A 57,347-nucleotide genomic window follows, 5' to 3' on the forward strand; every position below is an offset into this window, starting at 1 on the left:
GGCGATGACATCGAGGCGGTTCACGGCCTCATTGTGCTCGCGCACATAGTCATAGCTCTTGGTCGAGCCGGCGTGATTGTTGAACTGCACGCAGGGGCTGACGCAGTCGATGAAGGCCGCGCCCTTGTGGGCCAGGGCGGCGCGGATCAGCGGCGCCAGCTGGGCCTTGTCGCCCGAGAAGGACCGGGCCACGAAGGTGGCGCCCAGCTGCAGGGCAAGGCTGACAAGGTCGATGGCCGAGTCGTGGTTTTCCACGCCCTTCTTGGACTTGGAGCCCTTGTCGGAGGTGGCTGAAAACTGACCCTTGGTCAGGCCATAGACCCCGTTGTTCTCGACGATATAGGTCATGTTGACCCCGCGACGGATGGCGTGGGCGAACTGGCCAAGGCCGATGGAGGCGCTGTCGCCGTCGCCGGAGACCCCCAGATAGATCAGCTCGCGATTGGCCAGATTGGCGCCGGTCAGCACGGACGGCATGCGGCCATGGACAGTGTTGAAGCCGTGGGAGGCGCCCAGGAAGTAGTCCGGCGTCTTTGACGAGCAGCCAATGCCCGACAGCTTGGCCAGCCGGTGGGGCGGCAGGTTCAGGTCATAACAGGCCTGGATGATGGCCGCAGAGATCGAGTCGTGTCCGCAGCCGGCGCAGAGGGTCGAAACCGAGCCCTCATAGTCCCGGCGGGTAAAGCCCAGCTCGTTGGCCGCAAGGCTGGGGTGATGCAGGCGGGGTTTGAGCAGATAGGTCATTCTGCGGCCTCCGGAACAGGGGAACGCGGCGCGGCGGCGCCAAGGCGGGCGCCGATTTCGGCGGCGATGAAGCGGGCGGTGATCGGGGTGCCGTCATAGTGCAGGACGGGCGGCAGCTTGCCCGGGTCCACATCGCCCTCATTGACGATCAGGGTGCGCAGCTGGGCGTCACGGTTCTGCTCGACCACGAAGACGCGGTCATGGGCGGCGATGAAATCATAGACCTCGTCGCTGAAGGGGAAGCCCCGCACGCGCAGGGCGTCCAGGTGCATGCCCTTGGCCTCAAGGATTTCCAGGGCCTCATGCATGGCCGGGGTGGTAGATCCGAAATAGATCACGCCGGTCCTTGTCGCCTTGCCCGACTTCCGCAGGACGGGCGCCGGGATCAGGGACTTGGCGGTCTCGAACTTCCGCAGCAGGCGCTGCATGTTGTCCACATAGACATGACCTTCCTCGCTGTAGCGTGCATAGGGATTGCGCGAGGTGCCCCGGGTGAAATAGGCGCCCTTGGAGGGGTGGACGCCGGGATAGGTGCGGTAGGGAATTCCGTCGCCATCCACATCCTTGTAGCGACCGAAATCAACCCCGGCCTCCAGCTCCTCATAGGTCATGACCTTGCCGCGATCGAGATTGCGGCTGTCGTCCCACTTGAAGGGCTCGGTGAGCCATTCGTTCATGCCGATGTCCAGATCCTGCATCAGGAAGATGGTGGTCTGCAGGCGGTCCGAAAGATCGAAGGCCAGGGCCGCCATCTCGAAGCATTCGCCCGGATCCTGCGGCAACAGCATGGGATGCTTGGTGTCGCCGTGACCGGCATAGGCTGCACCGATCAGGTCGGCCTGCTGGGTCCGGGTCGGCATGCCGGTGGAGGGTCCGCCCCGCTGGACGTCGATGATCACCGCCGGGATTTCCGCGAAATAGGAAAGGCCGATGAACTCGGTCATCAGGGAAACGCCGGGTCCGGAGGTGGCGGTAAAGGCCCTGGCGCCGTTCCAGCCGGCGCCGATCACCATGCCGATGGAGGCGATTTCGTCCTCGGCCTGGACAATGGCGTACTTGGCCTGACCGGTTTCCTTGTCGGTCCTGAACTCGGCGCAATAGTCCATGAAGGCCTCAACCACCGAGGTGGAGGGCGTGATGGGATACCAGGCGCATACCGTGGCGCCGCCATAGACCGCGCCAAGGGCTGCGGCGGAATTGCCTTCCACATAGATCCGGTCGCCCACGGCGTCGGCCCGGCGGACCTGCAGACCCAGGGGCTTGAGGTTTGCCTTCACATAGTCGCGACCCATGTGCAGGGCCTCGAAATTGGCCTTGATCAGACGGTCCTTGCCGGCGAACTGCTCAGACAGCAGGGTCTCGATAACCTCGATCTCGATGCCCAGCAGGGCCGCCAGGGCGCCCACATAGATGATGTTCTTGAAGAGCTGGCGCTCCCGGGGAACCGAATAGACCTCGTTGCAGATGCGCGTCAGGGGCACACCGACCACGGTGATGTCTTCCCGGAACTTGCTCTCCGGCATGGCCTTGGTGGAGTCGTAGAACAGATATCCGCCGGGCTCGATCTCGGCGATGTCGCGATCCCAGGTCTGGGGGTTCATGGCGACCATCAGGTCCACCCCGCCCCGCCGGCCCAGATGGCCATCGCCGGTCACCCGCACCTCGTACCAGGTGGGCAGGCCCTGAATGTTGGACGGGAAGATGTTCCGCGCCGCCACCGGCACGCCCATCCGCAGGACGGACTTGGCGAACATGGAGTTGGCGCTGGCAGACCCCGAGCCGTTCACATTGGCGAACTTGACGACGAAGTCGTTGGTGAGGTTCAGCGAGCCTGACATGCACCGCCTCCCGTCATGGTCGTGGCATGGGTCATTTCCAGGGTGAACCTCTGCATGTCCCAGGCGCCGGTCGGGCAGCGTTCTGCACACAGTCCGCAGTGCAGACAGACGTCTTCGTCCTTCACCATCACCCGTCCGGTTTTCAGTTTGCTTGAGACCAGCAGGTCCTGGTCAAGGTGCAGGGACGGCGCCTTGAGCCTTCCCCTCAGATCTTCTTCCTCACCGTCTTCGGTGAAGGTGATGCAGTCCACCGGACAGATGTCGACGCAGGCGTCGCACTCGATGCACAGGGGCTCGGCGAACACGGTCTGGACATCGCAGTTCAGGCAACGCTGGGCCTCGGCGAAGCCCAGCTTGGGATCAAAGCCCAGTTCGACCTCCAGCCTCACGTCCTTCAGGGACTCGACCTTGTCCCTTTGCGGCACCCGGAACCGGGCGTCGTTGGAGACGTCGTTGTCATAGCTCCACTCGTGAATGCCCATCTTCTGGGAGGTGAGGGAGAAGCCTGGGGGCGGCCGATCGTGAACGTCCTCGCCCTGGCAGTAGCGATGGATGGAAACCGCGGCGTCATGGCCCTGGGCCACAGCCCAGATGATGTTCTTGGGGCCGAAGGCGGCGTCGCCACCAAAGAAGACGCCCGGGCGGGTGGACTGGAAGGTGACTTCGTCGACCCTGGGCATGCCCCATTCGTCGAAGTCGAGGCCGATGTCCCGCTCAATCCACGGGAAGGCGTTTTCCTGTCCCACGGCGACCAGGACGTCATCGCAAGCATGGTGCTCGTCAGGTTCGCCCGACGCCACCAGACGGCGGCGACCCTTGTCGTCGTACTGGGCCTCGACCACTTCGAAGACCACGCCGGTCAGCTTGCCGTTTTCATGGGTGAAGGCCTTGGGCACCCGGAAGTTCAGGATCGGGATGTCCTCGTGAAGGGCGTCCTCCTTTTCCCAGGGACTGGCCTTCATCTCCTCAAATCCCGACCGGACCACCACCTTGACGTCCTCGCCGCCCAGACGGCGGGAGGTGCGGCAGCAGTCCATGGCGGTATTGCCGCCGCCCAGGACGATGACCCGACGGCCGATCTTTTCGATGTGTCCGAAGGAGACGCTGGAAAGCCAGTCAATGCCGATGTGGATGTTGGCCGCCGCTTCAGCGCGGCCGGGAAGGTCAAGATCCCGTCCCCTCGGCGCACCGGTGCCGATGAAGACCGCATCATAGTTTTCGGCCAGCAGGTCTTTCAGGCTGTCAACGCTGTGACCCAGGCGAACATCCATGCCCAGGCCGGTAATGTAGCCGACCTCCTCATCGATCACTTCTTCCGGCAGACGGAAGCGCGGGATCTGGCTGCGGATCATGCCGCCGGCCTTGGCGTCGCGGTCATAGACCACCAGGTCGTAGCCAAGGGGAGCCAGGTCCCTTGCCACGGTAAGGGCGGCGGGACCGGCGCCGACCAGGGCTATGCGCTTGCCATTGCGGTTGGCGGCAGGCGGCGGCAGGCGGCTGGAAATGTCGTCCTTGTTGTCTGCAGCCACGCGCTTGAGGCGGCAGATGGCGACGGGCTCGTCCTCGACCCGCCCGCGGCGGCAGGCCGGCTCACAGGGGCGGTCGCAGGTCCGTCCCAGGACACCGGGAAAGACATTGGACTTCCAGTTGATCATGTAGGCGTCGGAATAACGGCCCTCGGCGATCAGCCGGATGTATTCCGGAACCGGCGTGTGGGCGGGACAGGCCCACTGGCAATCCACGACCTTGTGATAGTAGTCCGGGCCTTCGGTACGCGTAGGCTGCAAAGTCCGTCTCCCCCTCGGGTCACCGCAGACATTCGGGACAGATGACGATTTCCGTTGGCCGGAAATTCGGCGGTTCAGTCCGCAGCGGTGTTCCCTGCTATCTAAATGCCGATATGCGACCCGCGCCAAGACGCTTTTTCAGCAAGGCCCCTTCCGCGCGCCGGAATCTCTCACTGGTCAAGAGTCTGTGAACACCAGTCGGACGGCCCTTCCCCACGGGATTAACAAACCGTAAAGTTTGTCGGCCCGGTGGATATTGCGGGCGCAGAAGTTCGGGAGTCAGATCAATGCCTTCGCCCTTCGAAATGCCTGCAGAAGCCTCTGCGGAACTGCACGACGCCATTCCCTCGCCATTCGAAGCGCAAGATGATGATCTGGAGATCAATCTGCGGCGGGCAGCGGCTGAGAATGCTGAAACCCTGAGGCTGGCCCGCGCCCTCTGATCCTGCTGGACCGCCAGCGGTCAGGCCCTATGGTGCTGTCAAAATCAGCTCAGGGGATCGCGGGATGGAACTTCGTCGTCTTGGAACAAGTGGCCTGAAGGTCAGTGCGGTCGGCCTCGGCTGCAACAATTTCGGCATGCGCATCGATCAGGCCCAGACCCAGGCGGTCGTGGATGCCGCCCTTGAAGCCGGGATCACCCTCTTTGATACGGCTGACATCTATGGGGGATCAAAGTCCGAGGTGTTTCTGGGCGAGGCCCTGAAGGGCAAGCGCAACAAGGCCGTCATCGCCACCAAGTTCGCCAACCCCATGGGAGAAGGCGCCTATCTCAAGGGCGGATCGCGCCGCTATATCGTCTCCGCCGTCGAGGCCAGCCTGAAGCGCCTGCAGACGGACCACATCGATCTCTACCAGATGCATGTGCCGGACGCGGACACCCCGATTGAAGAGACGCTGCGCGCCCTCGACGACCTGGTGCGGGACGGGAAGGTTCTCTACCTGGGTAATTCCAACTTTACCGGCTGGCAGATTGCCGACGCAGAATGGATTTCCCGGACTTCGAAGCTGGACCGCTTCGTCAGCGCCCAGAACCTGTTCAGCCTGCTCGAGCGTGGCGCGGCCAAGGAAGTACTTCCTGCCTGCGACCACTTCGGTCTGGGCTTCCTGCCCTTCTTCCCCCTGGCGTCGGGCCTGCTCACAGGCAAATACAAACGGGGTGAAGCTGCGCCCGAAGGCACCCGGCTGGCGGCCTGGGGCGCGCGGGGTCAGGCGGCGCTGAGTGAGCGCAATCTGGATCGGGTGGAGAAGCTTGAAGCCTGGGCGAGCAACCAGGGACATACCCTTCTGGAACTGGCCTTTGCCTGGCTGCTGGCCCACCCGGCGGTCTCTTCGGTCATCGCCGGCGCCACCAGCCCTGAACAGGTGCACGCCAACGCCGCCGCGGCCAGCTGGACTCTTTCAGCCCAGGACCGCGACGAGGTGACGAAGCTGATCAGTTAGGGCTTCTTGGCGGCCTGGACTTCGATCTCGGCGAGCATTCCAGGCGCAACCAGGGCCGCAACCTGGGAGGTGACGCGGGCCGGCTTGTTCGGTTGGTCAGCCGTGCCGAAGAACTGGCTGTAGCCTTCCATCATTCCGGCGAAGTCCATCTTTCCGCCCTTGGCGGGGTCTCCCACCAGATAGACGCGCATCATGAAGACGTCGCCCATGGTCAGACCCTGGCCCTTCAGCACGTCCTGGATCTTCTTCATGACACCAATGGTCTGGGTCTTGGTGTCGCCAAACTCCACGGGAGTCCCTGCCGGTGCGCCGGCATTGAGCGGCGGCGGGGTCTGACCGCTGACATAGACAACGGTGTAGCCGCCGGGGACGACGGTGGCTGATGCGATGGCGGCGGTCGGAGATCCGACATGAACCACCTGCGCAATCGCCGGAGCAGCGCAGACCAGTGGGATTAAGCTGAGGATGGCGGGCAAGACTCGCATTCGGAACTCCTGGGTTTGATCAGTTTCATAACGGTTGCGTCACGGGCTGCGACTTTGGTCCACGAAGGTCTCCCCTGGCCCACACCCGGAACCTGAATCGCACAAAATTGCAGCGCTTCGCCCGGATTTTAGACTCTGAACGATCAGAGTTTAGGCAATCCTTCCAAGTATCCATCTACGCTTCCATAGAGTTTGCGCAGTCAGTTCAGATCGCGCCTGAAGCGAATTTCAGATTTCAACGCTGATATTTTTGGCATCAGACGGCTGATTTTTTGGCCATGCCCCCTTTTTGCGTCGCAACAGACTTTCCGTGTTGACCGTGAACCGGCCCGGGAGAACCGTTGGCTATCGATCGGATATGTCCACGTTTCTGCGGGGAAATAGACGCACGTATGACTGGATCTGGGCGTTTCTGAGTTTGCTGCATTGCGCAATCCTGCGCGAAGCGGACGGCTTCAACGGATGAATTCCGTTAGGTCGCTCATATGCTCCCCGAGACAGCTCGAAGACTTCACAATCAGCTCTCAATGTTGGGCTGAACAACACGAAAGCGACCAAAAAGGTCGGCGGTAGAGGGGCTTACTTTATGACTCAAAGAAATAAACTCAAACTTCTTGGCGGGGCCTCCCTCGCGGGGTTCATGCTGCTGGCTGGCCAGGCCTTGGCCGATGACGCCGCCGCGCCTGCAGGCACCGTAGATGAAGTCATCGTCACCGGCACCCGTCAGACCGGCCTGAAGGTCGAAGACAGTCCGGCGCCGGTTCAGGTGGTGGGCATCACCGCCCTGCAGCAATCAGGTCAAACCGATCTGCGTATCGGCCTTGCCAATGTCGTGCCGTCCTTCACGGCCCAGGCTTTCGGCGGTGATACGGCCAACCTGACCCTTTCCGCCCGCCTTCGCGGCCTGTCTCCGAACCATGCGCTTGTTCTGGTGAACGGCAAGCGTCGCCACACCACGGCGAACCTCGCCGTTCTCGGCGGCGCCTTCCAAGGCGGCGCATCCGCCGACCTGAACTTCATTCCCATGGCCTCGATCGACCACATCGAAGTCCTTCTTGAAGGCGCGGCCGCCCAGTACGGCACGGACGCCATCGCCGGCGTCATCAACATCATCCAGAAAAAGGGCACATCCGGCGGCGAAATCGCCGTGGGCGGTGGTCAGTACTTCGATGAGGGCGGCCTCACCGGTGACTTCTCGGCGAATATCGGCATCGAGCCGATCGAGAACGCCTATCTGAACGTCACCTTCCAGTCGAAGTATCATGACTTCAGCTTCCGCGGCGACGTGGATCCCCGGGTTCTGAACACCCCCTACAACACCACCTCCAGCAACCGACTGGGCAATTATCCCGCCCTGGCCAATGCGCCGGGCTACCCCTACATGAACCGCATCTCGGGCGACGCCGAGTATCGCTTGAACACCGTGGCCATCAATGCCGGCTACAAGGTCTCGGATAACCTCGAAATCTACTCCTTCGGCACCTATGGCCATAAGATGGGCCAGGCCTATGAAAACTACCGGGTCCCTTCCCGCGTCGTCGGCAAGAACGGCGTCCGCCCGAGGCCCCTGGGCTTCAGCCCGAAGGAATCCATCATCGAGGATGATTACGCCTTCACGGTGGGCACAAGCGGCGTCGCCGGTGGGTGGAATTTCGATGTAGCGACCACCTACGGCAAGGACGTGGAATCAGTAAACGTCCTCGACTCGCTCAATGCCTCGCTCTACGTCGACACGTCCACGGCCACCAGCAACGGCTTCTCGCCGACGGACTTCCACGCCGGCGACTTCATCGCCAGCCAGTGGTCCACAACGGTCGACCTTTCCAAGGAATATGATGTCGGCATGGCCGGTCCTCTGACCGTCGCCTATGGCGCTGAATACCGTAAGGACACCTACGAGATCAAACCCGGGGATGCGGGCTCAACCTACAAGGAAGGCTCACAGTCCTATCCGGGCTTCCTCGCTACCGACGCCGGCAAGCACGAGCGCACCAACTATGCGGTCTATGCCAACCTGGCGGGCAATCCTGTCGAAGGACTGCTGCTCGACGCCGCCCTTCGGTTTGAAGACTTCAGCGACTTCGGCAACACCACCGTCGCAAAGCTGACCGGTCGCTATGACTTCAACGACATGCTGGCGGTGCGGGCGACGGCGTCGACAGGCTTCCGGGCGCCGACCCTGGCGGAATCGTTCTACTCCGCCACCAACGTGTCCCCGACTTCGGCCTTTGTTCAGCTTCCGCCGAACTCTGCGGCCGCCAAGCTGGTCGGCGTCAACGGCCTGAAGCCCGAGAAATCGACCAATCTCAGCCTCGGCTTCGTCGCACACCCGGTTGGTGGTCTGACCGCCACCCTGGACATCTACCAGATCAAGATCGAAGACCGCATTGTGGGCTCAGGCTCGCTGTTCGGCTCGGGCGGCGCGATCAATTCGCCCTCCGTAACGGCGGCGATCAAGGCCAACGGCAATATTCTGGACTCCACCGTCACCCAGACCGGCATCAACATCTTCACCAACGGCCTCGACACCCGGACCCGCGGCGCAGACTTCGTGCTGACCTACAGCACGGCCCTGGAGACCTATGGCCGCATCGACTGGACGGCGACTGCGAACTTCACCGACACCAAGGTGACCAAGATTGCGGCATCGCCCACCCAGCTGGCTGCCGGCGTCTCCCTGTTCGACCAGTCCGCCCTGGCCTTCCTGGAAACTGCGGCGCCCAAGTACAAGTTCACCGGCGGCGCCGTGTGGAACTGGTCTGGTCTGACAGTCAGCCTGAAGGAGTCCCTGTTCGGGAAGTCCTCCAGCCTGGGCAGCCTTGATGGCAAGGACTACTACAAGACCGAAATCAAGCCGACGCTGATCACCGACCTGGATGTCAGCTACAAGGTTATCCCTTCGGTCAAGGTCACCATCGGCGCCAACAACCTGTTCAACAAATACCCGAACAAGGTGAACGCAACGCTGCGGGCCAAGTACTTCGAGACAAACCAGAACGCCTATGTGACCCAGTATCCGACCATTTCGCCCTTCGGCATCAATGGCGGCTACTATTATGGCCGCATCATCTACACCTTCTAGATCCTCGGATCTGGAATCCCCGAGGAAGGGCGGCCCGCGAGGGTCGCCCTTTTTCGTTCTGGAGCGCGTTCCCTTTAGACGGAATCGTCTAAAGGGTAAAACTGCGCTCTGATTCAAAGGTTTAGAGCACGCTGGTCGCGATAACCGGTTCCCACTTATCGCGGCGGGCTCTAGAGCGCGTTCCCTTTAGACGGACCCGTCTAAAGGGTAAAACTGCGCTCTGATTCAAAGGTTTAGAGCACGCTTGTCGCGATAACCGGTTCCCACTTATCGCGGCGGGCTCTAGGCCAGGATCTTGCCCATGCGCTTCAGGGGAACGACCACCCCCCGGGAGGTCTGTCCGTCGAATGGCTCCAGCACCTCATATCCCATGGCCAGATAGAGCGGCTCACCCGACAGGGTGGCGGCCATTTCAGCCCGCCTGAACCCTTCGGCCGCCGCTGCGGCTTCACAGGTCCTGATCACCAGGCTTCCGACGCCCTGCCGGGCGAAGGCCGGGTGAGTGTACATGGCGCGGATACGTGCGGCGTCGGTCAACGGATCCAGAACGGCGGCATTCCGGCCGGGTGTCTGGTCGCCGCCAAACAAGGTGGCGCGACGGCTCCATCCGCCACACCCGGCTATCTGGTCGCCGGACTCTACCAGGAAATAGGTGCCATCGAGGATGAGCTGGGTGTCGAGCCCCATGATTTCATGTGACGCTTCCACTTGCTCCGGTGTGAGGAATTCAGACTGGAGGTGATTGATGGAAAGCTTCATCAGGGCCGAAAGTGCGGCGAGGTCGTCCGTCGTCGCCTGGCGGATAGAAAGCGGGCTTGGGTCAGTATTGGTCATCGCCAGAATCTAGCGAGCTTCGCCACATCGCGCCAATGGGCGTTGGGAAACCGGTCGTCCGAGACCAGGGCCAAGGCGAAGCAGGAGTGCGCAAGCCAGGTGAAAAACTCCGATGTAAACATGGATGACCAGAAAAGCTCTCCTCCGTTCAGCATTATTGTCGCCGTTGCTATCCAGGTAAGAGTTACGCTGGCAGCAAAAATTAGCAAAAATAAACTCTTCGCGCTCCTGATGATTATCAGGATTGTAATTAGATCAATAAGGAAACTAATTGATCGCATTGATATTGAATTATCTGGAAAATGGAGAACATACTTCAGAAAATTTGCGACATAATACTGAGACATGACCCCCCAGATCGCAAACTTGGTCTCGGGGGAGCCTCTTACCAATGACCAGATGCAAATGACCGGCAGGGACAGATAGAGCGCCGCGTGCTCGACCAGGGTCAGAAATTCCAGCATCTCGGTCCGGGACAATCAGTCTCTTGCTTGAACATCATTGTCGCGCACGTCGGGCGTGTGGAACAAGCCGTTTTGTCGAGCTGCGCCGCGACCCCGTGACAATTTGGTTGGGCCGGGTCAGTCTCAAGCCATGAGCACCCTGCCGCCCCTACCCAAGCAACCCCACGGATTATCCTGGCCAACTGCCGCATGGCCAACGGGCGATCTACCCGCAAGTCTCGACCGGACGGGGTTTGAATCCGCCATGACCCGGGGCTTCGCCGATTTCGGGGAGACCCATGCTGTCGTCGTCATTCAAGGCGGGCGGTTGATCTATGAACGCTATGGACCCGGCCACGGCCCGGACGCGACCTGCATGTCCTGGTCAAAAGCCAAGAGCATCACCCATGCCCTTGCCGGCCTTGTGGTCGGCGATGGCCTTCTGGACATCGAGGCGCCAGCCGATGTCCCGGAGTGGCGGACACCGGGAGATCCCCGGGGTGGCATAACCACAGATCAATTGCTCCGCATGTCCAGCGGCCTGACCTTTGCCGAGGTCTATGAAGCCGACCAGGCTTCCGACACGATCGCCATGATGTGGGGCGAGGGCAAGCAGGACGTGGCGCACTATGCTGCTTCAAAGCCCCTGGCATTCGCGCCGGGCAGCTTCTGGTCCTATTCTTCTGGAACCACAAACATCGTTTCCCGCCTGCTGGCCCGACGCCTCGACTCCTATGGCGATGACTTCCTGGACTTCATGAGAACGCGTCTCTTCGAGCCGCTGGGCATGACCAGCCCAGTTCCCAAATTTGACCCGGCGGGCACCTTCATCGGGTCGTCCTTCTGTTTCGCCACAGCCAGCGACTTCGCACGTTTTGGTCTGCTCTACCTTCGGGACGGCCAGTGGGAAGGCCGACAGATCCTGCCAGCCAACTGGGCGGACTATGCGCGCATTCCCACCTGGCAACAGGACGGGATCACGGACGGCCCCTACGGCGCGCACTGGTGGCTGGGACTGGGCGGGCCCGGATCGTTTTCCGCCAACGGGCATGAGGGCCAGTATACGGTCGTGGTTCCAGACCTCGACATGGTCTTTGTCCGCCACGGCAAGACGCCGACACCCCTGCGGGACGACCTGAAGGCCTGGGTGGGAAGTACGATCAACCTGTTCCGGAGCCCTGCCCCATGACCTCGCCTGTTTCGGACCCTGGCTCAGGCGCTGGCAGAGTAGAACTCACCGTCCGGGGCCTGCTCCTTGGCGTCGCGATCACCTTCGTGTTCACGGCGGCCAATGTCTATCTGGGTCTCAAGGTGGGTCTGACCTTCGCCTCCTCCATTCCAGCTGCGGTCATTTCCATGGCCCTGCTGAAGGGCTTCAGATCCTCGACCATCTATGAGAACAACATTGTCCAGACCGTCGCGTCAGCGGCGGGGGCCATGTCGTCGATCATCTTCGTGTTGCCAGGCCTTGTGATGATCGGCTGGTGGACCGGTTTTCCATTCTGGACCTCCTTCACCATCTGTGCGGCGGGCGGCGTTCTCGGGGTCATGTACACCATCCCCCTGCGCCGTGCCCTGGTGACCCAATCGACCCTCCCCTACCCCGAAGGCGTCGCGGCCGCGGAGGTCCTGCGTGTTGGAACCGCAAGCCGGGGAGACGGCGACTCCGCGGCGGACGAGGGCCGCGCAGGTCTGGGCGCCATTCTGATCGGAACCCTGGCTTCGGCGGGCTTCGCCCTGGCGACGGCTGCCGGGATTTTCGTGGCGGAAGTTTCGAAATACTTCCGCCTGGCGACGGGCGGGGCCACGGGACTGGGCGCTGCCATGTCCCTTGCCCTGATTGGCGCAGGCCACCTGATGGGGATCGCCGTGGGCATGGCCATGCTAACAGGCCTGATCATCGCCTGGGGAATAGCTGTGCCTGTCCTCACTCATCTGGCGCCAGGGACCGGCCCCGCGGCCGATCTGGCCCAGGGAATCTGGTCCCAGAAGGTTCGCTTCATCGGCGCTGGCGCCATCGGCGTCGCGGCCATCTGGACCCTGGGCAAGCTGGCGGCGCCGGTCTGGCTGGGCCTGAAGTCAGCCATTGCCGCACAGGGCCTGCGCAACACCCCCGCCGGCGGCGCCCTGCCGCGGGTTGAACAGGATATTCCCATAGCCTGGGTCGGGGTCATTTCCCTGGCATGCCTGATTCCAATCGCCTGGGTCGTCGCCCATTTTGTTTCCAGCGGATCCCTCTCCGCCCTGCCCCTGACCCTGGGCGCCCTGGGCTATGTAGTGGTGGCGGGTTTCGCGGTCGCAGCAGTCTGCGGCTATATGGCCGGGCTGATCGGCTCATCCAACAGTCCGGTTTCCGGGATGGCCATTCTGGCGGTTCTGGGGGCGGCCCTTCTGACCCTGGCCATAGCAAAGCCCTTCATCATTGATGGCGACGCCAGGCCCCTTGTGGCCTTCGCCCTTCTGATCACAGCCATTCTGCTGGCCGTCGCGGTCAGCGCCAATGACAATCTGCAGGACCTGAAGACCGGCCAGCTGGTGGACGCCACCCCATGGCGTCAGCAGGTCGCCCTCTTGCTGGGGGTTGTGGCGGGGTCGGCGGTCATTCCGCCGATTCTGGACCTGCTCAACAAGGCGAACGGCTTCGCCGGTGTTGATGGTCACGCCATTTCCGCCAATCCCCTGCCGGCGCCTCAGGCGACGCTGATCTCCACCATCGCCACAGGCGTGATCGATGGGCGGCTGGACTGGGGGCTCATCGCCATTGGCGGGGCTCTGGGCGCCATACTGGTCATGGTCGATGAGGGCCTGCGCGCCGCCAGTCGCAACAGGCCCGATGGCCGAACCCTGTCCCTGCCCCCCCTCGGCGTGGGAATCGCCATCTACCTGCCCTCGACGGTCACCTTCCCCGTGGTTCTCGGCGCCCTGGCTGGATGGGCCTATGATCGCCACGCCCAGGGAAAGCCGCGCGGCGAGGCGGCCCGCCGCCTCGGCGTCCTGATGGTCTCAGGCCTGATCGTCGGCGAGGGCCTGTTCAATGTCGCCCTCGCCCTGCTGATCGTGGTGTCCGGCAAGGGCGCGCCCCTGGCTGTAGTGGGCGAAGGATTCTCCGGCGCGGCGACAGCTCTGGCCGCGATCGCCTTCATCCTGGCGCCGCTGGGGCTCTATATCTGGACATGGCGGCGGTCCCGAACCCTTGAGGGTCAGGACCAGTAGGGCGCATTTCCTGAATCCCAATTTCAGTCAGGAGGGTCTATTATCGCCCCATGTTGAACATCATCAATTTCCTGATCCCCATTTCCCTGGCGGCCGTAACCCTGGTCCTGTTCATGGGCCTTTACGCCCTGTTCAGGGGCGGCGACTTCGGTCGATCCAACTCCAACAAGCTCATGCGCCTCCGGGTGCTGATGCAGGCCATAGCCGTCGCCCTGCTGATGGGCGCCCTCTGGTTCCAGAACCGGGCCTAGGCCGTGGTCACCCTGAACCGCATCTACACGCGCACGGGCGATGGCGGGACTACAGGCCTGGCCAACGGTCAGACGGTCAGCAAGACCGACCTGCGGGTTGCGGCCTATGGTGATGTGGATGAGACCAATTCCTGCATTGGCCTGGCCAGGCTCCACACCTCGGGAACCGTTCTGGACGAGGTCCTGGGCCGGCTCCAGAATGAACTCTTCGATCTTGGCGCAGACCTGGCGACGCCCGCCCGGGCTGATGAAGCTGAAGGCGTGGTCCTGCGCATTCTCGACAGTCAGGTGGCGCGACTTGAGGCCGAAATCGACCAGCTCAACTCTGACCTTCCGCCATTGACATCTTTTGTCCTGCCTGGCGGGACACCTGCCGCAGCAGGGCTGCATCTCGCCCGCACCATCGCCAGACGGGCTGAACGCGCCGTTGTAGCCCTGGCTGAGTCTGGGCAATCGGTCAGTCCCGCGGCCCAGCGATACATCAACCGGCTGTCGGACCTGTTGTTTGTGGCTGCCCGCACCGCCAATGCATCGGGCCAGGGCGACGTTTTCTGGAAGTCCGGCGCGACGCGCTGAGCCTATTTTTCAGCCTTTTCGGCCTTCAGTCTGGCGACCTCGGCCTTGGCGGCATCCCGCGCGGCATCGTCCTTGATGATGCGGCCGGTTATCGAGGAAATCGCGATCGGGGTCGCGCACTCCCGGGTGCGCCAGTCCCACCACTTGCCTGCCTCTTCGCAACGCTCTCCGGGCCAGATCCAGACAATCTGCACGAAGAAAATGGCGAAGGTGGTCGCCAGGAAAACGCCGAAGATGATCTTGGTCTGGCGTTCGATGGTCAGCTTCATGTCGTCCGTCTTGCCGTAGATTCACGGCGCCCCGCGGGCGCCTGCCTTGAAATTCACGTAACACATATATGGCGGCGCGCTTGCAAACGCCGCTCAAATGGTTATGCCCCAACCCGTCGAATTTGTTGCAATGCAATTTGAGGCGCTAGGCAAGTCATGAAGGTGCTCGTCCCGGTAAAGCGGGTGATCGATTATAACGTGAAGGCGCGAGTGAAGGCCGACCAGACCGGCATCGATCTCGCCAACGTCAAAATGTCGATGAACCCGTTCTGCGAAATCGCAGTCGAAGAAGCAGTCCGCCAGAAGGAAAAAGGCGTCGTGACGGAAGTCGTCGCCGTCTCCATCGGTCCGGCCCAGGCCCAGGAAACCCTGCGCACGGCCCTGGCCATGGGCGCTGACCGCGCCATCCTGATCCAGACCGATGTCGATCCTGAGCCCCTGGCGATCGCCAAGCTGCTCAAGGCCGTGATCGCCCAGGAAAATCCCGATGTGGTGATCATGGGCAAGCAGGCCATTGATGGCGACAACAACGCCACGGGCCAGATGCTGTCGGCCATGCTGGACTGGCCCCAGGCCACCTTCGCCAACTCGATCGAACTCTCGGCTGGCAAGGCGACCGTCTGCCGCGATGTGGACGGCGGCATCCAGACCGTGGACGTGGCCCTTCCGGCCATCATCACGGCGGACCTGCGGCTCAATGAACCGCGCTACGCCTCCCTGCCCAACATCATGAAGGCCAAGAAGAAGCCGCTGGATGTCACCGATGCGGCGTCCCTTGGCGTCGACATGGCGCCGCGCCTCTCCGTGGTGAAGGTCACCGAGCCGCCGAAGCGTGGCGGTGGGATCAAGGTCGAAACGGCCGCTGATCTGGTCAACAAGCTCAAGACTGAAGCGGGGGTTCTCTAATGGCCGTTCTCGTCGTCGCTGATCACGACAATGCGTCCCTGAAGGACAACACACACAAGACCGTAACCGCCGCCCTGGCCATGTCGGGAGACGTCGACATCCTGGTGGCCGGCTCCGGCGCCAAGGGCGTCGCCGACGCCGCTGCCAAGATCGCCGGTGTCCGCAAGGTCCTGCTGGCCGAAAGCGATTCCCTGGGTCAGGGCCTGGCTGAAGCCGTCGAAGCCGTCATTACGCCGCTCATGGCCAATTATGACGCCGTCCTCACCCCGGCGACCTCGCAGGGCAAGAACTTCAGCCCCCGCGTCGCCGCCAAGCTGGACGTCGCCCAGATCTCGGAAATCGTCGAAGTCGTCGACGGCTCGACCTTTGTCCGGCCGATCTACGCCGGCAACGCCCTCGAGACCGTCAAGTCTTCGGATGGCAAGAAGGTCATCACCGTCCGCGCCACCGCCTTCAAGGCGGCCGGTGAAGGCGGCTCGGCCTCGGTAGAGTCCATCGGCGCTGGTCCGGGCGCAGGCAAGACGACCTTTGTCAGCCAGCAGCTGGTCAAGTCGGCCCGTCCGGAACTGACCGCCGCGAAGATCGTGGTTTCCGGCGGTCGCGCCATGGGCTCGGCCGAGGAATTCCAGCGGGTCATCGAACCCCTGGCCGACAAGCTGGGCGCCGCCGTCGGCGCGTCCCGCGCGGCAGTCGACGCGGGCTATGCCCCCAACGACTATCAGGTTGGCCAGACCGGCAAGGTTGTGGCTCCGGAACTCTATGTCGCCATCGGCATTTCCGGCGCCATCCAGCACCTGGCCGGCATGAAGGACTCCAAGGTCATCGTCGCCATCAACAAGGACGGCGATGCGCCGATCTTCCAGGTGGCCGATTACGGCCTGGTCGCCGACTACAAGGCCGCTGTTCCTGAACTGATGGAAGCCCTGGCCGCCGCAGGCGTCTGAGGCCTTTCCAGACCAGATTGAGAGAGCCGGGTCTTTGGGCCCGGCTCTTTTTTTGCCCGTAATCCCGGTGGCGGCGCGGCGCCCAGGACACAGTCCGGCGCCTCCTTTCCGCTGCGTTGCAGCAAATCCTTGGCGACGGCCCCTCCGCCTATGTTAGAGAACTGTCACAGGCGGCGAGATGGGCCGCCCTCTTGAGGCATTGGTCGCATGGTTGATATCCGCTCGGTCGGCATTGTCGGCGCAGGTCAGATGGGTTCGGGCATTGCCCACGTGGTGGCCCTTGGGGGCTATGACGTCCACCTGCACGACGTCAGCGCAGACCGGATCGAAGCCGGCCTCAAGCAGATCGAGCGCAATATGAGCCGTCAGGTGGTGCGCGGCATCATCACACAGGAGGCCATGGACGCCGGGATCGCCCGGATCAAGGCCGCCCCTGAACTGCAGACCCTGGGCTCCACGGACCTGGCCATCGAGGCGGCCACCGAGAACGAAGAGGTCAAGAAGTCGATCTTCAAGGCCCTGACCCCCTATCTGAAGCCGGAAACCATTCTGGCCTCGAACACCTCGTCCATCTCGATTACCCGCCTGGCCTCGGCCTCGGACCGCCCGGACCGGTTCATCGGCCTGCACTTCATGAATCCCGTGCCCCTGATGAAGCTGGTGGAGATCATCCGCGGCATCGCCACCGGCGCCGCGACCTACGAGGTCGCAGTCAATTTCGCCAAGTCACTGGGCAAGACCACGGCCAATGCCGAAGACTTCCCGGCCTTCATCGTCAACCGCGTCCTGGTGCCGATGATCAATGAAGCCATCTACACCCTCTATGAAGGGGTCGGCACGGTCGACGCCATCGACACCGCCATGAAGCTGGGCGCCAACCATCCCATGGGTCCGCTGGAACTGGGCGACTTCATCGGTCTGGACACCGTCCTGTCGATCATGAACGTCCTGCACGAGGGCCTGGCCGACTCAAAGTACCGACCCTGCCCCCTGCTGACCAAGTATGTGGAAGCTGGCTGGCTGGGCCGCAAATCGGGTCGCGGCTTCTACGACTATCGCGGCGAGACCCCGATTCCGACCCGATAAGGCCCGGCAGCGGGGCGTTTTCGTCTAATTGGGTCGACTTGACCAAGGTCCGTAGACGATACTGATCGCTGATTCGGATCGGCGAAACATGCGACGCCTAACCCTGCCTCTGCTGACGGCCAGCTATGTCATACTGGCCATGATCCTGGCCCTGTTGCTGTGGCGCAACGGGGGTGGCTGGGGTGCGGGTCTTGCGGCCATGGTCGGCGCCCTCGGGCTCTGCTTCGCCTTTCACGGACTGATCAGCCGGGCCCTCGAGACCACGGCCCTGCGCGGCGAGCTGGAAGCCATCCGCGAAGCCCACCGCATTGTCATCGACCAGATGGAGCGCATGGACAGGCGTGTCTCCGAAGTGGTCGAGATCACCACCGTCGACGCCCAGCGCCGGTCAGAGGAACTGACCAGCGAGGTTCACCTGCTGGAAGACCTCGTCCAGCGCATGAGCCAGAAGCTGGAAGAGCGGCTCTCGAACCCCACCGTATCGGGCGCCCCGCGCGACTTCGACCGCAACCACCGCCAGTCCGTCGCCCTGCTGGAAACCGTTCGCCAGGCCCTGGCCGACAACCGGGTCGACCTCTATCTCCAGCCGGTGGTGAACCTGCCCCAGCGCCGGACCGTCTTCTACGAAAGCTTCTCCCGCCTGCGGGACGAAACCGGCCGGGTGATGATGCCGGCGGAATACCTGACCGTCGCAGAGCCTGAAGGCCTGGTCACCGCTATCGACAACCTGCTGCTCTTCCGCTGCGTGCAGATCGTTCGCCGCCTGGCCAAGACCGACAAGAAGATCGGCATCTTCTGCAATGTCTCCATGGGCAGCCTGGGGGATGAGACCTTCTTCCCGCAGTTCCTGGAACTGCTGTCGGAGAACCGTGATCTGGCCGGCGCCCTGATCTTCGAATTCGGCCAGGCCGCCTTCGACACCCGCGGCTCGGTGGAGGCCCGCAATATGGGCAAGCTGGCCGATCTGGGCTTCCGCTTCAGCCTGGACAAGATCATCGACCTGGACCTCGACTTCCAGGACCTGGCCCGCTCGGACGTCAAGTTCATCAAGGTCGGCGCCCAGTTCCTGCTCGACCAGCTGGTTGAGACCGACGAAGGCCTGATCCTGAAGTCCCTGCCGGACCTCGCCGCCCAGGACTTCTCGGCCCTGACCCAGCGGTACGGCGTCGAGATCATCGTGGAAAAGGTCGAGGCCGAGCGCCAGATCGTCGATATTCTCGAGCTGGAAATCGGCTATGGCCAGGGTCACCTGTTCGGCGAACCCCGGCCAATCCGCGACGCCGTCCTGGCCGAAACCACGCCGCCATCTGACTTCATGCGCCCCGCAACGCGCAAGCGGGTCGCGCGCCGCGGTTGACCCCCGGCGTCCCGGCGGCTACCGCCCCTCCATGACGACGCTGATCTCCGGACTGTCCGCCCTCGCTGACCGCTATGATGTGGTGCTCTCTGACGTCTGGGGGGTGATCCACAATGGCCGGGAAAGCTTCCCCGAGCCCTGCGCGGCCCTGGCCCGCTGGGGCGCCGAGCGCGGCCCCATGGTGCTGATCTCCAACGCCCCCCGACCGGCGGCGGCTGTAGTTTCCCAGCTGGACGAGCTGGGTGTGCCCCGCGCAACCTGGCAGGCCTTTGTGACCTCAGGCGATGCAACCCGCACCCTGCTGGCCCCCCGGGCGCCAGGCCCTGCCTGGGCCATTGGTCCAGAGCGCGCCCAGACCCTCTATACGGGCCTTGGCCTGGAATTCGCCGATCTGGAAAACTCTGCCTTTATCGCCCTCACCGGCCCCTATGATGACGAGACCGAGACGCCGGAGGACTACCGCGCCCGCTTCGAAGTCGCCGTAGCCCGGGGCATGCCGATGATTTGCGCCAACCCCGACATTGTCGTCCAGCGCGGGGACAAGCTGATCTATTGCGGCGGCGCCTTGGCCCAACTTTACGAACAGATGGGCGGCGAGGTCTTCATGGCAGGCAAGCCCCACGCCCCGATCTATGACCTCTGTCTGGTCGAAGCCGAACGCCTGCTGGGCCGCCCGGTGGACCGCAGCCGCGTCCTCTGCATCGGCGATGGCCTGCCAACGGACATCAAGGGCGCCAATGACCAGGGCCTGGACGTCCTGTTCATCGCCAGCGGCATTCATGGCGGCGAGACCCTGGGGCCTGACGGGCTCAATCTTGAGGCCGTGAATGGTCTGTTGAACCAGGCCGGGGCTCGCGCCACCTACGCCATGGCGGATCTGGCCTGGTAGCGTCAGGCCGCGCCAGACGGTATGAAGCGGAAGAGAATTCGGGGGTGACCGTGCAGGGATTGTTTTTCGAGGATCTGAGCCTGGGACAGAGCGCCCAGATGAGCAAGATCGTCACCGCCTCCGATATCGAAGCCTTCGCCGCCGTCTCCGGCGACGTCAATCCGGTCCATCTGGATGAAGCCTATGCCCGGACTACACCCTTCCAGGGCCGCATCGCCCACGGCATGCTGTCGGGCGCCTATATCTCGGCGGTGATCGGCACCAGATTGCCGGGGCCCGGCGCAATCTATCTGTCCCAGAGCCTGAAATTCCGCCGCCCGGTGAAGATCGGCGACGCTGTCGTCGCCACGGTCACGGTTTCGGCCCTGGATGAGCGCCGGGGCCATGTCACCTTCGTCACCACCTGCCAGGTCGACGGCAAGACCGTCGTCGAAGGCGAGGCCGTCATCATGGCTCCCCGCCGGACACCAGCTGAAGGCCGCTGAGCCCATGCGGATTGTCCGAAGCTGGAAGGAACTTGCCGACGCCGATCGCGGCGCCTCGGTGGCTCTGGGTAATTTTGACGGCGTACACAAGGGCCATCAGAGCGTCATCGCCCTGGCTGCAGAGGCGGCGAGGGCGACCGGCGCCCCCCTGGGCGTGATCAGCTTCAATCCCCACCCCCGCCGGATCTTCCAGCCCGACGCCCCGGCCTTCCGCCTCATGAACCTGGACCAGCAGGCCAAGGCCCTGGCCGACCTCGGCGTGGACATCTTCTACATCCTGCCCTTCGACCTCGAGATGGAACATCTGAGCGATCGGGACTTCGCCCAGAAGGTTTTGCACGACGGCCTTGGGGTAAGTCACGTCAGTGTCGGTTTCGACATCTCGTTCGGGAAGGGCCGCACCGGCAGTCCCCAATCCATGAGCGCCTATGGCGCCGAGATGGGCTTTGGGGTTTCCATCGCCCAGCCGGCGGGGCCTGCGGGCTCCAAGTATTCCTCAACCGCGATCCGGACCGCCCTGCGGGAAGGCAGGCCGGATGAGGCGGCAGAGATCCTCGGCCGTCCCTTCGCCATTCGCGGGCCCGTCGAACGGGGTCGGCAGCTGGGCCGGACCATCGGCTTTCCCACCGCCAATGTCGCCCTGGCCGACTATGTCGGGCCCCGCTTCGGCGTCTACGCCACCCGCACCCGCCTGCCCGATGGCCGTGAGGTTCCCGGGGTCGCCAACATCGGCGTCAATCCGACCATTGAGGGCGAGATCGCGCCTCGCCTGGAGGTCTGGCTCTTCGACTTCGATGAAGACATCTATGACCAGGTCATCGAGACCGACCTGGTAGCCTTCCTGCGGGACGAAGCCAAGTTCGACGGTCTGGAGACCATGACCGCCCAGATCCACAAGGACGCCGACGAGGCGCGGGCCCTGCTGACGGCCTCGAAAAACCGCTAGGGCTTGGGTTCCCGCCCGGCCTCTGCTACAGCCCCGCCATGATTTTGGTTCGGACAGGTCAGCGAATTCGTCGCCCGGCGTGACGCCGTCGGACATAGTTCCAGCGCGCGCCGGGTTTCCCGCACCCCATTCTCCGAGACCGGTTGGAAAGTCCCATGGCCGACGACGCTGACAAGCCCACACGCGATTATCGCGAAACCGTATTCCTCCCCGACACCCCCTTCCCCATGCGGGCGGGGCTGCCGCAGAAGGAGCCCGAGACCCTGGCCCGCTGGGAAGCGGCGGATCTCTACAACACCATCCGCAAGGACCGTCAGGGCCGCGGCGCGCCCCTGTTCGTCCTGCACGACGGCCCGCCCTACGCCAATGGCGCCATCCACATCGGCCACTCCCTGCAGAAGACCCTGAAGGACTTCGTGGTCCGTTCGCGGTTCGCCCTGGGCTATGACGTGGACTATGTCCCCGGCTGGGATTGTCACGGCCTGCCCATCGAGTGGAAGATCGAGGAAGAGCTGCGCGCCAAGGGTCGCCGCAAGGACGAGGTCTCCAAGGCCGAGTTCCGCTCCCTATGCCGCACCTATGCCGACCACTGGATCGGCGTGCAGATGGACGGCTTCAAGCGCCTGGGCGTCCTGGGCGACTGGGCCAACCGCTATGCGACCATGGACTATGGCAGCGAGGCCACCATCGTCGCCGAGTTCCACAAGTTCATGATGAGCGGCCAGCTCTATCGCGGCTCCAAGCCGGTCATGTGGAGCCCCGTTGAGCGCACCGCCCTGGCCGACGCCGAGGTGGAGTATCACGACCACAACAGCCCGACCGTCTGGGTGAAGTTCCCGGTCGTCGAAGGCCCCAATGACGCCAGCGTGGTCATCTGGACCACCACCCCCTGGACCATCCCGGCCAACCGGGCGATCAGCTTCTCGGAAAAGATCAGCTATGGCCTCTATGAGGTCTCGGCCATGGAGACGGGGCTGGAATTCGAACCCTGGGCCAAGGCTGGCGACCGCCTGATCGTCGCCGACAAGCTGGCCGATGACGTGGCGAAATCCGCGAAGATCGCCGCCTGGACCCGACTGGACGCCGTCGATCCAACCGGCATGGTCTGCGCCCATCCCCTGGCGACCTTCGACTCCTACTACGGCTTCAAGGTGCCCCTGCTGGAAGGCGACCATGTCACCGACGACGCCGGCACGGGCTTTGTCCACACTGCGCCTGGCCACGGCCAGGACGACTACCTGATCTGGCTCAAGCGCCGGGCCGACCTGGAAGCCCTGGGGGTTGATCCGACCATCCCCGAAACCGTGGATCCGGACGGCGCCTATTATCCCCACGTCGCCCTGTTTGCGGACCTGAAGGTTCTGGAAACCGAGGGCAAGAAGTCGGGCAAGTTCGGCCCCGCCAACCCGGCGGTGATGGACAAGCTGATCGAGGCCGGAAACCTGCTGGCCCGGGGACGGACCGAGCACTCCTATCCGCACTCCTGGCGGTCCAAGGCGCCGGTCATCTTCCGCAATACGCCCCAGTGGTTCATCCGCATGGACCAGCCGATCGATACCCCGGCCCACGGCGGCAAGACCCTGCGCGAGACGGCCCTGGCCGCCATAGCCGCCACAGCCTTCCATCCTGAAGCCGGGCGTAACCGCATCCGCTCCATGGTCGAGAGCCGCCCCGACTGGCTGATCAGCCGTCAGCGGGCCTGGGGCGCGCCCCTGGCCATGTTCGTCGACAAGACCACCGGTCAGCCCCTGCTGGACAAGGCGGTCAATGAACGGATCATCGACCTGATCAACAAGGAAGGCGCCGACGCCTGGTTCGCCCGGCCGGTCACCGACTTCCTGGGCGACCATGATCCCGAGGCCTATGAGAAGATCGAAGACATCCTCGATGTCTGGTTCGACTCAGGCTCGACCCACGCCTTCACCCTGGAAGGCCGCGAGCACACCCGCTGGCCCGCCGACCTCTATCTGGAAGGCTCGGACCAGCATCGTGGCTGGTTCCAGTCCAGCCTGCTGGAAAGCTCGGGCACCCGGGGCCGCGCGCCTTACAACGCCGTTCTGACGCATGGCTTCACCATGGATGAGAACGGCGAGAAGATGTCCAAGTCCAAGGGCAATGTCCTGGACCCGGCCAACGTCATCCGCGAGAGCGGCGCCGAGATCATCCGTCTGTGGGTGGCTATGGTCGACTATTCCGACGACCAGAGGATCGGCAAGACCATCCTCAACACCACCACCGACGCCTATCGCAAGCTGCGCAATACGGTGCGCTATCTGCTGGGCGCCCTGGCCGGGTTTGATGAGTCCGAACAGGTCGCACTGGAAGACATGCCGCCCCTGGAGCGGTTCATCCTGCACCGTCTGCACGAGCTGGATGGCCAGGTCCGCACGGCCTATGACGCCTTCCTGTTCCAGGACGTGATCCGGCCCCTGATGGAATTCTGTCAGGTGGAGCTGTCCTCCCTGTTCTTCGACATCCGCCGGGACGCGCTCTATTGCGACCAGCCGACCTCGCTGAAGCGCCGGGCCGCCCGGACGGTCATGAACGCCGTCTTTGAACGCCTGACCATCTGGCTCTCCCCCCTGGTTCCCTTCACCATGGAAGAGGCCTGGACGACCCGTTACCCGGACGCTGTGTCCAATTCCCTGCGCGTCTTCCCGGAGACCCCGGCCAGCTGGGCCAATCCGGCCGAGGCCGGGCGTTGGGCGAAGATCCAGTCCGTCACCTCCGTAGTGACTGGCGCCCTGGAAATCGAACGTCGTGAGAAGCGCATGGGCGCCGCCCTCGAAGCCGCCCCCCGGGTGCATATCAGCCAGGCTGACCTGCTGGCGGCCTTTGACGGCCTCGACGCCGCAGAGCTGTTCCGCACCAGCCAGGCCACTCTGGTCGCCGGCGAGGGACCAGCTTCGGCCTTCCGCCTGTCTGAGTCGCCGGGCGTCACTGTAGAGCCCCTGAAGGCCGAAGGCCGCAAGTGCGCCCGGTCCTGGCGCATCCTGCCCGAGGTTGGACAGGACGCCCGCTATCCGGACCTGTCCCTGCGGGACGCCGAGGCCGTCGCCGCCTGGGACGCCGCCCGTGGCTAATCCGGTCGGAACCCGGATCGGCGGAATGGGTCTGGTTCTGGCGGCAGGGATCCTGATCGCTGATCAGGCGAGCAAGGCCGCCTTCCTGAATCTCGGCCTGCTGGAGGGCATGTCCCGTCCCCTGTTTGGCCCCTTCAACCTGACCATGGTCTGGAACAAGGGAATCAGCTTCGGCCTTCTGAGCGCCCATCACGATCTGGCGCGCTGGGCCCTGACCCTGTTCGCCATGGCCGTGGCGATCTTCCTGGGCTCCATGTTGCGGACAGCTGACCGTCGTCTCCTGGCCATTGGTCTGGGCCTGGTCATGGGCGGCGCCATCGGCAACGCCATCGACCGGATCCGATTCGGCGCCGTGGTGGATTTCTTCGACGCCACCAGCCTGATGTTTCCGTGGATCTTCAATCTGGCCGACAGCGCCATAACCATCGGCGTGATCTTCCTGCTGCTGGATTCCCTGCTTCACAAACCGGACGCACCCGGGGCGGACTGAGCCCCCGCTCGAAAGCGTTGGCGTCGGCTCTGGTTTGCGCTATCCCATCTGCATCCCGGCCGGGGGCGGTCAAATGGAGCTATTGCGTTCATGCGTCTGAACCAAGTGATCATCGCCACCGCCATCATGGGTGCTGTCGGCCTCGCCGGTTGCGCCTCGGGAAAGCAGGCCCTGGGCATGGCCAAGGTCGTCCCAGATGAATTCCGCGTTGTCTCGAAGGCCCCGCTGGTGGTGCCGCCGGACTACGCCCTGCGCCCACCGGCTCCTGGCGAGCCCCGCCCGCAGGAACTGCAGCCGGAAAGCGCCGCCCGCACCGCCCTGCTGGGCCGCCGTCAGGCCGAAGACCGTTCCGGCGGTGAAGCCCTTCTGGTGACCAAGGCTGGCGCCGACAAGGCCGATCCCCTGATCCGCTTCGTCGTCGACGACGAGAATGGCGACATCTCCCACAAGGACAGATCCTTCTCGGACAAGGTCATGTTCTGGAAGAAGGGACAGCAGGCCCCGCTGGTTTCGGCCGCCGACGGCGACAATGTGCCCGCACCCATCGACCCGGCCGCTGAAGACGCAAAGATCAAGGCCCTGATCGGCGACAAGCCGGTGATCATCGCCCGCGAGAAGTCCAGCCGGTTCAAGCTGCCGGGCCTCTAGGGGTCAGGGCTAGTCCTCGCCGGGGGTCTTCACAACAAATCCGGCTGATCTCAACCTGTCCAGCACGCCCCCCTGTGAAAGCAGGGGGCGCAACTGCACCACCGCTATGGCGTGACCCGGCGTTTTCAGGGCGGCTGTGATGTCGGCGACCATGTCGCCCTTCACGCGGCCATCAAAAGCCAGGGCGCCCGGTGTCGCGGCGAGACAGCGCTCATAGGTGCGTTCCGCGGCCAGGGCGCCCATGACGTCGCCGTCCGCCCAGGCGCGGGAAGCCGCCAGGACGCCGCCGGGGCCCTCCTCCACGTCCTGAATGGCCTCATCCAGACAGGTCTGTCCGGCGGACTGCGGCGTCTTGGCGATCTGGCCCAGCAGGGGGCCGAGGTCGTAGGCCCTCTGCACCACCCGCACCTTGCTGCGCCGGGCCAGGTAGGCGATCAGCTTGGTGGGGTCTGTGGTGGTCAGGCCGGTCTTGTCGCGATAGTCATTGATCAGGGTCAGCCCCGCCGCCAGCGGATGGCGGATCTTGTAGTGGTCGGCGGGCTGGCCGACCTTTGTTCTGGCCGCCACAAACCGTGACCGGGCGGCGCCCTCCAGACCCTCTTCAAAGGGCTTGCTGGACTTGAGCCTCAGATAGCTGAAGGCCGCGCCTGGCGCGCCGGCCAGACGAACCTTCAGTCCATTGAAAGGCAGAATGACCTGCGTGGCCCCCTGCAGGCGCCGGTCGAAGATTACAGTGTTCCAGGCCTGACGCTTGGGGGCGATGGACGGCGTACCCAGGACATAGACCGTGGTGTCCCCGTCCATGACCCGCCACCAGGCTGGCCCCGGCAGGCGGGCGGTCACTACCAGTTCCTCCACAAGGGTGGCGTCTGGGTCGACCGGCTGCAGGTCGACCTGGGCCCTGGCGGCCGAGCTCAGGGTAAGGGCCAGGGCAAGGCTGGCCACAAATACCGTCCGGGTCATGGGTCACCTTTTCATCTGGCGCGTCCGCTGTCTGGAATCGTCCTAGAGCGCGTTCCCTTTAGACGGAATCGTCTAAAGGGTAAAACTGCGCTCTGATTCAAAGGCTTAGGGCACGCTTGTCGCGATAACCGGTTCCCACTTATCGCGGCGGGCCCTATAGTGCGGCGAAAGTCGGACACAACATGCCCATTCGTCGCCTTCCCCCGGAAACCGTCAACCGCATCGCCGCCGGCGAAGTGGTGGAGCGGCCCGCCAGTGCGGTCAAGGAACTGGTGGAGAACGCCCTGGACGCAGGGGCGAAGCATGTCGAGGTCCAGGCTGACGGCGGCGGTCTGTCGCGGATCCTGGTGGCGGATGATGGCGCGGGCCTGGGCCCCGAAGACCTGCCCCTGGCGGTAGAGCGGCACGCCACCTCCAAGCTCGGCCCGGACGCCGCCGGCGAATATGACCTGCTGAACATCTTCACCCTGGGCTTTCGGGGCGAGGCCCTGCCCTCCATCGGATCTGTCGCCCGGCTCACAATAGCTTCCAGAGCCCGCGGAGCGGCGGACGCCTTCATGATCCAGGTGGATGGCGGCGCGGTCTCCAGAGTGGCTCCCGCGGCCTTTCCTGGCCCCCACGGCGCCCGGGTCGAGGTGCGCGACCTGTTCTACGCCACCCCCGCCCGACTGAAATTCATGAAGTCCGAGCGGACTGAGTCCCAGGCCATTGTCGAAGAGATCAAGCGGCAGGCCATGGCCCATGAGGATGTCGCCTTCAGCCTCGACATTGACGGACGCCGCACCCTGCGCCTGCCAGCAGAGGCCAAGGGCCCCGACGGACGACTGGCGCGCCTGTCAGCCATTATGGGGCGGGACTTTTCCGACAACGCCCTGGCGGTGGATTATGTCCGCGACGGCGTGGCCCTCTCGGGCTTTGCGGGCCTGCCCACCCTGAACCGGGGCAATGCCGCCCACCAGTACCTGTTCGTCAATGGCCGGCCGGTCCGGGACCGGCTGCTGCAGGGCGCCCTGCGCGGCGCCTATGCCGATTTCCTGGCCCGGGACCGCCATCCCCTGGTCGCCATCTATCTGGACCTCGATCCCAATCAGGTGGACGTGAATGTTCACCCGGCCAAGGCAGAGGTCCGGTTCCGTGATCCGGCCCTGGTAAGGGGTCTGATCGTCGGCGGACTGCGACATACCCTGGCCGGCGCAGGCCACAGGGCCTCGACCTCGGTGGCCGACGACGTCCTTTCCCATGCCCGTCCCGGCTATGGCTTTGCCCCACAGGGTCCATCTCCCCAGGGCTTTTCGGCCTACGCCATGGGGGGCTGGCAGACCGTGAGCCCCCAGGGCCGGGCAGCAGACCTGCCGGGCCTGAGCGAAGTGTCCGCCCGAGCCGAGCCGGCTCCGGGGGGTTTTGCCGAAGCCGGGGCGCCGACGCCCTTCGACCCGATCGACTTTCCCCTGGGCGCCGCCCGGGCACAGGTCCACGAGACCTATATCGTTGCCCAGACCCGGGACGGGATGATCCTTGTGGATCAGCACGCGGCCCATGAGCGTCTGGTCTATGAGCGCATGAAGGTCGAAATGGCCCAGGGGGGCGTTACCCGTCAGGTCCTGCTCCTGCCCGAAGTTGTCGAGCTTGATCCGGCTGAAGCTGAACGTGTCGCCGAACGGGCCGATGAACTGGCGGCCCTGGGCCTGATTATTGAACCCTTCGGCCCTGGCGCCCTGCTGGTCAGGGAAACTCCGGCCTTGCTGGGCGAGACCGACGTTCGGGGCCTCGTCCGGGACATTGCTGACGATCTTGCCGAGAACGGGCAGGCCCTGGCCCTCAAGGAACGGCTGGAAGACGTCTGTTCCACCATGGCCTGCCACGGCTCGGTCCGGGCCGGTCGGCGGCTGACGGCCACGGAAATGAACGCCCTGCTGAGGGAGATGGAGGCCACCCCCCACTCAGGCCAGTGCAACCATGGCCGCCCCACCTATGTGGAACTCAAGCTCGCCGACATCGAGCGCCTGTTCGGCCGCCGCTAGGTCAGACTGCGTTCGGCATAAGCCGTCATGGCCAGACCGAGATATTCCGTCAGACCCTCTGCCCGACCTTCATAACGGGCCCTGAACTCTGGATGCTCGGCATAGAGGGCGGCAAGGCCGATGAAGGCCTCCCGATCCGGCGGACGCTTCCAGGCGCGAGCGACCCAGGCATGCAGCCGCCCGGCAATGGCCCGCGCCGCCTCTGAATCGGCAGGCAAGCCATTCGTCAGGGCAGACGCCATGTCGGCTTCGATCTGGTCGACCTCGGCCTGGGCGGCGACGTGATCGGACTGTTTCCAGTCCTTCATCCTGGCCTTCGAACCTTCGATTTCGGCCTTCACTCCCTGGCCATAGCGCTTCTCGAGCCAGGCCTCGTGCTCGGCCTGCTTTTTGGGGTCAAAGCCCCGATAGAGATCCCTGCTACTCACGTCCGCGTCTCCCTTGAGTTGGGCGAGGGTGCGGTCCACGGTTTCCAGCAGGACCTGATAGCGGAGGGCTTCCGCCGCCAGATGGTCCCTGTGGGTCTGCAGGGCCGATGCCGGATCAAACGCCGGGTCATCCAGGATCCTGCCGATCGCGCTGAGCGAAATGCCCATCTCACGGTGCAGCATGATCTGCTGCAGGCGCAGAAGGGCCTGACGTCCGTAATACCGATAGCCATTCTCGCCCACATGGTCGGGTTTGAGCAGGCCGATCTCATCATAATGATGCAGGGCCCGGACCGAGACGCCGGACATCCGGGAAGTCTCGCTGACGGTGTGGAAGGTCATGGCCAACCTCGCTTCTAGTAACGAGACCGGACCATCAGGGCTCACACAGGGTGAGGGTCAAGGCCGGTAGGCCAGAAAATGCACCCGGGCGGCGCCATAGTCGCGCACATCCAGCGCCTCGAAGCCGGCGACCTGGAAATCGGGTTCCGAAACACCCCGTTCGAAGACAATGATGGCCTTCGGCTCCAGCCAGCCGCCGTCGGCGAGCGAGCGCAGGGCCTGTTCGCCCAGGCCCTTTGCATAGGGAGGGTCCAGGAAGGCGATGTTGAATGCCGAACCGTCCGCTGCAGGCTTTGGCCCGAGGGCGGTGGCGTCCCTGCGATGGACCCGGGTCTGACCGAACAGGCTGAAGGCGTCGACATTCTCACGAATGGCGCCCCGGGCGTTTTCATCGGTCTCGACGAACAGGCAGAAGGCCGCGCCCCTGGAGATGGCTTCGAAACCAAGGGCGCCGGATCCTGCAAAGACATCCATGACCCGCGCGCCGTCCAGGTCGGGGCCCCAGGCGGCGTGTTCGAGAATGTTGAAGATGGCCTGCCGAGCCCGGTCGGATGTGGGGCGGGTGGCCGAACCCTCCGGAGCGGAGATAGCCTTGCCCTTCAGGGACCCTGAAACAATGCGCATGTCAGAACTCGCTTGTGACCGATCAGCGGCGCTTTGGGCCGCCCTTTGGCGGAGGGCCCGGGCGACGGGCTGGCGCGCCCTTTGTTGGCGCAGCTGAGGCGGGTCGATCCCCGGGCTTGGAGGTCGACGGACGGGCTGATCCTGGACTCTTGGGCCCTTCCCCCGTCCGGTTCCGGCCAATGACAGCAGGACCTGGCTTGGACGGGCGGGACTTGGTCGGATGACCGGTCTTGGGTTTGGCCTTTGCCCAGCCAGCCTTGTACTCCTTTTTCACGGGAACCACCGGCAGGGATGGGTCGCGCAGGGACACGGTCTTGGCGCCGGGCCCGACCCGCCTTTGCGACCCGGAAGGCAGGGGCGCCGAGCGCCACTGGGTCTTGTCGCCTGTGGGCAGGTTTTCGGGATCGATGTAGGCGGCCAGCTGCTCGCGGATGACCCGGGGCCCGACTTCCTCTACCGCGCCCACCGGCAGGGTGGCCAGGGCATAGGGGCCGTAGGAGAGGCGGATCAGCCGGTTGACCTTCAGGCCCAGGGATTCAAGGACCCGGCGGACTTCCCGGTTCTTGCCTTCGGCCAGGGTCAGGGTGATCCAGAGGTTCGAGCCGGACGGGCCGTCCTTGGCCTTGTCGAGAATGGCCTCAATGGCGCCATAGCGGACGCCCTCAACCGTGACGCCGTCCTTCAGCTTGTCCAGGCGTTCCTGGGTGACCCGGCCGTGCGCGCGGGCGCGATAGCGACGGATCAGGGCGGTGGAGGGCAGCTCCAGCGCACGGGCAAGGCCGCCGTCATTGGTCAGCAGCAGCAGGCCCTCGGTATTGAGGTCCAGGCGTCCGATGGAAATCAGTCGGGGCAGGCCCGGCGGCAGGGCGTCAAAGACTGTCGGCCTGCCCTGGGGGTCGCTGTGGCTGGTCACCAGGCCTACGGGCTTGTGATAGCGGAACAGGCGGGTGGGCTCGGCGTCAGCCACCACTTCCCCGTCCAGGGTGACAATGTCATTGGGGCCAACCTTGACGGCCGGACTGGTGAGGACACGGCCGTTCAGGGCCACGCGGCCAGCCTCGATAAGGCGCTCGACCTCGCGCCTGGAAGCGACACCGGCTCGCGCCAGGGACTTGGCTATGCGCTCACCGCCAGCTTCGGGGGATTGACCCGAAGGCGCGTCAGGGGTTCGTAGGGGATCGTGGACCATGATCAACTTACCATGCGCATCGCCCTGCAGGCGGCGCAAGACGCCGCTGCAAATGGCGAGGCGCCTATCGGAGCCGTCGTGGTCGATCCGACCACGGGAGAAGTGGTGTCTATAGGGTCAAATCGGCCAATCGCCGACCATGATCCCACGGCCCACGCAGAAATTGTCGCCCTACGGGAGGCCGCCCGGAAGCTGGGCAATTACCGCCTGACAGACCTGACCCTCTTCGTCACGCTCGAGCCCTGCGCCATGTGCGCCGGGGCCATCAGTCACGCGCGGATCGGAAGACTGGTCTTTGGCGCCGAAGACGCCAAGGGCGGGGCGGTGGTGAATGGTCCGAAGTTCTTCGAACAATCCACCTGCCACTGGCGCCCCACAGTGGAGAGCGGCGTCCTGGCGGAAGAAAGCTCAAGCCTGCTGAAAAGCTTCTTCCGCGCCCGCCGCAAGTGAGCCTAGACGAGCGCCCCCTTGTAGAGCGCGAGCAGTTCGCCCCAGGCCTTTTCTGCGGCGACCTGATTGTAGATGGCTGAACCCGGCACGCACCAGCCGTGCATGGCGTCGGAATAGACCTCGATCTTGGCCGAACCCTTTACCGCTTCAAAGGCCGCCTTCAGGGCGTCCTTGGCGGTGGGCTGGGCCTTGTCGTCATTGGCCGCGACGCCGAAATAGAACTGGGCCTTGATCTTCGGGACCAGCAGGTGCGGGCTGTCGGCCTTGTCGGTCACCAGACCGCCGCCGTGAAATGAGCCGCCAGCGCCAACACGGGCAGGAAGCGCCGCCGCCGTCTGCATGGTCATGGGACCGCCCATGCAATAGCCCTGCACACCGACCTTGGCCTTCCTGTTGGTGACCTTCTGGGCGTCCAGATAGGCGACGAGAGTTGTGGCGTCCCGGGCTACGGCGTCCGGCGTCAGGGGTGCGCGGATCACGGCCAGTTTGGCGCGGTCATCAGCGTTTCCGAAGTCGAAGGGCCCGGTAAAGACCGGCGCCGGTCTTGACCGGTAGAAGGGATTGGGGACAAGAACCACATAGCCCTGGGCCGCCAGCCGCTTGCCCATGTCCCTGAAGGCCGGGCGCAGACCAAGCGCATCCGGCCAGATCAGCACGGCCGGCCACTTGCCCTTGCCCATCGGGTGATAGAGGGCGGCGTCGCAATTACCATCCGCCGTCTTGATGGTGACGTCAGCCTCGACGACTTCGGCAGCCTGGGCCTCACCCGCCATGGCGACAACGGTGGTGGCGCCGGACAGGGCGGCGAAATCCCGGCGGGAAAGGTTGGGGGCGCTCAGATCGTCGGCGGCCATGGGTCAGCTCCGGAAGAAGGTGAAAATCCGGGAGACTATCGCCCAGCCGTCAGCGACCGGCAACCGGGGCGTGACGACGCGCCAGCCCGCGATGAATTCAGGCCAGGCTGGCGCTCATGGCCGCCAGGGCGGCCTTGCTGTCAGCCTTGAAGCCCTGGGCCTCGAGCGCTTCACAAAGCGCCGTCAGGCAGATCCGCACATGCCAGGGCGTGGCCGAAGCGCCCATGAGACCGATCCGCCAGACCTTGCCCTTGAGCGGGCCCAGGCCAGCGCCCAGCTCCAGGTCCCACTTTTCGAGGACGTAATTGCGGACAGCCGCCTCATCGACTCCATCGGGAACCAGGATGGTGTTGAGCTGGGGCAGACGATACTGGGGCGCCACCAGGAATTTCAGTCCTGCGGCCTCAATGCCGGCGGCAAGGGCTTCATGGGTGCGGGCGTGGCGGACCTGGACGGCCTGCTGACCCTCTTCGAAGATCGCCACAAGGCTCTCATGCAGACCATAGAGGGCGTTGATCGGCGCGGTGTGGTGATAGGTGCGTCCGCCCTCCCCGCCCCAATAGCTCATCAGCAGGTTGAAATCGCAAAGCCAGTTCCGGACCTTGGTCTTGCGGGCTGTGATGGCCGCCTGGGCCCGCTGGGACAGGGCGATGGGCGACAGGCCGGGAGGGGCCGAGAGGCATTTCTGGGTGCCGGAGTAGACCGCGTCGGCATCCCAGGCCGCCACGTCCACAGGAATGCCGCCAAGGGAGGTCACGCAGTCGACAATGGACAGGGCGCCATACTTGCGGGCCAGGGCGCAGAGGGTGGCCGCATCGGAGCGGACGCCCGTTGAGGTCTCGGCATGAACGAAGGCCAGAACCTTGACGGGGCCTGCAGACTTCAGGGCCTCTTCCACCACCGCCGGGTCAACAGGATGGCCCCATTCGAACTCGACCTTGGTCACCTCGGCGCCGGCCCGGTCGGCCATGTCGGCCATGCGGCCGCCAAAGGCGCCGTTGATGGCGATCACCGCCCGGTCGCCGGGCTCGAGCAGGTTCATGATGGCCGCTTCCATGCCCGCCGTTCCGGGCGCCGGCAGGGGGACGCAGGCATGGTCCGGTGCATTGAACAGCCGGGCCAGGGCGCCCTTGATCTCTTCCATCAGCAACTGGAACTGCGGATCCAGGTGACCAATGGTCGGTCGCGCCAGGGCGGCCAGCACCCGGGGGCTGACATCCGAAGGACCCGGTCCCATCAGTATGCGGCGCGGCGGCTGGAAGCTTTGCATGGTCGTCCCTGTCGGAAAAAGCGTCTCTGGAAATGCGGCCCCTTCTCCCTTTGCAGAGGGCGAATGACAAGTGGCCGGTGATTTAATCAGCGGAGTATGCGGGCCTCGATCTGCGCCTTGCGCCGGGAGTCCACCCCCAGCACTTCGGTCAGGTATGCGTCAAAGGACCCCGAGGTTGCTGTGATCTGCTCAAAGGCGGCGTCCAGATAGGACTCATGAACGCTGACGGCGACCTTGAGGGCCTCTTCGCTGACCACCTTGCCGGCAGTGTTGCGGATCCATGGCCCCAGGAAGTCGATCCGCTTCTGCATGCGGCCTTCATGATTGGTCGCCAGGAAATCGGCGCGGATGTCGTCCTGGTGCACGCCCGCCAGATGATGGGTCAGGGCGCAGATCATGCCGGTCCTGTCCTTGCCCGCCGAACAGTGGACCAGGATGGCGCCCTCGGATTCAGCCAGGACCTGAAAATACCGGGAGAACAGATCCACATAGCGGGGGTCATAGGGCGTCGCCCGGTAGAAGCTGATGGAGTCCTCCCGGAACCAATCGGCGTCGACCTCATGACTGGCGGCCATCAGGTGGGACCAGTCGCTGCCCTCGGGCTCGTGGTCATTCTCCACCACATGGGCGTCGAAATCGGTCCACCGTCGGGACGGCTCGCGCTGACGCTCCATGGGTCGGCGCAGGTCGACTATGGCCCTGACGCCCAGGGCGCCCAGAAGCTCGATGTCGTCATCGGAGGCATAGGCGTGGTTGGCGGACCGGAAGAGAACCCCGCGCTTCAGGCCTCGTCCGCAGGCCGTGTCATAGCCGCCGAAGTCGCGGAAGTTCTCGATGGTTTCGATATGTGGCGTCATGGCCCTTACCGGAACGGCGGCTCATCGAAGCTGCGCAGCTTGCGCGAGTGCAGCTTGTTCCCCTCCTTGCGGAGCAGGTCCATGGTCGCCAGACCGATCTGCAGGTGCTGGCCTATGGCGCGCTCATAGAAGGCGTTGGCCTGGCCAGGCAGCTTGAGCTCGCCATGCAGGGGCTTGTCCGAAACGCAAAGCAGGGTGCCGTACGGCACCCGGAACCGGTATCCCTGGGCGGCGATGGTGGCGCTTTCCATGTCGATGGCCACGGCCCTGGACTGATTGAACCGCAGGGCGCTGGAGGAATAGCGCAGCTCCCAGTTCCGGTCGTCGGTGGTGACGACAGTCCCCGTGCGCAGGCGACGCTTCAGGAGATCCCCCGATTCGCCGGTGATGATTTCCGCGGCGCGGCCCATGGCCACCTGGATCTCGGCGATGGGCGGGATCGGGATTTCCGGCGGCAGGACGCCGTCCAGAACGTGATCGTCCCGCAGATAGGCGTGAGCCAGGACATAGTCGCCAATGGTCTGCGAGCCGCGCAGGCCGCCGCAGTGGCCGATCATCAGCCAGGCCTGAGGACGAAGGACCGCCAGGTGGTCGGTGATGGTCTTGGCGTTGGAAGGACCGACGCCGATATTGACCAGGGTCACCCCTAGTCGGCCTTCCGCCATAAGGTGGTAGGCGGGCATCTGGTGCTTTCGCCATGTCCCGTCGGCGATGGTCTGCTCGGGATTGGGCGTATCCCTGGTCACAACCACGCGGCCGGCGGCCGAGAGCGCTGTGTAAGGGCTGTCAGGCGCCTTGAGCTGCTCGCAGGCCCAGTGGACGAACTCATCCACATAGCGGTGATAGTTGGTGAAGAGGATGAACTGCTGGACGTGCTCGGCGGGCGCGCCGGTATAGTGGGTCAGGCGGGCCAGGGAGAAGTCGGTGCGCAGGCCGTCGAACAGGGCCAGTGGCCTCGCCTGTTCCAGGGTCGGCGCATAGAAGCCGTCGGCCACTTCATCGCCGATGAAGGCCAGTTCCGTGGTCGGGAAATGCCGGGCGATATCGGCCGAACCGACATCAGCCATGGCCATATCGACTGACCCGTCCAGGACATACGGAAAGGGAATTTCCTGGGTCGAGCGTGCGACCTCGATCGTCACGTCGAAGTCCGACAGGATCAGGCCGATCTGCTCGATCAGATAGTCCTTGAAGTGATCCGGCCGGGTGACCGTCACCGCATAGCTGCCCGGGGAGGCCAGGCGGGCGAATGCCCGGGACAGGCGGGGATAGAGCTGACCGGGCGCCCAGTGAAGGCGAAGCTCGGGATAGGTGAAGGCGCCATTGGCCCGCAGGGACGGATCGGGCGCAGGACCGCCGGAAAGGAAGGTCTTAAGGGCTGATCGAAGGGCCTCGACCGAGGCGCGGTATTCGTCGTTGAGTTGGCTCCAGATCCGGAGCGCTTCGTTTTCAATTTCATCTGTCATGGCGGCTTATAGCGCACTTTTTGACAGATTTCGAGACGCAGCCTGCGCTGCGCCTCGAACTTCACGAAATCAGGCCGTCGCCTTGGCGAAGATCGCGTCGGCCCGGGTCCAGTTGAAGGTCGCCATGATGGCGTCCACATAGGCGGCGGCCTTGGCGCCGTAATCCATGGCGTAGGCGTGTTCATACATGTCCATGGCCAGGATCGGGGTGGCGCCGGCCATGGTCATGGTGTGATCCATGGCCCACTGGTTCATCAGCCGGTTGTCGCGATGGCTGTAGGTCAGCAGTACCCAGCCGGAACCACCACCCAGGGCCTTGCCCATGGCCGAGAACTCGGCGCGCCATTTGGCTTCGCTGCCGAAATCCCGCTCGATGGCGCGGCTCAGGGCGGCGCCAGGGCGGTTCGCCGGACCAAGGCCGCCGAAATAGAGCTCATGCAGGATCATCGAATTCCAGGCGATCAGCTCTTCGCGCTTCAGCCCATTGAGCAGGAAGCCCGGAGCAGTGGCCATGTCGAGCCCAGCCAGCTGGGTCTCGATAGACCCGAGACGCTTCACGGCGCCCACATAATTGTTGCCGTGGTGGCTGGTCAGCAGCTTTTCCGAAATGCCGGGAATGGTGTTCGGGTCGAACGGAAGGGGCTTGGGCTGGGGGGAAAACGCCGTGGGGGCTGCAGCGACCTGGGCCTCGGCTCCCGTTGCGGCGACGGCGGATGCGAGGGCGACGGCGCCGAACAGCTGCCGACGATCTAGGCTGGAATTGTCCATGAAAATCTCCTTCGGGGGACTCTGACCCTAGGCCAGCAACAGGGACATGGACAGGAGGCTATGGACGCGCAAGGTGATCCCGGCGACAAATGGACAAAGTTCAAGGCTTGGGGCCCTTCATGAATCGTCTTTTCACCAGTCTCGTCATCGCCGCCATGGTGTTGGGCGTTCTCGCCGGCCTGGCCATGCACGCCTTTCTGCCTGCAGAACAGGCCAAGGCCTGGGCAGACGGCCTGGGGATCATCACCACGATCTTCCTGCGCATGATCAAGATGATCATCGCTCCACTGGTGTTTGCGACACTGGTTGCCGGCATCGCCCATATGGAAGACGCGGCGGCCGTGGGCCGGGTCGGCGTCAAGACGATGTTCTGGTTCATCTCGGCCTCGATCATTTCCCTGACCATCGGCCTGGTCATGGTTCAATGGCTGCAGCCAGGCGCCGGGATTACGCCAGACCCGACAGCCACGGCAGGCGCCCTGGCGGGCGGCGCCCAACTCACCTTCAAGGAGTTCATCACCACCCACCTGGTGCCGGAATCGATCATCAAGTCGATGGCGAACAATGAGATCCTGCCCATTGTCATCTTCTCAGTCTTCATCGGCACGGCCATTGCGGCGACCGAGGACCGCGCACCGGCGATCCTGAACCTGGTTGAACAGATCTCCACCGTCATGCTGAAGGTGACCGGCTATGTGATGTCGGTTTCGCCCCTCGCCATCTTTGCCTCGCTGGCTTCCGTCATCGCCATCAAGGGGCCCGATATTCTGGGCGCCTATGTAAAATTCATCGGGGGCTTCTACCTGTCGCTGGGCCTGCTCTGGGTGCTGCTCGGCGCGGCCCTGATCATGATTGTGGGCCCGAGCGCTTTGAGGCTCATCGGTCTCATCCGCCAGCCAATCGTCCTGGCCTTCTCTACGGCGTCGTCCGAGGCGGCCTATCCCGGCACCCTCGAGGCCCTGCAGAAATTCGGGGTTTCCAAGAAGGTCGCAAGCTTCGTCCTGCCCCTGGGCTATTCGTTCAATCTGGACGGATCGATGATGTACTGCACCTTCGCCACCCTGTTTATCGCCCAGATCTATGGCGTCGACCTGACCCTGGGCCAGCAGATCACCATGCTGGGCCTGCTGATGATCACGTCCAAGGGCATGGCGGGGGTTCCAAAGGCCTCGATCGTCGTCATCGCCGCCACCCTGGCCTATTTCAAGCTGCCCGAAGCCGGCATCGGCATCATCCTGGCGGCGGACCAGCTGCTGGACATGGGACGCTCTGCGACCAATGTCGTCGGCAATTCCGTGGCCAGCGCCGTCGTTGCCAAGTGGGAAGGCCAGATCACCGAGCCATCCGAACAGACCTAGGGCCTTCACTTCCCGCGCGGCCTTCCCATATCTCACCGACGGTTATCGGGAAGGACCCATGCGCAACCACATTCGAACCTTCATGCTTCTGGCGGCCCTGACGGCGATATTTGTCGGGGTCGGCTACATGATTGCAGGCCCTGCAGGCATGGCCATGGCCTTTCTGTTCGGGCTGGGCATGAACCTGATCAGCTATTGGAACTCGGACAAGATCGTCCTTGGTCTCTATGGCGCAAAGCCGGTGGACCTGCAGCATCCTGACGCCCTGGTGCGGAACTATGTGAGCGATGTGCTGGACCTGGCCCGCAGGGCCAATCTGCCCCCACCCAAGATCTATCTGATCGACGAAGACCAGCCCAATGCCTTCGCCACCGGGCGTGATCCCGAGCATGCTGCGGTAGCGGCGACCCGGGGTCTGCTGGCCATGCTGGACCGGCGGGAGATCAGGGGTGTCATGGCTCATGAACTGGCCCATGTGCGCAATCGCGACACTCTGACCATGACGGTGACAGCGACCATAGCTGGCGCAGTGTCAGCCCTGGCGAATATTGCATTCTTCTTTGGCGGCGACCGGGACCGTCCTGCTGGCCTGATCGGTACGATCGCCATGGCGATATTCGCCCCCATGGCTGCAGCCCTGGTGCAGATGGCCATCAGCCGTGGACGCGAATACGAGGCCGACCGAGGCGGCGCCGAGATTTCGGATGATCCCCAGGCCCTGGCGGACGCCTTGCTGAAGATTGAGTCCTATGCCCGGCAGGTTCCGAACATGGATGCGGAACGCAATCCGGCGACGAGCCACATGTTCATCATCAACCCGCTTTCGGGCGCCGGGGCGGACAATCTGTTTTCCACCCATCCCGCGACCCAGAACCGCGTCGCGGCTCTGATGGCGATGGCGGGGGTACGACGGCCGGCAGTTCCCTTCACGGCCCACAAGCCCGGGCCGTGGGGATAGGTCCCTAGAGCCCTTTCCGATCTGACTGCAGCAGTCAGATCGGGCGAAAAGGGCTCTAATTCAATAAGGTAGAGCATTTTTCGATCCGATAACCGAGTCCCACTTATCGGAAAATGCTCTAGTCTACAGTGAGGGTGTCCGGCTGGGTCCGCTTGGACAGCAGCTTGTCAAACTCGGTCCAGACGCCGTCTGATCCGTGCCATTGGCCCTTGGTCGCAGCCTTGGAATACTCGGTGGACCGCGCCTCGAAGAAGTTGGCGTGCTCGACACCCGACAGCATGGACTGAAGCCAGGGCAAGGGGTTCTCCTTGGCGCCGCCATAGACCTCAGGCAGGCCAAGCTGGCGCAGGCGCCAGTCAGCGATGAAGCGGATATAGGCCTTGATGTCCTCTGGGGTCATGCCCTGGACCTCGCCGGCGGCGAAGGCCAGATCAATGAACTTGTCTTCCAGACCCACCACCGTCTTGCAGCAGTCGACAATGTCGTCGGCCACCGACTTGGTGACCGCGCCGGTTTCCTTGTTGAAGGCGTGATAGAGCTTCACAATGCCTTCGCAGTGCAGGCTTTCATCGCGGACGGACCAGCTGACGATCTGGCCCATGCCCTTCATCTTGTTGTGGCGCGGGAAGTTCAGCAGCATGGCGAAACTCGCGAACAGCTGCAGGCCTTCGGTGAACCCGCCGAACATGGCCAGGGTGCGGGCGATATCGGCGTGGGTTTCAACGCCGAACTTCTGCATGTAGTCGTGCTTGTCCCGCATTTCCTGGAACTCCAGGAAGGCCGTGAATTCCGAATCGGGCATGCCGATGGTTTCCAGCAGCAGGGCGTAGGCGGCGATGTGGATGGTCTCCATATTGGAGAACGAGGCCAGCATCATCTTCACTTCAGTCGGTTTGAAGACGCGTGAATAGCGCTCCATATAGTTGTCGTTCACCTCGACGTCAGACTGGGTGAAGAAGCGGAAGATCTGGGTAAGGAGGTTGCGCTCCTTGTCATTCAGCTTGGTCGCCCAATCCTTGAGGTCTTCGCCCAGCGGCACCTCTTCGGGCATCCAGTGAACCTGCTGCTGCTTCTTCCAATAGTCATGAGCCCAGGGATAGCGGAAAGGCTTGTAGGCGAAGGAGGGTGTGAGCAGGCCAGGAAGAGAGGTCACGGGCTTAAAATCCGGCAGGTCTGAAACGGTGAGGACGGCTTGATGGAATCGACTTTAGACACCGTTCGCCTCCAACATCTAGCGATGAGTTAACGACGGCCCCCAAGATGTTGTGAATTTTGGTGTGGAGCCACAATTCGACCAGGACAGCCTAACGCGCTGTTACAGGCTCACAAGCAGGTTCTGATGGAGAAATCGCCGCAGGCGTTGGCGGGACTTAACGCTTGGGCTTGATCGAGAAGGACAGCGCGACCATGGAATCGGTCTTGAACTGCTGGCCCCAGATGGCGTGATCGCCCTTCACTTCGCGGTGGATCAGACCCAGGGAGGTCTGCATGTCGCCCTGACGCCAGCCGAGGCCCAGCTGGGCGTCACCCACAAGGGCGCTGGCATTGTCCGTGGACCAGGACCGGTCCCAACCGGTCGCGTCGTCCTTCTGCATGTTCAGGCCCATGGCCCGACCGCTGGCTGCAGCAAAGACGTACCACCGCCCTGCCTGGTCAAGGGCGGCGCCATCGTGAACACCCAGTTGGTCCAGGGCATTGGTCAGTGACTGCGAATTGCGACCGAAGGTCAGGGTCGCGCCGGCTTCGGCGGAATTGCCCCGGTTGGAGAAACCGAACCCGGCATGAGGAGTTACATCAACGCCAAAGCGCTCTCCGCGCAGGCTGAAGGCGCCCGGCCAATCCCGGGTGACCCGAACTTCATAGTCAGGGTTGGCGGGGTCTGTGGCGACAAGATCGTTGGCGCCGACAGGAGGCTGGACCTGACCATGGGAAATCCGGAGGGTGTCGACCGTTCCGCCACTCATGGCGACGGCGCGGGCGAGGTAGTCATCCCGCCATCTGAATTGAGGCGCCGCGGGATTGGCCAGGTCGAGCAACCGGCTGATGACATCTTCCTGCGGCGCAGGTTCGGCGGCAGACGTCGAGGGTGAGAAGGCGGCTTCGCGAAGGTCCGACACCACACTTTTCGGCAGGGATGCAGAATCGGCCAGGGCGTGCCCGAGTGACACCCCGCTCGCCCCAATGACGATGGCTATGGCAGCCAACGACTTCATTCCGTCACTCCTCATGTCGCCGTATCAACGTGCGACCCTGGGACACTGTTCCAACTCAAGCGGTTGGTGCAATCAGATTGTGCGCGGACATGGTTAAGAAGGCCCGAATCCGGCTGGATCTCCCGGATTCGGGTGGAAATCAGCCTATTGGCAGGCGAGGCACTCGTCATAGTCGGTGTGCTGGGACGGACCGGCCTCAACCTGGACAATGGCTTCACCGCCGGCATGCGATGCCCGCTGAACCGACTTTGAGCGCAGGTAGTAGAGGGATTTGCAGCCCCGCTCCCATGCCTGCCAGTGCAGCATGTGGAGGTCCCACTTGTCCACGTCGCCAGGCAGGAAGATGTTGACCGACTGGGACTGGCAGATGTCGGGTGTGCGGTCGGCGGCCAGTTCGATAACCCAACGCTGGTCCAGTTCGAAGGCGGTCTTGAAGACGTCCTTCTCGTCCTGGGTCAGGAAGTCCAGGTGCTGGACCGAGCCTTCATTTTCCAGGATCGAATCCCAGACCTGGGGGGTGTTCTTCTCTTTTTCGTCCAGCAGACGCTCGAGGAAGATGTTGCGGACCGCAAACGTCCCCGACAGGGTCTTGTGGGTATAGATATTGGCCGGAATGGGCTCGATGCCGGCGCTGGTCCCGCCACAGATGATCGAGATCGAAGCGGTCGGCGCGATGGCCAGCTTGTGGCTGAACCGCTCCATGACCCCACGCTCGGCGGCGTCAGGGCAGGGTCCGCGTTCGGCGGCCAGGGTGCGGGAAGCCGCATCGGTCTGCCGGCGCAGGTGCTTGAACAGGCGCATGTTCCAGGACTTGGCCAGGGCGCTCTCGAAGGGCACGTTCTGCATCTGCAGGAAGGAGTGGAAGCCCATCAGGCCCAGGCCGACCGAGCGCTCACGGGTTGCGGCGTAAACGGCGTTGGCCATTTCCGGCGGGGCGCGGCCAATGAAGTCCTGCAGGACATTGTCCAGGAACCGCATGACGTCTTCGATGAAGGTCGGATGGTCGCGCCATTCCATGAAGGTCTCGGCGTTCACCGAGGACAGGCAGCAGACGGCGGTCCGGTCGTGGCCCAGATGGTCCTTGCCGGTGTGCAGCATGATTTCCGAGCACAGGTTGGACTGGCGCACAGACAGGCCCAGATCCTGCTGATGCTGCGGCATGGCGCGGTTCACCGTGTCGGAGAAGATCAGATAGGGCTCGCCGGTCTGCAGGCGGATCTCCAGGATCTTCTGCCACAGGGAACGGGCGTCGACCTCACGCAGGACTTCATTGTTCTTGGGCGAGCGCAGGCCGAACATGGCGCCCTCGCGGACGGCTTCCATGAATTCGTCAGAGATCGAAATGCCGTGGTGCAGGTTCAGGGACTTGCGGTTGAAATCGCCTGAGGGTTTGCGGATTTCGAGGAACTCCTCGATCTCCGGATGGTGGATGTCCAGATAGACCGCAGCTGATCCCCGGCGAAGGGAGCCCTGGCTGATGGCCAGGGTCAGGCTGTCCATGACCCGGATGAAGGGGATGATGCCGCTGGTCTGGCCCGCGCCCTTGACCTTTTCGCCAATGGACCGGACGCCGCCCCAATAGGTGCCGATGCCGCCACCGTTGGAGGCCAGGGCGACGTTCTCGTTCCACACGCCCTGAATGCCTTCCAGGGAATCGCCCACGGCGTTCAGGAAGCAGGAAATGGGCAGGCCGCGATTGGCGCCGCCGTTGGACAGGACCGGAGTCGACGGCATGAACCAGAGTTGGGAGATGTAATCATAGATCCGCTGGGCATGGTCGGCGTCGTCGGCATAGGCCGTTGCGACTCGTGCAAACATGTCCTGATAGCTCTCACCGGCCAGAAGATAGCGGTCTTCCAGGGTGGTCTTGCCGAAGTCGGTCAGCAGGGCATCCCGCGACCGGTCGACCTCGACCTTGCGAACCAACTGGAGTTGCGGTCGCTCTGCACGCTCCGAACCAGCTTTCGCCGCCTCTGAAATCGCCCGCACTGCCGCTTCGCTACCGCTCATGACCCAAAACCCATACTTATCAGACGTTTCCGGCGAGGCCCCTCCCCAACCGGCTTATCGCTATATCTAGTGGGCGCCCCGCCCTGATACGCAACATCATGGGGCACCAAGCCTAATGACTCGTCAACGGCCTGAGGGAGTTCTCCACGTCTGTTTTTTGACAATGAAAAGTTAACGCCAGAGCCTGAGGCTTGATCAAGCTGGTCTTTCAGACTCCGGGCCGTTTTTTGATCACGCGACTGTGATCGCCGCTTGCGGCATAAGGTCGCCGGGGAGTTTTCGGCGCTGAATCGCAATGGGTGTCTTGTGGCGGCCTGCAATTGGGCATATCCCGACCGCGTCACTGGGGAGTAGCCGTCCGCGCGTTTCAGCGGAGGGTGCGTCAACAAACTTGGACCGGAATTGCTTCCGGGACATGGCGCATCCAGCCTTTCGGGCCTGGCGAGACTTTTGGCTTTCGTGTGTCGTTCCCAGGCGGGATCGGCGGCGCGGAGAGCCATTGGTCCTGTTCCGATCCCGCCGTGAGCCAGATATGAACCTTCAACCCCTGCTTATCTCCACGGGTCTCGTGGCGATCGCCGAGATCGGCGACAAGACACAACTCCTTGCCATCCTGTTAGCGGCGCGGTTTCGCAAGCCAGCGCCAATCATCGCCGGAATCCTGGTGGCGACCATTGGAAACCACCTTCTGGCGGCGGCTGTCGGCGCCGCGGCGGGGAATCTGCTGGACGGTCCCTGGACCAAATGGGTGCTGGGCCTGGCCTTCATCGCTTTTGGCGCCTGGGCCCTGATTCCGGACAAGTTTGAAGACGGCGATGCGCCTCGGGACAAGCCCGGCGCTTCGGTCTTCATTACGACGGTCGTCGCCTTCTTCTTTGTCGAGATGGGCGACAAGACCCAGGTCGCCACTGTGGCCCTGGCCGCGCGCTTCCATGAGGTCTTCATGGTGGCTGCTGGCACAACCCTGGGCATGATGGTCGCCAATGTCCCGGCGGTCTTCATTGGACAGGCTGCCGCAGAGAAACTGCCCCTGACCTATATCCGCTGGGCCGCAGCGGCGTCCTTCGCCGCCATCGGGGTCTGGATCCTGATCGCCGGCTGAGGTGGGGCGCAAAACAAAAGGCCCGGTCTTTCGACCGGGCCTTCGTTATTCGGCTGAACGCCTGTCGATCGATCAGAAGTTGATGTCGATCGTCGAACGACGGTTCAGGGGTTCCTTGACACCATCGCCAGTGGCGACGGCGAGCATGGTCTCACCCTTCCAGTCGACTTGCAGCGAACCGGCGCCGACGCCCAGACCGACCAGCGAGTCAGCCACGGCCTTTGCACGACGTTCCGACAGGCGGACGTTGTAGGCCGGCGAACCGGAGGAGTCGGTGTGACCGACGACGATCACGCGGGTGGCGTGGCCGGCGTTGGCGTAGTTGGCGGCTTCCGAAACCACCGTCTGGGCTTCCGCGGTCAGGATGGCCTGATCGAAGGGGAAGTAGACGATGAACTGCTTGGCCTCAAACGCCGGCGGGGGCGGAGGAGGCGGAGGCGGCGGAGGAGGAGGCGGAGGCGGCGGAGGGGGCGGCGGAGGCGGCGGCGGGGGAGGAGCAGCTGCGAAGGAGTAACGCAGGCCCACAGTCGCCGAAGCGTCGCGGTAGTCGCCCTTGAACACGCCGGGCTGAAGGGCGTGAGAACCAGTCGACTTGAAGGAGGAGTCAGCACCACCGAGATAACGGTAGGTCATGTCCACGTTCAGGCGATCGGTCGCCTTCCAGGCCAGGCCGGCGATCAGCTGGTAAGCGATCGTCGTGTCGGACTTGGAGATGGCCAGGTTCTGGTAAGCCGGGTTGGCCGCCGTAATGGCGCCCGTCACGGTGGAGAACTGACCCATCAGGCCGTCAACCTTCATCTGGTTGACGCCGAGACCGGCGCCGACAAACGGGTTGATCGTGGCGTCAGGCATGAAGTCGTAAAGGACATTGCCCATCAGCGACCAGACCTGGACGCTGCCCGTCGGAGAACCGCAGGTCGGCGAAGCCGCGGTGCGGATCACGCCAGGAGCGCAGAGGCCGATGATGGCCTGGTTGGCGCCGCCGCGGAACGAATTCACGTCACCCGCGCGATAGCCGCCTTCCAGTTCAACGCGCCAGTTGTTGGACACGCGATAGCCGAGACGCGCAAAGCCCGCCCAGTCTTCCTTTTGGTTGAGGTCCCACTCATACGGCTTGCCAGCCGAAGAGTTGTTGCTGGACTTCAGCGAAAAGCTGTCGGGCCAATGATAGCCCATGTCGACAGCGCCGTACCAGCCGGTATCCGCAGCGGACGCCCCGGTGGCGACGCAGACCGCAGCGATGGCGGCCCCTGCCAGAAGTTTGAATTTCATATTCAGAGCCCTCTCTTGCCCTCTGCCGCGGTCATATGACCGAGCACGCTTATATCAAGGTCGAAGCGACGCGGAAGTGTCGCCGAAGCCACACTCAACGTCATTTGCCTCATCCTCGCTTACACTACGGGATGAGGCTATACAGCAATCCTCGCTCCAAGCAACGATCTGATAACCAATTGAGGCCGGAAAGGGTTCAATTTTGTTCCAAAGGTCACGGCTTGGTCCGAACTTCACCTCTAAACCTGCGCATTCGGCCGCCCAGAGCTTCCGGTCGATTCAAGTCCTTCCGGAAGAGGTCTCTGCGTTCATGAATTGAGGCGATAACCAGCCCCATCGGGATGCCCACATCCACCAGAACGGCTTCCGACAACTGTAGGCTGGCCTCAATGGTCTCGGGAACGGCGTCGGACACCCCAAGGTCGTAGAGTCGCTTGGCGTGTCGCGCATCCCTGGCGCGGGCGACAATGACCAGGTCAGGCCTCAGGCCTCTGGCGGTGGCTACGATGGATTCCGCCGCTTCAGGGGAATCCATGGTCACCACAAGGGCCGGTGCGGTTTCCAGGCCACACCTGCGGAGAAATTCCGTACGGGTCGCATCCCCGAAAAACACTTCCCCGCCGGACCGTCGGGACGAATCGACCAGTCGGGGATCGCTGTCTATGGCCAGCCACGGAACCTGGTGGGTCTGCAGCATTTCTGAGACCAGCCGGCCGACCCGGCCATATCCCACGATCAGCACCCTGGGCGGTCCGTCCCCGGAAGGTGGAGGCGGAAGCGCTTCAGACAGCCCCTGGGTGACCTTCCTTGCACCGACCTTCAGGGAGAGACTGGCCAGAGCCGGAATGCACATCATCGAAAGGGTCGACGAAACCAGAACCAGTTGCCCGAGTTCTGGCGCGACAATCCGGCTGGCCATGGCCGCGGTGAGAATGACGAAGGCGAATTCACCTCCCCCCGCCAGCAGAAGGGCCGACTCCGCCGCCGCGCGCCACGGCAGCCGGAACATGCGTCCCAGGCCGAAAACCACTGCAAAGTTCAGACTGATCAGGCCGATGGCGAAGCCCAGCACCTCCAGGGGGTGGGCAAAGAGCAGGGACATGTCCAGGCCTATGCCGACCGAAAGGAAGAAGAGGCCAAGCAGCAGGCCCTTGAAGGGCTCTATGGTGACTTCGACCTCGTGACGGTACTCGGTCTCGGCCAACAGCAGTCCGGCGACGAAGGCGCCCAGGGCCATGGAAAGGCCAGCCAGGGCCGCCACAAGACCAGATCCGATGACGATCAGCAGACTGGCGGCGACGAACAGCTCCTCGCTCTTGGCTCGGGCCACCGACCTCATCATCGGACGCAGGAACAGGCGGCCAAACAGGACCAGGCTGCCGACAGCCAGGGCGGCCGGTGCGATGGCCAGCAGGTCCTGCGGCGAGAACTCGGATATCGATCCGCGTCCCAGAAGGCCCAGGGTGATCAGGATGGGGGCGACGGCGAGGTCCTGGAACAGCAGGATGGAGAAGGTCACCCGGCCCGCCAGGGCGTGCTGGCGCTTGTTTTCCGCAAGGATCGGCATGACCACGGCGGTGGAAGACAGGGCCAGGGCTGCGCCGATGGCGATCGCCTCGGCCGGAGGCGCCTTCAGCATGATGCCGACCGTCGAGATCGCCGCCGTAGACAGCAGGACCTGGAGCCCGCCAAGGCCGAAGACATAGCGGCGCATCAGTCGAAGGCGCTCCCATGAAATCTCCAGGCCGATCATGAACAGCAGGAAGACAACCCCGAACTCCGCCAGTTGGGCGACCTCGGCAGACCCTGAAATTGTAAAGTAGGACAACCACGGGACGGTTGGAGCCAGGGCGCCGAGACCCTGCGGACCAAGGGCCAGACCAGCGGCGATGAATCCGAGGATCGGACTGACCCGCCACCGACGGAACAGGGGCACGACAATGCCGGCGGTCACCAGGAACAGCACAACGTCGCGATAGCTGTCGGGCGTGACGTGTGGGTCCATCTGGGTCGTCTCGTTCCTGATTCCGCTTCGGGGCGCCTACAGGTATGCTTGTGCCGAAGATTTCGATCCGCCAAGGAGGGAATTATGCTGAAACAAATCGCTCTTGCTGCGGGACTTTGCCTGATAGCGACCGCCGCGGGGGCCGGCCCGACGACCTCTGGCGGCGTTCGCGTCAAGGATGCCTGGAGCCGGCCCGCTGCGCTCGGCACGATTGGCGCAGGGTTCTTCACGATTACCAATTCAGGTCCGCGACCGGAAACCCTGATTTCCGTCACCAGCCCCCTGGCCACCAGGGTGGAACTGCACCAGACCTCCATGAATGGCGGAGTCATGTCCATGCAGCGGCTTGAGTCCGGCGTGACCCTGCCTCCCGGTCAGTCCGTGGTTTTTGCACCGGGCGGCAAGCACCTGATGGTGTTTGGCCTGAAGTCGGCCTTGAAAGCCGGCGGCGCCCTTCCCCTGACCCTCAATCTAGCTTCAGGCGGTCGCTTGCAGGCCAAGGCTGTTGTCAGACTTTCACCGCCCCCCGCTTCACCCGCCAAATGACAGAATTGTAACGTGGCGACCTCGCCTCTTGAGAGGCATGGTCTGCGTAATGAACCCAACAGGATCAATCTGAGATGAAACGCTTCTGGCTTGCGGCATGCGCCGCCTCCGTCCTCGCCCTGGCGGCGACCTCAGCCTCGTCTGAAGGCGCGCTGGGCGCGCCGCGCATGGGCCCCTGGGGCTTTGACCTGGCGGGCCGCGACCTGTCGGTTTCCCCCGGTGACAATTTCTCCGGCTATGCCGGCGGGACATATCTGAAGAACCTGGTGATCCCCGCTGACCGGTCCAGCTTCGGATCCTTTGACGGCCTGCGGGAACTGTCGGTCGACCGCATGCACGCGGTGCTGGACGCGGCTTCCAGGGACACGGCGGCGACCGGGGACAGGCAGAAGATCGGCGTCCTCTATCGCAGCTTCATGGACGAGTCGCAGATCAACGCCCTGGGCGCCAGGCCCATGGCTGCCGACCTCGCCGCCATCCGGGCGGCCAAGACCAAGGCTGACATCGCCCGCCTGATGGGTGTCGCCCAGACGGGCTTCGGCGGGGCGGCCTTCGGCGTCTATCTCGGCGACGACCAGAAGGACCCCATGCGCTATGCGGTCTATGTGGTCCAGGGGGGTCTGAACCTCCCCAATCGGGACTATTACCTGGAGCCCCAGTTCGCACCCCAACGCGCCAAGTATGAAGCCTATGTGGCCCAGATGCTGAAGCTTGCGGGCTGGGCCAGGCCGGACGAAAACGCCAAGGCCATCGTGGCCATGGAGACCGAAATCGCCAAGGTCTCCTGGACCCTCGCCGAGCGCCGGGACGACGACAAGACCTACAACCCGCTGAAGGCTTCGGCCCTGCCGACCTTCGCACCGGGCTTCCCCTGGAAGGCCTTTTTCGAGGGCGCGGGCCTTGGAAAGATCGACAGGGTCATTGTCGCCGAGAACACCGCATTCCCCAAGATCGCTGGCATTTTCGCCAGGACGCCCCTTGAGACCCTCAAGGCCTATCAGGCCTACACCCTGGCCGATCAGGCCTCGCCTTACCTCTCCAAGGCCTTTGAGGACGCCCGGTACGAATTCCGCGACAAGATCCTGTCCGGACAACTGGAACAGAGGCCCCGCTGGAAGCGTGGCGTCGCCCTGGTGGACAACCAGATCGGCGAGGCCCTCGGCAAGATCTATGTGGCCACCTACTTCCCGCCGGAGAGCAAGGCCAAGATGATGGACCTGGTGGCGGAGATTAAGTCGGCCCTGAAGGTCCGCATCGAGAACCTGGCCTGGATGGGCCCGCAGACCAAGGCCAAGGCCCTTGAGAAGCTGTCCAAGTTCAGCGTCATGATCGCCTATCCGGACACCTGGCGTGACTATTCCAAGCTGGTGATCAAGGACGGCGATCTCTACGGCAATGTCCAGCGGGCCAACAAGTTCGAGTGGACCCGGCAGGTCGTGCGCCTGAAGGAGCCGGTGGACCGCAAGGAATGGGGCATGACCCCCGCCACCGTGAACGCCTACTATTCGCCCACGAAGAACGGCATCGTCTTCCCGGCCGCCATTCTGCAGCCTCCCTTCTTTGATCCCGAGGGCGACATGGCGGTGAATTTCGGCGGGATCGGCGCGGTCATCGGTCACGAGATCATCCACGGCTTTGACGATCAGGGCCGCAAGTCAGACGGCGATGGCGTCCTGAAGGAGTGGTGGACCGCCGAAGACGCCGCAAAGTTCAACGCCCAGGCCGCAAGGTTTGGCGCGCAATACTCGGCCACCGAGGTTCTGCCCGGCGTCTTCATCAAGGGCGACCAGACCATGGGCGAGAACATTGCTGACCTGGGCGGCGTACTGCTGGCCCTGGACGCCTATCGCGCTTCGCTCAAGGGCAAACCGGCGCCGGTGCTCGACGGCATGACCGGCGATCAGCGGGTCTTCCTCGGCTGGTCCCAGGTCTGGCGCTCAAAGGCCCGTGAGGACCGGGTGCGGCAACTGGTGGTCACCGATGTGCACGCCCCGAACTTCGCCCGGACCAATGTTCCCCTGAAGAATGTTGACGCCTGGTATGACGCCTTTGGCGTCAAGCCCGGGGATGCAAACTATGTGGCGCCAGAGAACCGGGTCCGCATCTGGTAGCTTTCTCCAGGCGTTTCCGTCCGGAAACGCCTATCCGGCCCGGACGTGTTTGAGGGCGGCCAGACCGGCCGCCCTGCCCGTCGCGAAACAGGCCTGCAACAGGTAGCCGCCCGTGGGCGCCTCCCAGTCCAGCATTTCACCGGCCAGAAAGACGCCGGGCCTGGCCGTGAGCATGAAGTCCGCATTGACGGACCCAAACTGCACGCCGCCGGCCGATGATATCGCCCGCTCCAGGGATTGCGCACCTGTAAATTGGACAGGGACAGCCTTGATGGATCCCGGGAGGTCCCGGGACAGGGCCTGCGGATTTCCGGCAAAGCCTTCCCGCAGGAAGGCGACCTCTGTCGGGCTGAACCGCAGGGCCTTGCGCAGTCGATTGGAAAGGCTGTCACCTGAACGGACTCGCCCAAGGCGCCGGGCGATTTCGTCCCCGGACAGGCCCGGTCGAAGATCCACATGCAGGAGCGTCTCACGGCCCGCCTCCAGGCTTTCGCGCAGATCACGGGACAGGGCGTAGATCCCGCCGCCCTGGATCCCGGTCCGGGAAATCATGATCTCGCCGGTCAGGGTCCTGCCCTGGAATTCGAGTCCGATGGCCTTGAGGGGTTCACCGGCGAATCTTGTCCCGAACGTCTCGGACCAGTCCACATTGAACCCGACATTGGTTGGTGCGAAGGGCGTCACCCCGACGCCACTGGCCTGGAGGATCTCAACCCACTTTCCGTCGGAACCAAGCCTGGGCCACGAGGCCCCCCCCAGGGCGAGAACGACGGCGTCGGCGGTTGTCTCATGTCGCTCTCCGGGCTCGGTCTCGAAGATCAGCGCCCCGTCTGCAGACCACCCGGTCCAGGTCTCGCGGAAGCGGAACTGCGCGCCCAGATCGGTCAGACGCGACATCCAGCTGCGAAGCAGGGGCGAGGCCTTCATCGCCACCGGGAAGATCCGGCCGCTGGAGCCGATGAAGGTGGGCTGGCCCAGGGATTCAGACCATGCGCGCAGGCTCTCCGCCGGAAAGTCCGCCAGGGCTGGCGACAGGTGAGGCCTGGCGGATCCATACTTCTCGGCAAAGGCCTCGAATGGCTCGCTGTGGGTCAGGTTGAGGCCGCCCCGTCCGGCCATCAGGAACTTGCGTCCCGGACTGGGCATGCGATCAAGGACCGTGACCGAGACACCCGCTTCCAGCAGGACTTCCGCAGCCATGAGGCCCGCCGGCCCGGCGCCGATGACAATGGCCCGCCCTTCAGACATGCCCATGCCGGTCAGGGAAGGTCTGGATTTTGGAAAGAATAGTTTTTGACGCTTGCGTCAATTTACGGTTCCGGACACAAAATAGCCCGCTACGGGGGATAATCGCAGCGGGCTTTTTTGAGCCGAGGCTCGTATTAAGAGGCGTTTCCTCCCCGAAACGCCGGAGACTGAAAGCTTTGAGCTGTTCTTGTCTCTCGCAAGACTGAGAAAACGGCAATTCTGAGTGCGAGTCAATGCGCCCGCTTCCCCTCAATGGGTGAAAACCGCACAAAATTGTGACATCGGCGAAAATTTCCGGGCCGAAGCCGCACATTTTTGACGCATTTGTCAAAATTACCTGCAACGGGCTCTCAAGGTCTCTGCAGCGGGGCTCTGGATTTCAAAGACGAAGTCCGGGCGCGAGACTGTAACGGGGCCCCGCCCTGCAGCCGTCAGGGCTGTTGAAATCTCGGCAACCCGGGTGTTGGGAACCAGCAGGCCATTTGGCCGACGTGACGCGCCCAGTTGCTCGAACCGGGCGGCAAGGCCCTCATCGCCGTCCTGACTTGGCCAGACCAGGGTGGCGCTGGCGTGGGCTGAGGCCCTTGCTTCAAGAATGCGCAACAGGGCTTCCGCCGAGTCCAGTTGTCCAGCGGTCCAGCTGGCGACGCAGGAGGCGGCGAGATGAGCCTGGCTCTTCAGGATCACGCCGTCCCCGAGGATCTTCAGGCCATTCGCCTCCAGGGTGGCGCCTGTCGTCGTAATGTCGACGACCAGTTCAGCCGCCCCGGCTGCGGGGGCTCCCTCAGTCGCGCCGGCAGACTCGGCAATACGGTAGTCGGAAAGCCCGTGGCGGGCGAAGAAGGCCCGAGTCTGCACAAGATACTTGGTCGCCACCCGCATCCTTCGACCGGTCCGGGCGAGCATGTCATGGGCGACCTCTTCCAGGTCAGCCATGGTGTCGACGTCAAGCCAGCTCTTGGGCGCCGCCACAACCAGATCCGCCCGCCCGAAGCCCAGGGCCTGGAGCAGCAGGACGTCCCGGTCGATATTGGGACCCCGTTCCCGCAGGAGGTCCTCACCTGTGACGCCAAGGTGGACCTCGCCGCACTCCAGCGCCTCGGCAATGTCGCCAGCGGAGAGAAGCCGGACCGAGACGCCCGCCACGCCCTTCAGCTCGGCCATATAGCCCCGGTCGCCGCCGGAGACAGAAAGGGACAGATTGCAGTCCCGCAGCCAGGCTTCCACCTGTTCCTTCAGACGCCCCTTCGAGGGCACGGCCAGGATCAATGGCTCACTCATGACATCACCTGATCAAGGGCTCGGCCGGGGCGAACCATGCATCCGATCGCCCGGCCTGGTGTCTGCCCCCCAAGGCGACTGAGCAGGCCGTCGTAACGCCCTCCAACCGCAACAGGATCATGCTGACCCAGGGCCGCAGACCTGACTTCGAAGGTCACGCCGTCATAGTAGTCAAAGGAATGACCAAGGGCCGTAGAGAAGGTCGCATCCCCGACAGGAGCCCCGGCCGCGGACAGGCGCTCCAGTTGTTCCCGCCAGGCGCCAAGGGCGGCCTGGAGGACCGTGGCCGACCCTGCAGCCAGTTTACCGATCACATCGAGGGCGGCGCCCGGCTCACCCTCCACAGCCAGAAAGGCGGATATCGCTTCAGCCTGCTCCCGGGTCAGGGCGGGGGCAGCCCGTCCCTCCGCCTGTTGGATCAGTCTCTGGGCGATTTCCGCAGGAGACCGACCGCCAACCGGCTGTATGCCGGCAAGGGCCCAGACCTCCTCGAGAGCGGCGCCCGCGGCTTCGGGAGTCAGACCTGACAGAATGGAAGCCAGACCTCCGCCTGCGCGCCCGCTGACCGCTTCTCCCGCCCGGGCGAGTTCAGCCTGAAGCAGGCGTGGGCGAGACGCCGCACGCTTGATCCGCGCACTGAGGACGGGAGCCAGGTCCAGACCATCAACAAAGGCCGAGAACAGCGACACGTCCCCGAGCCAGAGGGACAGGTCCCCCCGGCCGCCAATGGCCGCGGCGCGCCAGCCGAGCATGATGGCTTCAAAGTCAGCGTCCGCTGCCGGGCCAGGCGGCGTGAACCGCTCAACGCCGATCTGCAGGAACTCCTCGGCCTGATCAGGACGATCAGGGGCGGCGCGAAACACCTTGCCTTCATAGAAGTAATCCCCGGCCGGGGATCCGCTTTCAATATGGGCCTTTGCAATCGGGGCCGTGAAATCCGCCCTCAGGCAGGCCTCCTGGCCGCCCTCCGCCTGGACGACAAACAATTGGGCCCGGAGGGTTTCCCCGGCCAGATCCAGCATCAGACCCAGGGGTTGCAGTATGGCGGTGTCGATCAGCCTTGCACCCGTTTCGACAAAGGGCGCCCGGATGGCGGCGAGTTGATCGGCAGGAATGGCGGGCTCGACGCGCATGGACCTAACCTTCCAGAATGCGGCGGATCGCCGGAACGAGGTCCGCGCGCGGCACGGTCTGCTGACCAGGCCGGGACTCACGCCACTCCGCATTGTCCGTGACCCCTGCGGCCAGGGCGCGACCAAGGTCGAGATCCTTGATGGTCACGGTCCCGGCAGCGATCTCGTCGCCGCCGAGAATGACGGCGGCTGGAGACAGGCGCCGATCGGCATACTTCATCTGCGGTCGCATGCCTGAGGATCCCAGATAGACCTCGGCGGCAATGCCCGCCGCGCGAAGCTCGCCGGCGACTTCATAATACTTCGCCATGTCGTCCGGGCTGAAGGCGATCACCACGACCGGGCCCCTGGCCTGGGATCCGAGATCCTTGCCCGCAGCGCGAAGGGCCGAAGCCAGGCGGGAAACACCGAAGGAAAAGCCGGTGGCAGGCACCGGCGCCCCGGTGAACCTGGCCACAAGATCATCATAACGGCCGCCGCCGCCCACAGACCCGAACCGGACAGGCTGACCCTTTTCATCTGTGGTCTGCAGCAGGAGTTCGGCCTCGAAAACCGTGCCGGTGTAATACTCCAGGCCCCGGACGATCGAGGGATCAAACACCGCCTGGCCCGCCCCGACGCCCATGGCCCGCAGGGCCTGATCGATCAGGGCCAGTTCAGACAGGCCTTCATCACCCTCGGCCGAGCCGCCAATCACATTTGCAATCCGGTCCAGGGTTTCGGTCCGGCCGTCCGCCCCTGCAGCCACAAAGGCCAGCACCGATTCCGCCGCCTTGGCGGTCAAACCGGCGCCCTTGGTGAAGGCGCCGGACTCATCCTTGCGGCCCTCGCCCAGCAGCAGCCGGACCCCGTCGGCGCCCAGACGGTCAAGCTTGTCCACGGCCCGCAGGACAGCCAGCTTCTGGCCGTCTGTGGTCACGCCGGCGGTGGCCAGCAGGCCATTGAGCAGTTTGCGGTTGTTGATCTTGATGACATAGCCATCGGCTGGAAGACCGGCCGCCATCAGACCCTCGGCGGCCATGGCGATGATCTCCGCGTCGGCTTCAGGTCGGGCCGATCCCACCGTGTCAGCATCGCACTGGGTGAATTCCCGGAACCGGCCGGGTCCTGGCTTCTCATTGCGCCAGACCGTGCCGAAGGCGTACCGGCGGAAGGGCTTGGGCAGGGTCTCCCAGTTCTGGGCAGCGAAACGGGCCAGGGGCGCTGTCAGGTCATAGCGCAGGGCCATCCACTGCTCGTCGTCGTCCTGCAGGGCGAAGACCCCCTCATTGGGGCGGTCGGCGTCCGGCAGGAACTTGCCCAGGGCGTCGGCATACTCAAAGGCGCCCGTGTCCAGGGCCTCAAATCCATAGCGCTCATAGACCTCGGACACCCTGGTGAGGATCACCCGCTCAGCGGCCAGGTCCCTGGCGCGACGGTCATTGAAGCCACGGGGGGCGCGGGCTTCGGGTCTTTGAATGGGATCGGACATGGCGCGCGCTTAGGCCAGGTCACGGCAGGCGGCAAGTCGCAGCCCCAGGATTTCAGCAATTCGGATCATCTTGGTCTATCCCTTGAAGGTTCTCGGGATGGAGCGTGTTCTGGCGCCCCATCCGCTGTGCGGGGGGCGGCGCGACGGGTCTGGCCTAAGCCAAACGCCCCCGGCCGATCCCGCCATGGCAGGTCGGATGGTGGAGGCCGTGATGGTGCGCGCGGGCGAACATGACGCCCTCATAAGCCAGGACGCCGGAAAAAGCGAGTCGGGCGGCAGGCCCCGTCCTACCCTTCCGCCGGACGGACCCCGCCGGTGAGGTCCGGGGTCGTATAGTCCATGCCGGCCAGGGCCTTGCTGCCGTCGGCGGCGTCGAAGCCGGCCATGATCCGGGCAAACCGCATCTGGACCGCGCCGCGCATGTCGGGGTGGGTGAAGATGTACATGTCCTTGGCCAGGACGGACTCCAGCACGCGCTGGCCGACCCGCTCGGGATCGATTCCGCTGTCCACCAGGTTTCCGGCCACCACCGGATTGTTCACAGGACCGCCATACTGGGCCTGACGGGTTCTTCCGGACTGGTTGATCTTGGTCTTCACGAAGCCGGGGCAAAGGGCGGCGACGTGGATGTTCTCGGCGGCCAGCTGGCCGTTCCAGCCTTCGGACATGGCGACGACGGCGAACTTGGTGGCCGAATAGACCTCCATGCCGGGGGGCGAGACCATGCCGGCCATGGAGGCGGTGTTGACGAAGGCGCCGCCTTCGCCGTGGGCGCGGATCAGGGGCAGGAAGGTTTCCATGCCATAGACGACGCCCTTCAGATTGACGTCGATGACCCAGTCCCAGTCGGAGGGCTTGACCTGATCGATGGGTCCGCCTGCGCCAACGCCGGCATTGTTGCAGACTATGTGCACCTTGCCGAAGGTCTCGATGGTCTTCTGGGCGGCGGCCTGCACAGCCGCACGGCTGACCACATCGCAGATGACGCTGGAGACCTTGATCTGGCGGCTCTCAAGATCTGCGACGGCCTGGGCGAGCGGCGGTTCGTCAATGTCAGCCAGCATGATCTGCATGCCGGCCTCACCAAAAGCGTGCGCCATGGCTAGACCCAGACCACTGGCCCCGCCGGTGATGAAGGCTGTCTTGCCCTTGAGGTCTTCCATCTGCGCTACCCTATGACTTCAGGCGCCCGATCAGCGCCGCCGTGGAAGGGTCATGGACTTTTGACACCTGCCCTGTCAATTCCGGTAATACAACCGCAGCAAGAGTTTTACCCAGTTCTACACCCCACTGGTCAAAGCTGTTCAGCCCCCAGATGACGCCTTCCACAAAGACCTTGTGCTCGTAGAGGGCGATCAAGGCGCCCAGGGCTTCCGGTGTCAGGTGATCCATCAGGATGAAGCTGGAGGGCCGGTTCCCCGGGAAGGTCCGCTGAGGGGCCAGGGCGTCAATGGCCGCAGGTTCCATGCTGCGGCCGGCAAGCTCCTTACGGACAGCTTCCTCGGATCGCCCGATCATCAGGGCTTCGGCCTGGGCGATGACATTGGCCAGCAGCTTTTGATGTGCCGCCAGATCACCTTCCCGTGGCCGGGCGACCGCAAGGAAGTC

The 57,347-nt window shown here is 63.9% G+C and carries 51 protein-coding genes (2 of these 51 running past the window's edge); 24 read left to right on the forward strand and 27 right to left on the reverse strand.

Annotation, left to right across the window (positions count from 1 at the left end):
* The 3 genes in view from CFE28_15525 to CFE28_15535 are tightly spaced (each overlapping or abutting the next) and all read right to left on the reverse strand, a layout consistent with a single transcriptional unit that may run on beyond the window.
* Positions 1-744, reverse strand: partial view of a 2-oxoglutarate ferredoxin oxidoreductase subunit beta gene (locus tag CFE28_15525; protein OYU71273.1) — the 5' portion only. It extends 312 nt beyond the left edge of the window; 744 of the gene's 1,056 nt are visible here — the first part of the coding sequence; the start codon lies at positions 742-744; the stop codon falls past the left edge of the window.
* On the reverse strand, positions 741-2,582 hold the full coding sequence (locus CFE28_15530) for a ferredoxin oxidoreductase (GenBank protein OYU71274.1): 1,842 nt from the start codon (positions 2,580-2,582) through the stop codon (positions 741-743). Before CFE28_15530 ends, CFE28_15525 begins: the two co-directional genes overlap by 4 nt.
* Complete coding sequence (locus CFE28_15535) at positions 2,567-4,369, reverse strand: glutamate synthase (GenBank protein OYU71275.1); 1,803 nt, start codon at positions 4,367-4,369, stop codon at positions 2,567-2,569. The genes CFE28_15530 and CFE28_15535 overlap by 16 nt, the downstream gene beginning before the upstream one ends.
* 507 nt (positions 4,370-4,876) lie before the next feature.
* Between CFE28_15535 and CFE28_15540 the strand changes: the two genes are divergently transcribed.
* Positions 4,877-5,812, forward strand: coding sequence for an aldo/keto reductase (locus CFE28_15540; protein OYU71276.1), 936 nt, complete (start codon positions 4,877-4,879; stop codon positions 5,810-5,812).
* On the opposite strand, the gene CFE28_15545 is transcribed toward CFE28_15540, so the two are convergent.
* Positions 5,809-6,297 carry a hypothetical protein gene (locus CFE28_15545; protein ID OYU71277.1) on the reverse strand — a complete coding sequence of 163 codons (489 nt, stop codon included), beginning with the start codon at positions 6,295-6,297 and terminating at the stop codon, positions 5,809-5,811. The genes CFE28_15540 and CFE28_15545 overlap by 4 nt on opposite strands.
* A gap of 586 nt (positions 6,298-6,883) precedes the next feature.
* On the opposite strand from CFE28_15545, the gene CFE28_15550 reads away from it, so the two are divergent.
* Entirely contained in the window at positions 6,884-9,379 is a 2,496-nt protein-coding gene (locus CFE28_15550) for a TonB-dependent receptor (protein ID OYU71278.1), read from the forward strand.
* 282 nt (positions 9,380-9,661) lie between these two features.
* Here CFE28_15550 and CFE28_15555 read toward each other — a convergent pair whose 3' ends face one another.
* Positions 9,662-10,213, reverse strand: coding sequence for a GNAT family N-acetyltransferase (locus CFE28_15555; GenBank protein ID OYU71279.1), 552 nt, complete (start codon positions 10,211-10,213; stop codon positions 9,662-9,664).
* Complete coding sequence (locus CFE28_15560) at positions 10,210-10,677, reverse strand: hypothetical protein (GenBank protein ID OYU71280.1); 468 nt, start codon at positions 10,675-10,677, stop codon at positions 10,210-10,212. Before CFE28_15560 ends, CFE28_15555 begins: the two co-directional genes overlap by 4 nt.
* 130 nt (positions 10,678-10,807) lie before the next feature.
* On the opposite strand from CFE28_15560, the gene CFE28_15565 reads away from it, so the two are divergent.
* Genes CFE28_15565 through CFE28_15580 form a run of 4 tightly spaced genes read left to right on the forward strand, consistent with a single transcriptional unit; the run spans position 10,808 to position 14,696 of the window.
* A complete protein-coding gene (locus tag CFE28_15565; GenBank protein ID OYU71281.1) occupies positions 10,808-11,845 on the forward strand; it encodes a serine hydrolase in 1,038 nt (345 codons plus the stop codon).
* Positions 11,842-13,869, forward strand: coding sequence for an oligopeptide transporter, OPT family (locus CFE28_15570; protein ID OYU71282.1), 2,028 nt, complete (start codon positions 11,842-11,844; stop codon positions 13,867-13,869). Before CFE28_15565 ends, CFE28_15570 begins: the two co-directional genes overlap by 4 nt.
* A 50-nt stretch (positions 13,870-13,919) precedes the next feature.
* Complete coding sequence (locus tag CFE28_15575) at positions 13,920-14,120, forward strand: hypothetical protein (protein OYU71283.1); 201 nt, start codon at positions 13,920-13,922, stop codon at positions 14,118-14,120.
* A 3-nt stretch (positions 14,121-14,123) separates the two neighbouring features.
* On the forward strand, positions 14,124-14,696 hold the full coding sequence (locus tag CFE28_15580) for an ATP:cob(I)alamin adenosyltransferase (GenBank protein ID OYU71284.1): 573 nt from the start codon (positions 14,124-14,126) through the stop codon (positions 14,694-14,696).
* Between the two features lie 2 nt (positions 14,697-14,698).
* Here the strand turns inward: CFE28_15580 and CFE28_15585 are convergent, their stop codons facing one another.
* Positions 14,699-14,965 carry a hypothetical protein gene (locus CFE28_15585; GenBank protein OYU71285.1) on the reverse strand — a complete coding sequence of 89 codons (267 nt, stop codon included), beginning with the start codon at positions 14,963-14,965 and terminating at the stop codon, positions 14,699-14,701.
* Between the two features lie 156 nt (positions 14,966-15,121).
* Between CFE28_15585 and CFE28_15590 the strand changes: the two genes are divergently transcribed.
* From CFE28_15590 to CFE28_15635, 10 genes are all read left to right on the forward strand, one after another.
* Complete coding sequence (locus tag CFE28_15590) at positions 15,122-15,871, forward strand: electron transfer flavoprotein subunit beta (GenBank protein OYU71286.1); 750 nt, start codon at positions 15,122-15,124, stop codon at positions 15,869-15,871.
* Positions 15,871-16,815 (forward strand): electron transfer flavoprotein subunit alpha, encoded by a 945-nt coding sequence (locus tag CFE28_15595; GenBank protein ID OYU71287.1) that lies wholly within the window; start codon positions 15,871-15,873, stop codon positions 16,813-16,815. The genes CFE28_15590 and CFE28_15595 overlap by 1 nt, the downstream gene beginning before the upstream one ends.
* A gap of 207 nt (positions 16,816-17,022) precedes the next feature.
* On the forward strand, positions 17,023-17,901 hold the full coding sequence (locus CFE28_15600) for a 3-hydroxybutyryl-CoA dehydrogenase (GenBank protein OYU71288.1): 879 nt from the start codon (positions 17,023-17,025) through the stop codon (positions 17,899-17,901).
* Between the two features lie 88 nt (positions 17,902-17,989).
* Complete coding sequence (locus tag CFE28_15605; GenBank protein ID OYU71289.1) at positions 17,990-19,258, forward strand: diguanylate phosphodiesterase; 1,269 nt, start codon at positions 17,990-17,992, stop codon at positions 19,256-19,258.
* A gap of 31 nt (positions 19,259-19,289) precedes the next feature.
* Positions 19,290-20,147, forward strand: a complete 858-nt coding sequence (locus CFE28_15610; protein ID OYU71290.1) for a TIGR01459 family HAD-type hydrolase — start codon at positions 19,290-19,292, stop codon at positions 20,145-20,147.
* A gap of 50 nt (positions 20,148-20,197) precedes the next feature.
* Positions 20,198-20,632, forward strand: a complete 435-nt coding sequence (locus CFE28_15615) for a (R)-hydratase (GenBank protein ID OYU71756.1) — start codon at positions 20,198-20,200, stop codon at positions 20,630-20,632.
* A gap of 4 nt (positions 20,633-20,636) precedes the next feature.
* Positions 20,637-21,578 carry a riboflavin biosynthesis protein RibF gene (ribF, locus tag CFE28_15620; protein OYU71291.1) on the forward strand — a complete coding sequence of 314 codons (942 nt, stop codon included), beginning with the start codon at positions 20,637-20,639 and terminating at the stop codon, positions 21,576-21,578.
* 155 nt (positions 21,579-21,733) lie between these two features.
* On the forward strand, positions 21,734-24,661 hold the full coding sequence (locus CFE28_15625; GenBank protein OYU71292.1) for an isoleucine--tRNA ligase: 2,928 nt from the start codon (positions 21,734-21,736) through the stop codon (positions 24,659-24,661).
* Positions 24,662-24,686: 25 nt separating this feature from the next.
* The gene (gene lspA / locus CFE28_15630) at positions 24,687-25,151 is read left to right on the forward strand and encodes a signal peptidase II (protein ID OYU71293.1); all 465 of its coding nucleotides are present in this window, start codon (positions 24,687-24,689) and stop codon (positions 25,149-25,151) included.
* A 90-nt stretch (positions 25,152-25,241) separates the two neighbouring features.
* Positions 25,242-25,799 (forward strand): beta-barrel assembly machine subunit BamF, encoded by a 558-nt coding sequence (locus tag CFE28_15635; GenBank protein OYU71294.1) that lies wholly within the window; start codon positions 25,242-25,244, stop codon positions 25,797-25,799.
* 9 nt (positions 25,800-25,808) lie between these two features.
* Here the strand turns inward: CFE28_15635 and CFE28_15640 are convergent, their stop codons facing one another.
* On the reverse strand, positions 25,809-26,762 hold the full coding sequence (locus tag CFE28_15640; GenBank protein ID OYU71295.1) for a TraB/GumN family protein: 954 nt from the start codon (positions 26,760-26,762) through the stop codon (positions 25,809-25,811).
* A gap of 182 nt (positions 26,763-26,944) precedes the next feature.
* Between CFE28_15640 and CFE28_15645 the strand changes: the two genes are divergently transcribed.
* Complete coding sequence (locus CFE28_15645; protein OYU71296.1) at positions 26,945-28,783, forward strand: DNA mismatch repair protein MutL; 1,839 nt, start codon at positions 26,945-26,947, stop codon at positions 28,781-28,783.
* On the opposite strand, the gene CFE28_15650 is transcribed toward CFE28_15645, so the two are convergent.
* Genes CFE28_15650 through CFE28_15660 form a run of 3 tightly spaced genes read right to left on the reverse strand, consistent with a single transcriptional unit; the run spans position 28,780 to position 31,366 of the window.
* Positions 28,780-29,553 (reverse strand): transcriptional regulator, encoded by a 774-nt coding sequence (locus tag CFE28_15650; GenBank protein ID OYU71297.1) that lies wholly within the window; start codon positions 29,551-29,553, stop codon positions 28,780-28,782. The genes CFE28_15645 and CFE28_15650 overlap by 4 nt on opposite strands.
* A gap of 57 nt (positions 29,554-29,610) precedes the next feature.
* Entirely contained in the window at positions 29,611-30,177 is a 567-nt protein-coding gene (gene rsmD, locus CFE28_15655) for a 16S rRNA (guanine(966)-N(2))-methyltransferase RsmD (protein OYU71298.1), read from the reverse strand.
* 22 nt (positions 30,178-30,199) lie between these two features.
* Complete coding sequence (locus CFE28_15660) at positions 30,200-31,366, reverse strand: 23S rRNA pseudouridylate synthase B (GenBank protein OYU71299.1); 1,167 nt, start codon at positions 31,364-31,366, stop codon at positions 30,200-30,202.
* Positions 31,367-31,378: 12 nt separating this feature from the next.
* Between CFE28_15660 and CFE28_15665 the strand changes: the two genes are divergently transcribed.
* Positions 31,379-31,816 (forward strand): tRNA-specific adenosine deaminase, encoded by a 438-nt coding sequence (locus CFE28_15665; GenBank protein OYU71757.1) that lies wholly within the window; start codon positions 31,379-31,381, stop codon positions 31,814-31,816.
* 2 nt (positions 31,817-31,818) lie between these two features.
* Here the strand turns inward: CFE28_15665 and CFE28_15670 are convergent, their stop codons facing one another.
* The 5 genes from CFE28_15670 to CFE28_15690 all read right to left on the reverse strand — a co-directional run bounded on the left by CFE28_15670 (position 31,819) and on the right by CFE28_15690 (position 37,031).
* Entirely contained in the window at positions 31,819-32,670 is an 852-nt protein-coding gene (locus CFE28_15670) for a dienelactone hydrolase (protein ID OYU71300.1), read from the reverse strand.
* Positions 32,671-32,767: 97 nt separating this feature from the next.
* A complete protein-coding gene (locus tag CFE28_15675) occupies positions 32,768-33,940 on the reverse strand; it encodes an alanine--glyoxylate aminotransferase (protein OYU71301.1) in 1,173 nt (390 codons plus the stop codon).
* 86 nt (positions 33,941-34,026) lie between these two features.
* Positions 34,027-34,797, reverse strand: coding sequence for a protein tyrosine phosphatase (locus CFE28_15680; protein OYU71302.1), 771 nt, complete (start codon positions 34,795-34,797; stop codon positions 34,027-34,029).
* A gap of 5 nt (positions 34,798-34,802) precedes the next feature.
* Positions 34,803-36,263 (reverse strand): AMP nucleosidase, encoded by a 1,461-nt coding sequence (locus CFE28_15685; protein OYU71303.1) that lies wholly within the window; start codon positions 36,261-36,263, stop codon positions 34,803-34,805.
* A 69-nt stretch (positions 36,264-36,332) separates the two neighbouring features.
* Entirely contained in the window at positions 36,333-37,031 is a 699-nt protein-coding gene (locus CFE28_15690; protein OYU71304.1) for a superoxide dismutase, read from the reverse strand.
* Positions 37,032-37,150: 119 nt separating this feature from the next.
* Here CFE28_15690 and CFE28_15695 point away from each other — a divergent pair, with 119 nt between their 5' ends.
* Together CFE28_15695 and CFE28_15700 are read left to right on the forward strand one after the other, a co-directional pair.
* Complete coding sequence (locus tag CFE28_15695; GenBank protein OYU71305.1) at positions 37,151-38,389, forward strand: dicarboxylate/amino acid:cation symporter; 1,239 nt, start codon at positions 37,151-37,153, stop codon at positions 38,387-38,389.
* Positions 38,390-38,447: 58 nt separating this feature from the next.
* Positions 38,448-39,347 (forward strand): zinc metalloprotease HtpX, encoded by a 900-nt coding sequence (locus tag CFE28_15700; GenBank protein ID OYU71306.1) that lies wholly within the window; start codon positions 38,448-38,450, stop codon positions 39,345-39,347.
* Between the two features lie 118 nt (positions 39,348-39,465).
* Here CFE28_15700 and CFE28_15705 read toward each other — a convergent pair whose 3' ends face one another.
* From CFE28_15705 to CFE28_15715, 3 genes are all read right to left on the reverse strand, one after another.
* A complete protein-coding gene (locus CFE28_15705) occupies positions 39,466-40,500 on the reverse strand; it encodes a ribonucleotide-diphosphate reductase subunit beta (GenBank protein OYU71307.1) in 1,035 nt (344 codons plus the stop codon).
* Between the two features lie 217 nt (positions 40,501-40,717).
* Entirely contained in the window at positions 40,718-41,575 is an 858-nt protein-coding gene (locus CFE28_15710; GenBank protein OYU71308.1) for a hypothetical protein, read from the reverse strand.
* A 129-nt stretch (positions 41,576-41,704) separates the two neighbouring features.
* Positions 41,705-43,570, reverse strand: coding sequence for a ribonucleotide-diphosphate reductase subunit alpha (locus tag CFE28_15715; GenBank protein ID OYU71309.1), 1,866 nt, complete (start codon positions 43,568-43,570; stop codon positions 41,705-41,707).
* Between the two features lie 532 nt (positions 43,571-44,102).
* Between CFE28_15715 and CFE28_15720 the strand changes: the two genes are divergently transcribed.
* On the forward strand, positions 44,103-44,672 hold the full coding sequence (locus CFE28_15720) for a hypothetical protein (GenBank protein ID OYU71310.1): 570 nt from the start codon (positions 44,103-44,105) through the stop codon (positions 44,670-44,672).
* A 72-nt stretch (positions 44,673-44,744) separates the two neighbouring features.
* Here CFE28_15720 and CFE28_15725 read toward each other — a convergent pair whose 3' ends face one another.
* Positions 44,745-45,944 carry a hypothetical protein gene (locus CFE28_15725; GenBank protein OYU71311.1) on the reverse strand — a complete coding sequence of 400 codons (1,200 nt, stop codon included), beginning with the start codon at positions 45,942-45,944 and terminating at the stop codon, positions 44,745-44,747.
* Positions 45,945-46,158: 214 nt separating this feature from the next.
* On the reverse strand, positions 46,159-47,949 hold the full coding sequence (locus CFE28_15730; protein ID OYU71312.1) for a potassium transporter TrkA: 1,791 nt from the start codon (positions 47,947-47,949) through the stop codon (positions 46,159-46,161).
* A gap of 84 nt (positions 47,950-48,033) precedes the next feature.
* Between CFE28_15730 and CFE28_15735 the strand changes: the two genes are divergently transcribed.
* Together CFE28_15735 and CFE28_15740 are read left to right on the forward strand one after the other, a co-directional pair.
* Positions 48,034-48,495: a hypothetical protein gene (locus tag CFE28_15735; protein ID OYU71313.1), complete on the forward strand. Its 462-nt coding sequence runs from the start codon at positions 48,034-48,036 to the stop codon at positions 48,493-48,495.
* Between the two features lie 74 nt (positions 48,496-48,569).
* The gene (locus CFE28_15740; GenBank protein ID OYU71314.1) at positions 48,570-50,606 is read left to right on the forward strand and encodes a peptidase M13; all 2,037 of its coding nucleotides are present in this window, start codon (positions 48,570-48,572) and stop codon (positions 50,604-50,606) included.
* Between the two features lie 30 nt (positions 50,607-50,636).
* On the opposite strand, the gene CFE28_15745 is transcribed toward CFE28_15740, so the two are convergent.
* The 4 genes from CFE28_15745 to CFE28_15760 all read right to left on the reverse strand — a co-directional run bounded on the left by CFE28_15745 (position 50,637) and on the right by CFE28_15760 (position 55,739).
* Entirely contained in the window at positions 50,637-51,854 is a 1,218-nt protein-coding gene (locus CFE28_15745) for an aminoacetone oxidase family FAD-binding enzyme (GenBank protein OYU71758.1), read from the reverse strand.
* A 333-nt stretch (positions 51,855-52,187) separates the two neighbouring features.
* Entirely contained in the window at positions 52,188-53,135 is a 948-nt protein-coding gene (locus CFE28_15750; protein OYU71315.1) for an ATP phosphoribosyltransferase, read from the reverse strand.
* Positions 53,132-54,268, reverse strand: coding sequence for an ATP phosphoribosyltransferase regulatory subunit (locus tag CFE28_15755; GenBank protein ID OYU71316.1), 1,137 nt, complete (start codon positions 54,266-54,268; stop codon positions 53,132-53,134). Before CFE28_15755 ends, CFE28_15750 begins: the two co-directional genes overlap by 4 nt.
* Before the next feature lie 4 nt (positions 54,269-54,272).
* Positions 54,273-55,739: a histidine--tRNA ligase gene (locus CFE28_15760; protein OYU71317.1), complete on the reverse strand. Its 1,467-nt coding sequence runs from the start codon at positions 55,737-55,739 to the stop codon at positions 54,273-54,275.
* A gap of 97 nt (positions 55,740-55,836) precedes the next feature.
* On the opposite strand from CFE28_15760, the gene CFE28_15765 reads away from it, so the two are divergent.
* Positions 55,837-56,058: a hypothetical protein gene (locus CFE28_15765; protein ID OYU71318.1), complete on the forward strand. Its 222-nt coding sequence runs from the start codon at positions 55,837-55,839 to the stop codon at positions 56,056-56,058.
* Here the strand turns inward: CFE28_15765 and CFE28_15770 are convergent.
* Together CFE28_15770 and CFE28_15775 are read right to left on the reverse strand one after the other, a co-directional pair.
* On the reverse strand, positions 56,027-56,902 hold the full coding sequence (locus CFE28_15770; GenBank protein ID OYU71319.1) for a short-chain dehydrogenase: 876 nt from the start codon (positions 56,900-56,902) through the stop codon (positions 56,027-56,029). The genes CFE28_15765 and CFE28_15770 overlap by 32 nt on opposite strands.
* Before the next feature lie 10 nt (positions 56,903-56,912).
* On the reverse strand, positions 56,913-57,347 hold the final stretch of the coding sequence (locus CFE28_15775) for a glucose-6-phosphate isomerase (GenBank protein ID OYU71320.1). It continues 1,179 nt past the right edge of the window; 435 of the gene's 1,614 nt are visible here — the last part of the coding sequence; the start codon falls outside the window, past its right edge — the gene reads right to left on this strand; the stop codon is at positions 56,913-56,915.

It is taken from the genome of Alphaproteobacteria bacterium PA2 (assembly GCA_002256425.1).
Taxonomy (GTDB): Bacteria; Pseudomonadota; Alphaproteobacteria; order Caulobacterales; family Caulobacteraceae; genus Phenylobacterium.

Bases quoted from the DNA above. Each gene is read 5' to 3' on its own strand.
- CFE28_15530 (OYU71274.1), bottom strand. From the start codon at position 2,582: ATGTCAGGCTCGCTGAACCTCACCAACGACTTCGTCGTCAAGTTCGCC.
- CFE28_15540 (OYU71276.1), top strand. From the start codon at position 4,877: ATGGAACTTCGTCGTCTTGGAACAAGTGGCCTGAAGGTCAGTGCGGTC.
- CFE28_15545 (OYU71277.1), bottom strand. From the start codon at position 6,297: ATGCGAGTCTTGCCCGCCATCCTCAGCTTAATCCCACTGGTCTGCGCT.
- CFE28_15550 (OYU71278.1), top strand. From the start codon at position 6,884: ATGACTCAAAGAAATAAACTCAAACTTCTTGGCGGGGCCTCCCTCGCG.
- CFE28_15555 (OYU71279.1), bottom strand. From the start codon at position 10,213: ATGACCAATACTGACCCAAGCCCGCTTTCTATCCGCCAGGCGACGACG.
- CFE28_15560 (OYU71280.1), bottom strand. From the start codon at position 10,677: ATGCTGGAATTTCTGACCCTGGTCGAGCACGCGGCGCTCTATCTGTCC.
- CFE28_15565 (OYU71281.1), top strand. From the start codon at position 10,808: ATGAGCACCCTGCCGCCCCTACCCAAGCAACCCCACGGATTATCCTGG.
- CFE28_15570 (OYU71282.1), top strand. From the start codon at position 11,842: ATGACCTCGCCTGTTTCGGACCCTGGCTCAGGCGCTGGCAGAGTAGAA.
- CFE28_15575 (OYU71283.1), top strand. From the start codon at position 13,920: ATGTTGAACATCATCAATTTCCTGATCCCCATTTCCCTGGCGGCCGTA.
- CFE28_15585 (OYU71285.1), bottom strand. From the start codon at position 14,965: ATGAAGCTGACCATCGAACGCCAGACCAAGATCATCTTCGGCGTTTTC.
- CFE28_15590 (OYU71286.1), top strand. From the start codon at position 15,122: ATGAAGGTGCTCGTCCCGGTAAAGCGGGTGATCGATTATAACGTGAAG.
- CFE28_15595 (OYU71287.1), top strand. From the start codon at position 15,871: ATGGCCGTTCTCGTCGTCGCTGATCACGACAATGCGTCCCTGAAGGAC.
- CFE28_15600 (OYU71288.1), top strand. From the start codon at position 17,023: ATGGTTGATATCCGCTCGGTCGGCATTGTCGGCGCAGGTCAGATGGGT.
- CFE28_15605 (OYU71289.1), top strand. From the start codon at position 17,990: ATGCGACGCCTAACCCTGCCTCTGCTGACGGCCAGCTATGTCATACTG.
- CFE28_15610 (OYU71290.1), top strand. From the start codon at position 19,290: ATGACGACGCTGATCTCCGGACTGTCCGCCCTCGCTGACCGCTATGAT.
- ribF (OYU71291.1), top strand. From the start codon at position 20,637: ATGCGGATTGTCCGAAGCTGGAAGGAACTTGCCGACGCCGATCGCGGC.
- CFE28_15625 (OYU71292.1), top strand. From the start codon at position 21,734: ATGGCCGACGACGCTGACAAGCCCACACGCGATTATCGCGAAACCGTA.
- lspA (OYU71293.1), top strand. From the start codon at position 24,687: ATGGGTCTGGTTCTGGCGGCAGGGATCCTGATCGCTGATCAGGCGAGC.
- CFE28_15635 (OYU71294.1), top strand. From the start codon at position 25,242: ATGCGTCTGAACCAAGTGATCATCGCCACCGCCATCATGGGTGCTGTC.
- CFE28_15640 (OYU71295.1), bottom strand. From the start codon at position 26,762: ATGACCCGGACGGTATTTGTGGCCAGCCTTGCCCTGGCCCTTACCCTG.
- CFE28_15645 (OYU71296.1), top strand. From the start codon at position 26,945: ATGCCCATTCGTCGCCTTCCCCCGGAAACCGTCAACCGCATCGCCGCC.
- CFE28_15650 (OYU71297.1), bottom strand. From the start codon at position 29,553: ATGACCTTCCACACCGTCAGCGAGACTTCCCGGATGTCCGGCGTCTCG.
- rsmD (OYU71298.1), bottom strand. From the start codon at position 30,177: ATGCGCATTGTTTCAGGGTCCCTGAAGGGCAAGGCTATCTCCGCTCCG.
- CFE28_15660 (OYU71299.1), bottom strand. From the start codon at position 31,366: ATGGTCCACGATCCCCTACGAACCCCTGACGCGCCTTCGGGTCAATCC.
- CFE28_15665 (OYU71757.1), top strand. From the start codon at position 31,379: ATGCGCATCGCCCTGCAGGCGGCGCAAGACGCCGCTGCAAATGGCGAG.
- CFE28_15670 (OYU71300.1), bottom strand. From the start codon at position 32,670: ATGGCCGCCGACGATCTGAGCGCCCCCAACCTTTCCCGCCGGGATTTC.
- CFE28_15675 (OYU71301.1), bottom strand. From the start codon at position 33,940: ATGCAAAGCTTCCAGCCGCCGCGCCGCATACTGATGGGACCGGGTCCT.
- CFE28_15680 (OYU71302.1), bottom strand. From the start codon at position 34,797: ATGACGCCACATATCGAAACCATCGAGAACTTCCGCGACTTCGGCGGC.
- CFE28_15685 (OYU71303.1), bottom strand. From the start codon at position 36,263: ATGACAGATGAAATTGAAAACGAAGCGCTCCGGATCTGGAGCCAACTC.
- CFE28_15690 (OYU71304.1), bottom strand. From the start codon at position 37,031: ATGGACAATTCCAGCCTAGATCGTCGGCAGCTGTTCGGCGCCGTCGCC.
- CFE28_15695 (OYU71305.1), top strand. From the start codon at position 37,151: ATGAATCGTCTTTTCACCAGTCTCGTCATCGCCGCCATGGTGTTGGGC.
- CFE28_15700 (OYU71306.1), top strand. From the start codon at position 38,448: ATGCGCAACCACATTCGAACCTTCATGCTTCTGGCGGCCCTGACGGCG.
- CFE28_15710 (OYU71308.1), bottom strand. From the start codon at position 41,575: ATGAGGAGTGACGGAATGAAGTCGTTGGCTGCCATAGCCATCGTCATT.
- CFE28_15715 (OYU71309.1), bottom strand. From the start codon at position 43,570: ATGAGCGGTAGCGAAGCGGCAGTGCGGGCGATTTCAGAGGCGGCGAAA.
- CFE28_15720 (OYU71310.1), top strand. From the start codon at position 44,103: ATGAACCTTCAACCCCTGCTTATCTCCACGGGTCTCGTGGCGATCGCC.
- CFE28_15725 (OYU71311.1), bottom strand. From the start codon at position 45,944: ATGAAATTCAAACTTCTGGCAGGGGCCGCCATCGCTGCGGTCTGCGTC.
- CFE28_15730 (OYU71312.1), bottom strand. From the start codon at position 47,949: ATGGACCCACACGTCACGCCCGACAGCTATCGCGACGTTGTGCTGTTC.
- CFE28_15735 (OYU71313.1), top strand. From the start codon at position 48,034: ATGCTGAAACAAATCGCTCTTGCTGCGGGACTTTGCCTGATAGCGACC.
- CFE28_15740 (OYU71314.1), top strand. From the start codon at position 48,570: ATGAAACGCTTCTGGCTTGCGGCATGCGCCGCCTCCGTCCTCGCCCTG.
- CFE28_15745 (OYU71758.1), bottom strand. From the start codon at position 51,854: ATGTCTGAAGGGCGGGCCATTGTCATCGGCGCCGGGCCGGCGGGCCTC.
- CFE28_15750 (OYU71315.1), bottom strand. From the start codon at position 53,135: ATGAGTGAGCCATTGATCCTGGCCGTGCCCTCGAAGGGGCGTCTGAAG.
- CFE28_15755 (OYU71316.1), bottom strand. From the start codon at position 54,268: ATGCGCGTCGAGCCCGCCATTCCTGCCGATCAACTCGCCGCCATCCGG.
- CFE28_15760 (OYU71317.1), bottom strand. From the start codon at position 55,739: ATGTCCGATCCCATTCAAAGACCCGAAGCCCGCGCCCCCCGTGGCTTC.
- CFE28_15765 (OYU71318.1), top strand. From the start codon at position 55,837: ATGGAGCGTGTTCTGGCGCCCCATCCGCTGTGCGGGGGGCGGCGCGAC.
- CFE28_15770 (OYU71319.1), bottom strand. From the start codon at position 56,902: ATGGAAGACCTCAAGGGCAAGACAGCCTTCATCACCGGCGGGGCCAGT.